Consider the following 56,286-nt stretch of genomic DNA (forward strand, 5'->3'; position numbering starts at 1 on the left):
ATCCGAAGTTGTGCGCCGCGCCGACGACGAAGCGCACCGCATCGTGGAATCCGCCCACTCCGAATCCAACCGACTGCGCACCGAGTGCGATGAATTCGTCGACGCCAAGCTGGCGGAATTCGAAACCACCTTGTCGGATCTCCTGCGCACCGTCAACAACGATCGCTCTGCCCTGCGGCGAGGCGCCGGTGTGCGCTCCCGCGGGGAGTCCCGCGGCGAGGGGCGCACTAGTGCGCGCGAACACCGCGAGCCGGGGCGCCGTGCACCCCGCGCGCCGCGCGACTACTAACGTGAACTAACGCGCGTGCCTCCTCCGCGCGGCGGATACGGGCGGCTTCCTTAGCTGACATGGTGCTCAGTGCTGCGGCAAGTCCGGCGGAGATGAGGCCTGGGAGTGCATAGAGCAGCCACATGATGCCGAAATTCGTGTCTACGGCGTGGGGTTCTGAGAGAGGGCCCCAGGCGGCGTCGGCAAGCATCAGCAACACATCCACCGCCCCGACGGTGAGCATCATCAATCCAATCCCCATGCTGGCGGCCGAAAAGGACTCCCGCGCGCCCCAGGCGATGAGCGCAGCAAAAAGCGAGAACAGCGCTGAAGAAATAATGACAATTGGCCCAAAGTGCAGGGGGAGAAGAGACACGGCGCCGACGATCACACCTGCGAGGGCACTGGCGAGAGCCACGCGGTGCAAGGAAAGGCCGGCATCGCCAAAGATGCTGGGGCGGTGTCGAGTGATGACGTGGCGGCATGCCACCCCGGCAACGGCCAGTGCTACGGCGGGGACAAGGCACTGCAGCGGAAAGCTGAGTGCGAGGTCGCGTGCCGTGGCGGCCAGAGGCGCCGTGCCCGTAGCGGTGTAGCTCATGGGCCTTTAGGCTAAAAGCCTGAAGCGGAAGAATCGAGGCTTTTGTGCAAGTGCTTAAGTGGCTATGACCCTGCGTTCAGGTCCTTGCCAGTCTAGGGCGCAGGGGGCAGCACAGGGTAAGCTGGTGGGCGCTATGAAATCACCATTGAAGTTCGACGTGACGGAATTGCTCCGCAGCCAAGGAACCGAGGCGCTGCCTGAGCACCGCGTGCAGACCGGACCCGCGCCAGAGCGCATCGGCGTGGAAATGATCGGCGTCCCGGAAGGCGCTGAAGTCACGGTGGAAGCCACCTTGACCCCGTTGGGCTCCGGCGTGTTGGTGGACGCTGATGTCACCGGCACCCTCAGCGGCGAATGCGCACGCTGCTTGGCTGAGCTACACCCAGAGATGGATCTCCACGTGTCCCAGGTGTTTTCCGCAGACGAATCCTTCGTCGGCGGGGATGAGATCGAGGAAGAGGATCGCGGTTCGGGCGATGAGGTACCCGAGATTCAGGACGGGATTCTTGACCTCCTGCAGACCGTGATCGATGAGGCAGGGTTGTCCCTTCCGTTTGCCCCAACGTGCGAAGGCGGCTGCGAGGTGGACGTGCCCGAAGGTGTGACCACGGGGGTATCCGGGGAAGAAGAACGCGTTGATCCGCGGTGGTCCGGGCTGGAGAAATTCCTATGAGCAAGAAGAAGAAACTGACCGGTGAGCAGGCCCTTGCCGCAGCATTCGCGGAGGTAGACCACGCCCCGTTGCTGAAAGCACTCGGCGTGGAGCTCAGCGATGAGCTGCTGTGTTTGGCGCTGACACACCGCTCCTTTGCTAATGAGAACGGGCACCTTCCCAACAATGAGCGCTTGGAGTTCCTGGGGGACGCGGTCTTGGGCTTGTCCGTCGCGGCCAAGCTCTACGACAAGTACCCCTCGCGCCCCGAGTCGGATATTTCCAAGATGCGCGCGTCCATCGTGTCGCGCTACGGGTTGTCTGACGTGGCCCGTGAGATTGGCGTGGGCGACCACGTCTTGTTGGGCAAAGGCGAGCAAGCCACTGGAGGACGCGACAAGGATTCCATCTTGGCCGATACCACCGAGGCCATCCTGGGCGCTATTTACCGTCAACATGGCTTCGAGGTCGCCCGCGGGGTGGTGCTGAAGCTGTTCGCCGCCAAGATCGACAACGCCGTGGTGTCCGGTCGGCACATGGACTGGAAGACGACCTTGCAGGAGCTGTGCGCTGAGTTGAAGGCCGCGATGCCGGTCTATTCAGCCACGTCGACGGGTCCTGAGCACGATCAAACCTTCAACGCCGTGGCCACCGTGGCCGGTTTGACCGTCGGCCGGGGGACGGGCCACAACAAGAAGCTCGCTGAGCAGCAGGCGGCGGAGGAAGCGTGCCAAACCTTGCGTGAGACGCCGTTGCTGGTGCAGGGCACCGCCGGCAAAGAAAGCTAAAACACGAGGACTCGATGCCAGAACTTCCCGAAGTTGAGTCCGTCCGCCGCGGGCTCGAGCCTTATGTTGTGGGGCGCTCCTTCGCAGCAGTAGAGGTTCTCCACCCGCGCGCTAACCGGGGCCAGGAAGTGCCGCTGTCCGCGCTGCTGGTGGGCAGGAAGATTGCCGCGGTGGCGCGCCGCGGCAAGTTCATGTGGCTGGAGTTCGCCGACGAGGACCACACTGACCCGGCACGCGATGTGCTCTTCATCCACCTCGGTATGTCGGGGCAGGTGCGGATCGGTGAGGTAGATTCGCCGCATGTGCGTATCGCCGCCGTGCTTGACGACGCCACCCGCCTCAGCTTCGTGGACCAGCGCACCTTCGGCTATTGGCGTCTCGGGCCATGGCTGACCATGGCGCATATCGCTCCCGATCCTCTCGAAGCAGACTTTGACCTTACAGCGGCAGGGCGGCGCCTGCGCGCGAAGCGCACCGCGGTCAAGGTAGCTCTGCTCGACCAAACGGTGCTCAGCGGGGTGGGCAATATCTATGCCGATGAGGCGTTGTGGGCGGCCCAGATTTCTCCGCTCAAGAAGGCTAGCGCCCTGCGGCAGCGCGATGCCGTCGCGGTGATATCCGCGGCCGGTGATGTCATGCGCGCGGCGCTCGCCGTTGGCGGAACCAGCTTTGACGCGTTGTACGTCAACGTCAACGGTGAATCCGGATATTTTGACCGTTCCTTACATGCCTATGGCAGGGGTGGCCAGCCCTGCGATCGCTGCGGTGAGGAAATCGTGAAAACCGTGCTTGGCGGGCGTGGGACCCACTACTGCCCGTCCTGTCAGCGCCGCGGAGAGGGGAGGCTGCCCGCGGCCAACTAGGACGATTCTGGTGTGAGTTATTAATGTGTAACGCATGCAAGAAATCTTCAGCACCGTGATCGGTGTCATTAACGACAGTCTGTGGTCTTATGTCCTGCCATGGCTGCTCATTGCCGCGGGCCTCTTCTTCGGCATCCGCACCGTCTTGGTGCAGATCCGTATGGTGCCGGACATGTTCAAGGCGGTCGTCGAAAAGCCCAAGGGCGTCGGCGCCGATGAGGATGCCGACTATGGCGGAATCTCCGCCTTCAAGGCATTCACCATTTCGGCAGCCTCCCGCGTGGGCACCGGCAACGTCGCGGGCGTGGCCGTGGCCATCTCCGTGGGCGGACCCGGTGCGGTGTTCTGGATGTGGCTCATCGCCATCCTTGGTGGTGCGACTGCATTCGTCGAGTCCACTTTGGCGCAGCTATGGAAGGTGCGCGAAGGGGATACCTACCGTGGTGGCCCCGCCTACTACATGTCCCGCGGCTTGGGCTGGAAGCCTCTGGCGACCATCTTCTCCGTCGCCATCGCCATTACTTTTGGCTGGTTCTACAACGCTTTCCAGACCAACGCTATCTCCGATTCCTTGGCGGCCTCCTTCGGGCAGGATTCCAGTGCTTTCAAGGCAGGCGTGGGCATCGCCGTCGTCGCAGTGTCCGGTCTCATCATCATCGGTGGCGTGCAGCGCATCGCCTCGATGACTCAGTTCATCGTGCCTTTCATGGCCGGTGCTTACCTCATCATGGGCATCATCGTGGTGGTCCTGAACTTTGACAAGGTGCCGGACATGCTTGCCTCCATCATTGGCTCTGCGTTCGGCTTCCGCGAGGCCGCCGGTGCGACCGTGGGCATGGCGATGCTCAAGGGTATCCAGCGTGGTTTGTTCTCCAACGAAGCGGGTGAAGGTTCTGCTCCAAACGCAGCAGCTACCGCGACGGTGTCCCACCCAGTCAAGCAGGGCCTCGTGCAGACCCTCGGCGTGTACTTCGACACCCTGGTGGTGTGTACGATTACCGCCTTCATCATCCTGCTGGGTACTGATTTCGAGCGTTTCGGTTCCGATGCGATTGAGGGTGTAACCCTGACCCAGAATGCGCTCTCCGGTGTGGTGGGTGAGTGGGGCATCCACTTTGTCACCTTCATCCTCTTCTTCCTCGCCTTCTCCTCGATTCTGGGCAACTACTACCTTGCCGAGTCCAACGTGGAGTACCTCTCTGAGAAGAAGTCGGTGCTGTGGATCTTCCGTCTCATCGTGTTGGCCTTCGTCTTCTACGGTGCAGTGGCCCCGCTGGGCACCGTGTTCGACCTGGCCGATACCGGCGCTGCCATCATGGTTCTGCTCAACGTGTGCGCCATCGTGCCGCTGTCGGGCGTGGCCATCAAGCTGTTGAAGAACTACAACGAACAGCGCCGCAAGGGCCTGGATCCCGTCTTCCACCGTGATATGCTGCCGGAACTGCAGAACGTCGAGTGCTGGGATGGCACGGATCCGGTAACCCGCCGCAGCGCGGAGGACCGCCGCCGTCTCAAGCACGAGCATGACTTGGGTGACCGCACGAACTTGAGGGAGTACTAGATGACGCAGCAGGCAGCGGCCACAGGGAATGAGCGGCTCACGGCTTTCGTCCATGGCCACGTCCAAGGCGTGGGCTTTCGCTGGTGGACGCGTTCCCGGGCACTCGAACTAGGGCTGGCAGGACACGCGACGAACCTGCAGGATGGCCGCGTCCAAGTGGTTGCTGAAGGGCCGCGTGCTGATTGCGAGAAGCTGCTGGCCTTGCTGCGTGAAGAACCGTCGACCACCCACCGCCCAGGCGTAGTGAACGCCGTGGTGGAGCAGTGGGCCGCACCGCGCGGTGAGTCGGGCTTCATCGAGCGCTAAACTAAACCGAATGCACCTCAAATCGCTCACGCTCAAAGGATTCAAGTCCTTCGCGTCCGCGACGAACCTGAAATTCGAGCCCGGCATCTGCGCCGTGGTGGGCCCAAATGGCTCGGGTAAATCGAACGTCGTCGATGCGCTCGCGTGGGTCATGGGTGAAGGCAGCGCCAAGACGCTGCGCGGCGGCAAGATGCAGGACGTCATCTTTGCCGGCGCCGGGGACCGCAAGGCCCTCGGCCGCGCCGAGGTTACGCTGACGATTGACAATTCCGATGGCGCCTTGCCCATCGAGTATTCGGAGGTCTCCGTCACCCGCCGCATGTTCCGGGATGGCGCGAGCGAATATGAGATCAATGGGGCGAAGGCGCGCCTCATGGATATTCAAGAGCTGCTGTCTGATTCCGGCATTGGCCGCGAGATGCACATCATCGTGGGCCAGGGAAAGCTGGCGGAGATTCTGGAATCCCGCCCGGAGGATCGCCGCGCCTATATCGAAGAAGCCGCGGGCGTGCTGAAACACCGCCGCCGCAAGGAAAAAGCGCAGCGCAAGCTGACCGGCATGCAGGCCAACCTGGATCGCCTGCAGGACTTGACCGATGAGCTGGGCAAACAACTCAAGCCCTTGGCGCGCCAAGCGGAGGCCGCCCAGCGCGCAGCAACCGTGCAGGCGGATTTGCGGGATGCCCGCCTGCGTCTTGCCGGCGACCGCGTGGTGCGGTTGCGCGCGACATTCGACGACGCTGAAAAGCGCGCGGCGGTGCTCGCCGAGCAGGTCGAGGAAGTGACAGCCCAGCTGGAAGAGGCGACCGAAATCCAGCTCGAGGTAGAAGCCGAGTTGGGGGATGTCACTCCGCGCGCGGAGGCCGCGCAGAAGCTGTGGTTTGAGCTCTCGACGCTGTCGGAGCGTATCTCCGCTACGCAGCGCATCGCGGCCGAGCGCGCCAGCAACGTTGGCTCACAGGTCGCCTACGCGGGCCAGGATCCGGATGAGTTGGAGGCACGCGCCCAGCGGGCCGACGAGGAGCATGATGAGTTGCTGGCCGCGGCCGAGGAGGCGGCGGAGCGTCTGGAATCGATCCGGGAGGAAGTGGCTGAGCGTCGGGAAGCCTTCGAGGCCGCCGATAAGGAACACATGGCGCAGCTGCGCGCCATTGCGGATCGCCGCGAAGGCGTGGTTCGCCTCATCGCCGCTGAGGAGAACTTAGCCGGTCAAGTAAGTTCCGCGGAGTCCGAGTTGGCGCGGCAGGAAGAGACGCTGGCGAACACGAAAGCCCGTACCAGGGGAGCGCAAGCGGAAGCTGACGAGGTGGCGGACAAGCTGGAGCACCTGGCCGCCGAGCGTGAGCCACTGGAGGAAGCGCATGTGCGCGCGGCCAGCGAATCCGCAGCGGCCGATAAACGCTTGGAACAGCTGCGTGACGCACAGCGGCAACACGAGCGCAGCGTGTACAGTTTGCGCGCTCGGATCGATACCCTGGGCCAGACCGTTCCAGAAGCACTGGATCTCGGTGAGGGCTTTAAACCTCTCGCGGAGTTCATCTCCACGCGTTATGAGACGGCCGTTGCGGCAGCACTCGGCTCCTTCGCCGAAGCCCAAGCCGGCGCGGTGAGCGGGGGCATCGTGCGCGATCTCGCTGCGGCGAGCCGCACGCCGCTGATCGACGTCGCCGCGGAGCCCACCGGTTCAGCCTGGCGCCTTGACGCGGACTTGCCTTCCGGTGCTCGCTGGCTGCTGGACCAGATGGTCTTGGTCCCAGAAGTCTCAGCGGCGGTGACGCGCTTGCTCTCCGACGTGGTCCTCGTCGACGACTATGCCGCAGCCCGTGAACTCATCGCGGAGGATCCGCGCCTGCGAGCTGTGACCCCTGAGGGCCTGCTCGTCGGCGAAGGTTGGGTAGAGGCCGGAACTGGAGCTGCCTCAACGGTGGAGGTGAGCGGCCAGATCGCGGAGGCCGAGCAACAACTGGAATCAGCCACTCATGAGTTGGAAGAACTATCCGGCACGCTGGAAGGCGCGAAGCTGGCGGCGGACGATGCGCGCGTGGGTGCGGCGAGCGCTAAGGCCGCGCTACGGGAACACGATCACGAGTTAGAGGCGTGGAAGCGCGATCACCAGCGCTTGCTCAAGCAATACGAGGCGAACAAGGCTGAGCACGAAAAGGCCGCCGCCCGCGCCATGGATATCGAGGTGCAGTTGGCCCGCCTACGCGAAGAGTTGGCGGAGGCGCGTGACCGCTTGTCGCGCGTGGACGCTGAAGAGCAGGCTGATGAACCCTCCTCGGTGGAACGCGATGCTGCCTCGACGGCCCTGGAACAGGTCAAGGCCATGGAGGTAGAGGCCCAGCTGGCGGCCCGCAGCGCCGAAGAGAAGGTCGGCCAGGCAGCGGGTAGGGGAGAGGCCCTTCGGCGCCAAGCCCAGCACGAGCGCCAGGCCAAAGCCCGCCACGATCAGGCGATGGCCCGCCGGCAAGCGCAGGCGAGGTTGGCGGGGGCCGTCGACAAGCATGCCCAAGATTTGGCCGCCCGGACCGCGCAGGCACTCGAGCGGGCCGCCGAGGAACGCGATGAGCTGGTCACCCAGCGCGGCGTGCTGCAAGGCCGTGCACAATCGGCGAAGCAAGCGGTCTCCGCGACCCGCCAGCAGCTGGATCGCCTGACCGACTCCGCGCATAACTCCGAGATCGCCCGCAGCCAAGCGCAGGTGCGCGTGGATGAGGCCGAGGAAAAAATCGTGGAGCAGCTCGGCATTGCGATTCCCGACCTGCTCAAGGACTACACCCCGGGGGAGGATTTCGATCGTTCCGCCGAAACTAAGCGGTTGAAGCAAGCCGAGAAGGACCTCAACTCCCTGGGCAAGGTCAACCCGTTGGCCTTGGAGGAGTACAAGGCACTGGAGGAGCGCTACAGCTTCCTCTCCACGCAGCTGGATGATGTGATCCAGGCGCGCAAGGATCTGACTGGCGTTATTGAAGATGTGGACGCGCAAATCTTGCAGCTGTTCACGGATGCCTGGCACGACGTGGAAGCGGAGTTTCCCAAGGTCTTCCAGACGCTGTTCCCCGGAGGCGAGGGTCGCCTCATCCTCACGGAGCCGGATGACATGCTGGCCACCGGCATCGAGGTGGAGGCCCGCCCGCCGGGTAAGAAGGTGAAGCGCTTGTCGCTGTTGTCTGGTGGCGAGAAGTCCTTGACAGCCCTGGCTATGCTCGTGGCGATTTTCCGCGCGCGCCCCTCACCGTTCTACGTCATGGACGAGGTGGAAGCCGCGCTTGACGACGTCAACCTGCGCCGTCTCATCGCCCTTTTCGAGGAGCTGCGTAAGGATTCCCAGCTCATCGTCATCACCCACCAGAAGCCGACGATGGACGTGGCCAACGTGCTGTATGGCGTCACGATGCGCGGCGATGGCGTGACGCGCGTGATTTCGCAGCGCATGTCTCGCGCCGGTGAGGCGCCGGGCACAGCACAGGCGGCGGAGGATGCCACGCGTCTCGGCGTGGATGCCCCGCGCTAGGGCGGGGCTTGCGCCCAGCACTTTTCACCCTCCTTGTCGTGCCGTACGTGGACAACCCTGGCACTATGGAAGGCATGAATACTACTTTTATGTGGATTGCGATAGCAGTCATCGTCCTGATTCTGCTCGTGGTCTTGTTCGTTGTCCTAGGCAAGAAGCGCGGCGAATCAAAGAAGGTCTCCTTCGTAAAACCCGCGGAGGAGCCGAAGGAGCTGACCCAGCAGCAGAAGTCCGGCAACTACCAAGCCAAGTCTGGTTTTAATTTTGCCCCGGCTGGCGGCGGTGCAGTTAAGGAGCCTGTCACCGCCTCGAAGCCCGAGCAGCCGGCGCCACAGCCGCCAGTTGCCGAGCAGCCCGCGCAGGCCCCGGCTGAGCCCAAGCCCAAGCCTGAGCCGCAGGCGGAGCAGCGTGATGCCACTGATCTGGCGAATGCTCAGCTCAAGGGTGAAGAGGAGACCCCGAAGGCAGCGAAGCCTGCGGCGGAACCGACGCCTGAGGCAGAGTCGAAGCCTCAGGTCGAACCGAAGCCTCAGGCAGAGCCCAAGCCGGAACCCGTCGCAGACGCGAAGCCGGTGAGCGAGCCGGAACCGGCTGCGCAGAACGAACCGGCAAAGGAAGACGAGGATAAGGATTCTTCCGCTGGTGTAGCCGCTGCAGGAGCTGCGGGCGCTGCCGCCGCTGGTGCTGCCGTATCCGGCGCCGCTGCTGTTGACAAGGATGACGAGGACACGGAAGAGGATGTCCCGGCCACCGAACAAGAGATTGCCGAACCGGAGCCGGTAGTTGAAACTCCGAAGGTAGAGGAGGAACCGGAGGTACCTGAGGCTCCGGCCGAGTCTGAGGAAGCCGAAGCAGAGGAGGCCGCCGCGGCAGCGGGGGCGCAGGCGGCGTCGGCAAGCGCGGCACTCGAGGCTGAGCCGGAGGAGCTCGAAGTATCCGACGACGCCGAGGTTGTCGAGGCCCCGGCAGCCCAGCCGCAGGAGGACATTGCGCCGGCTGCCGGCCGCTTGGGCAAGCTGCGCGGGCGTCTGTCGCGCTCGCAGAACGCCATTGGCCAAGGCCTCATGGGCATTCTTTCTGCTGGTGACCTTGATGATGATGCCTGGGAGGAAATCGAAGACACCCTCATCATGGCGGATCTGGGTACGAAGTCCACCATGCAAGTTACCGACTCCCTGCGTGACAAGATTGCAGAGCGCGGAGTCAGTTCTGAGGCCGAAGCGCGTGCGATGCTGCGCGAGGCCCTCATCGAGGTGGGCCACCCGGAGATGGACCGTTCTATCAAGGCCATGCCGAATGAAGGCAAGCCGGCCGTCATTATGGTCGTCGGCGTCAACGGCACCGGCAAGACCACCACGACCGGCAAGCTGGCCCGCGTGCTCGTGTCCATGGGGCACAACGTCTTGCTCGGCGCGGCGGATACTTTCCGTGCAGCGGCTGCGGACCAGCTGGAGACCTGGGGCCGTCGCGTGGGCGCTACGACTGTCCGCGGCAAGGAAGGCGCGGACCCGGCCTCCGTGGCCTTTGATGCCGTGGCCGCTGGCGTTGACCAGGGCGTCGACGTTGTTCTCGTTGACACCGCTGGCCGTCTGCACACCTCCGTGGACCTCATGGACCAGCTGGGCAAGGTCAAGCGCGTGGTGGAGAAGAAGACCGAGGTTGATGAGGTCCTGCTTGTACTGGATGCGACGGTGGGGCAGAACGGCCTGACCCAGGCCCGTATCTTCCGTGATGTTGTTGATATCACCGGCGTTGTCCTCACGAAGCTGGATGGCACCGCCAAGGGCGGCATCGTCTTCCAGGTGCAGGAGGAACTGGGCGTGCCGGTCAAGCTCGTGGGCCTCGGCGAGGGTGCAGATGACCTCGCGCCGTTTGAGGTCGAAGGATTTGTTGATGCCTTGCTGGGGGAGAAGTAAGTCCTTATAGATCCCTGGGCTAGACCTAAGTTCTTTCGAGACGTAGCGCCTCCTTTGTGGGGCGCTTTCGTCGTCTTCATCCCATTAAAGATGTGCTTTGGGGGAGGTCACAATGATACTCTGGGAAAGTCCTGTCTATGTGAGGCTGATTAACCAGCCCTAACAACGGTTCGTGAGGCTACTCTTCCGTGACACTCCTGTATGTCGTCCTCCTCGCAGCTGTCGCAGTGGCGCTTGCACCAGTAGCCGTCAAGGTTGCTGATCGCGCAGCCGGCTACCCGCTAGCCGGCATTTTTATTGTCGCCGCGGCACTGTTGGCTAAAGAATTTCCGGCGCTTGCCCGTGGCGAAGAACTGACCTATTCCGTGACGTGGGTGCGCGATGTGATCGCGCCCGGTGTTGATGTCAACCTCGCCTTCCGCGGCGATGCACTCGGCATCTTCTTCGCCATGCTGGCTCTCGTCATCGGTGCGGTGGTGTTTACTTATTCTGCGGCTTACTTGCCTAAAGGAAAAGGAAACGTCAGTTTTTATGTCCTGATGACCGCGTTTACGCTGTCGATCCTCCTGCTCGTGCTCGCTAACGACGTCGTGGTGCTCTTCCTTGCCTGGGAGCTGGTATCGCTGGCGTCGTTCATGCTCATTGCGCGCAGCGGTAAGTCAGGTGAGGCGGGTTCGCAGCGCACGTTGATCCTTACCTTCGTTGGCGGCCTCACTCTGCTATCGGGCGTGGCGATTGCTGCAACCGCAGCGGGGACGACGAACCTTGAGGGCATCTTGGCCTCCGACGTGTGGGCGGAGCGCCCAGGCCTGACCGCCGGGGTTGCCGTGCTCATTGCGGTATCGGCATTTACCAAGTCTGCACAGTTCCCCTTCCACTTCTGGCTGCCGGAAGCCATGGCGGCCGCGACGCCGGTCTCGGCCTTCCTGCACGCGGCAGCAGTGGTCAAGGCCGGTGTCTACCTCTTGATTCGCTTCTCCACTATCTTCCACGACGTTGCCGTGTGGAACTGGCTGCTCATCGTCGCCGGTATGGGTACCGCCGTGATGTCGGCGGTCTTCGCGGTGCAGAAGACGGACCTGAAGAAGCTGACCGCGTACTCCACCGTGTCCCACCTGGGATGGATCGTGGCCACGATTGGTGTGGGCACGCCTTTCGCCATCGCGGCGGCGCTCGTGCACACGCTGGCGCACGCGCTGTTTAAGTCCTCCATCTTCATGCTCATTGGTGTCATCGACCACGAGGCCGGTTCCCGCGATATCCGCCGCCTCGGCGTGCTGTGGAACAAGATGCCGTGGACCTTCGGCTCCATGCTTATCGGTGCTGCCTCGATGGCGGCGGTCCCGCCGCTGTTCGGATTCGTGTCGAAGGAAGGAATGCTCACCGCCTTCGAGGAGGCACCAATTGGTTCTACCGGCCAGGCGCTGCTGCTCATCGTCGCCGGCGTGGGTGCGTTCTTCACGTTTACTTACTCCGCCAAGATCGTCTTCGGCGCCTTTTTCGATGGCCCGCGCAACATGTCGCATGTCCATGAGGCACCGGTGCGGTTGTGGCTGCCCGCGGCTCTGCCGGGTGTGATGTCGGTGCCGATCATTTTCGTCATGGGAGCGCTCGATAAGCCGCTCGATAACATCGTGGCGGCCATCGGTATGGAGGGCCATTCCCACCTCGCGCTGTGGCACGGGCTGAACGTCCCGCTGCTTATTTCTGTGGTGGTGCTGATCGCTGGCATCATCGCGTTGTTCTTCCGCGGGCCGCTGTGGACCGCGATGGAGGAGCGCCAGCTCCTACCGCGCACCGGTAACCAAATCCTGAAGTGGATTCAGGATGTGTGCGCGGCCTTCGGCCGTTTCGTTGGCCGCATGTCCGATACCCACAACCCGTCGAAGCTGATCCTGCCGATCATTCTCCTAGTCATCATCCTGGCGGGCTCCACTCTGGTGTCCACGGGTGTCGACGGTGTGGCTCTCAACCCGCGCGTGGATGGCCTTGATAATCCGTGGGACCTGTTGCCGCTGGGCATCGTGGCGCTGTCCATGTTTGGTCTGGTGCGTACACGCAACCGCCTCACCGGTGCGGTCATGATTGGTACCGCGGGAACCGGCGTGACCTTGCAGATGTTCTTGCTCGGCGCACCCGACGTGGCCCTGACGCAGTTCACGGTGGAGGCGCTGTCCGTCATCGTCATGATGATGGTCCTGCGCTATCTGCCGGAGAAATTCCACCCAGTACAAAACAACAACCGCAAGGTGGGTTCCATCGTGGTGGCCGTGCTCGCTGGGCTCACCGCATTCCTGGGCGTGTGGGCGCTGATGGGGCGTCACGAGCGCTCGGACCTGGCCATGTGGTACCTCAACAACGCTCCGGATATTACTGGTGGCGACAACGTGGTGGCCACCATCATCGTGGAGTTCCGTGCACTCGATACCCTGGGTGAGCTGTCGGTGCTGGGCATGGCTGCCGTGGTTATCGCTGCGGTCACCTCGACGCTGCCGCGCTTCCCGTTCACCTCCGGTACGCGTCCGGCGCCGTTCGGCCAGTCGCAGCTCAACTCGGTGCCGCTGCGCAAGGGCATTGCCGTGGCCATCCCAATCCTGGTGGTCATGTCCTTCATTGTCTTCTACCGTGGCCACCAGGCTTCCGGCGGCGGCTTCCCGGCGGCGCTCATCATGGGTGCGGCCATCGGCCTGACCTACCTGTCCCGCGGTACCGATGAGATTGTCTTCGGGCGCATGACTCCGATTCACCTCACCGGCGTGGGCATCATCGTGGCACTGGTGGCAGGCTTCATCGGCTACATCCCGACGTCGCATAGCTCCGGCGGTTTCCTCACAGCCATCCATGGCCACGCCCTGGGGCAGCACTGGACGACGTCGCTCATCTTCGACCTCGGCATTTACCTTGCGGTGTTGGGCATGCTCACCATGGCCATCAACGCTTTGGGCGGTTACCTGCGCCCGGGCACCGAGCGGGACTACTTGCCGTGGGTTCATGACGATGATTCCGCGCTGCCGAATACCCCGCGCGTGGTCATGGAGGATGTCGACGACCCGTATCCCGAGTCCATCAACCCGTCTTCGGACCCAACGGCGTTGCTCAATGACTCCGAGGCACGCCACCGTGCGTCCTCGTCCCACCGAATCTCGGCTCAAGAGGAGAAGAACTCATGATCCTCGCACTGACCATTGCTTTGCTCATCGGTAGCGCCGTCTACCTCATCCAGCAGCGCGGCCTCGTGCACATCGTGCTGGGCATGATGGCCTTCGGCCATGGTGCCAACCTCATGCTCCTGGCCACCGGCGTGTACTCCTACCGTGGAGAGTCCTTTCCCTCGCAGGTGGGCATGGACCAGATGGCAGACCCGCTGCCGCAGGCCTTCGTCCTGACCGCCGTGGTGATTTCCATGGCTACCTCGACCATCCTGCTGACCATGGCGGCGATGGGCGCGAACGACGACACGGATGTTGTTGAGCCGGTGGATGACAACACCATTGACCACGCTTTCTCCACGCTGGGACGCGACACCCAGAACCGGGAGATTCTGGAGCGCTCGGCTAACAAGATGGATCGTTTGAAAGAACTCGAACAAGAGGAGGACAACTAGATGTATGACACCGTAAGCGCCCTCCTCCCGCTCTTCCCAGCGGTTCCCCTCGTATCGGCGGCGCTGGCGCTCCTCGCGCCATGGAGCCGCGTGCGCGATGCCATCATGCTCATCGTTCCGGGCGTGGGTATTTTCGCCTCCTTTGCGCTGTTGCTCTACACCATGAGCAACGGAGTGGTGGCGCACAGTGTGGGTAACTACCTGGGCAACGCGGGTATTGCCTTCGCCGCCGATACGTTCTCGGCACTCATGCTCATTACGACGATGATCGTGGCCTTCGGTGCCAACTGGTTTGCCATCGTGGGCGGTGAGACCAAGTCTCGCTACTACCCGTCGCTGACACTAATCCTTATCACTGGTGTGTGTGGCGCCCTGCTCACCGCTGACCTCTTTAACTTCTTCGTGTTCATCGAGGTCATGCTGCTGCCGTCCTATGGCCTCATCACGATGTCCGGTACCTGGTCGCGCTTGGCTGCCGGCCGCGCCTTCGTGCTGGTGAACTTGTTCGCCTCCACGCTTTTGGTGGTCGGCGTGGGCTATATCTACTCGGTGACCGGCGTGGTCAACCTGGCGGCGCTCACGGGCGCTGCCGCCGGCAATGGTCCGGTGACGGTGGCCTCCGGCATCATCGTTATCGCCATCGCCGCGAAGGCCGGTGTGTTCCCCGTGCAGTCGTGGCTGCCGCGCACCTACCCGGGTACGTCGGCTGCCGTCATGGGCTTGTTCTCCGGCCTGCACACCAAGGTGGCGGTGTACATGCTCTACCGCCTGTGGGTGCAGCTGTTCGATATGGACCAGCGCTGGGGAACACTCATCATCGTCATCATGATCATCTCCATGGTGGTGGGCTCCTTCGGCGGTTTGGCCGAGAACTCCATCCGCCGCGTGCTGGGATACCAGATGCTCAACGGTATGCCCTTCATCCTCGTGATGATGGCCTTCACTACCCACGATGCGCAGCGCGCGTTGGCTGCCGGCATTCTCTACACGATTCACCACATGCTCACGGTGGGCTCCCTCATCCTGGCCTCCGGTGCCATCGAGGAGACGTACGGTACGGGCAGGCTCAACAAGCTTTCTGGCTTGGCGCGCCGTGATCCGATTATCGCGTGGATCTTCGCCGCAGGCGCCTTCTCCGTCGTGGGCTTCCCTCCCTTCTCCGGTATGTGGGGCAAGGTCCTCATCGTCGCGGAAATTGCCCGTACCGGCGGGGGATGGGCCTGGACCGTGATCACGGTGATCATCATCGCCTCCTTCGCGGCGTTCCTTGCCATGTTGCGCGTGTGGCGTCGCGTCTTCTGGGGCAAGGACCTTCCCAAGGAGAAGGTGCCCGATGAGCTGGTGATCCGCAAGAAGCTGATGGCACCCTCGGCGGCGCTCATCTTGGGCTCGCTGACCATGTTCATTCTCTCCGGTCCGGTCATCAGCGTCACGATGGAAGCCTCAGCGGACTTGCTGGATACGGAGGCTTATGCAGACGCAGTGCTTGGCGACGACCCCGTAGCCCTACCCGACATCGACTCCCTTCAGGAGGGCCGTTAAATGAAGACTGCAGTGCATGCCGTTGTCTACGCGCTATGGCTGATCAAGGAAATCTTCGTTGCGGGTTTCTCGCTCGCCGCGGAATCCTTCAAGCCGCAGAATAACTACCGCCCGGTAGTGGTGCGGTACCCCCTGCGCGTGACCAGCGCGTGGGAGATCTTCTGGTTCACCTCGTCCATTACGGCAACCCCGGGGACTCTGTCCTTGGGTTTGCGCGAGCCGGTGGCAGAAGGCCTGCCGCGCATCGTGCTGGTTCAGGCGGTCATGGGGGATGACCCAGCCAGCATCATGGAGGATCTCGCGGACATGGAGGAACGCCTCGCCCCGCGAGTGAAGGGCATTGACTATGGCGTTCCTGGTCAGGGCCCCACCAAGGAGCTCGCCTCCACGTTCTACGAGTACCCGCTGGATACGCTGGGCCGCCATATGCGTGCACCCGACATTGCAAAGACCGACGATACCCCGCTGGCCGCGCACGATGTGGAGAAGTACTCCGTGTGGCCCTTGCGCCAGGTTGCACAGAACAAGGATGCCCGAAAGGATGATAAGAAATGATTGATTTTTCCTCGATGAGCGCCTTTCAATGGGTAGTTTTTGTCAGTATTTTCCTCATCGGCGCATCGGTGTGCGCGGCGTTGGTATTGGCGTTGCGCTCCCGTGATGAGCTCACCCGAACCGTGATGAGTGACATGGTCTTTTACGGCATGCTGTGCATGTATATTTCGTGGTCCATGACTAATCACGCGTCCATCGTCTATGACATCGCCATGCTCGCGGCTATTGCGGCCGGCGTGCTGCCGACGTTGTCGATGGCCCGCATCATCTCGAAGGGTAGGAGGTAAGACCATGACTATCGCGGAGATTATCGCCTCGATTCTGTTGGTCGTAGCCACGGTCTTGGTCATTGGGACCGCCATCGCCTTGTGGCGTGCGCCCGATGCCCTGACCCGCGTCAACCTGCTGGGGCCGACGGTCGGTTTGGCCGTTCCGCTGCTGCTTGTGGCGAAGTTGGTCGTGGATTTTGCTGAGAACGGGTTTTCCCTGTGGTCGCTGATCAAGGTCATGATCGCGTGTTTCGGCGTGTGGATCATCGCGTCGGTGGGCTCCTTCTACATGGGCCGTTCCATCTACGGCGTGACCGTCACCGACGTGAAGTATGCCAAGCGTATGCGCGAGCGTGAGCAAACGGTAAAGGCTTCCGAGGACGAGCTCTAGGGCGCGTGCTGGGACAAGCGGCGAGGAGAGTGCTTCCCTCGCCGCTTTTTCGATCTTAAGTGTGATCTGCAGCTCACTTTCCTTCCTAATTCTATAGTGCGATAGGTATATTAAGTCCCGTTACCTATCAAGCTATAGAAACGAGGTTAGTTGACGTATGACTCCTGAAGCATTTTCTTCCGGCGACGCAGCATGGATGCTCATCAGCGCATCCTTGGTGCTGCTCATGACCCCCGGATTGGCGTTGTTCTACGGCGGAATGGCGGGCAACCGTCACGTCCTCAACATGATGATGATGTCCTTCGGCGCACTAGCGCTCGTCCCCGTGCTCTACGTTCTGTGGGGGTGGTCCATGTCCTATGCGGAAAGCTCGCTGGCCGGTATCGTGGGCAACCCGTTTGAAGCCTGGGGGCTACGCGGCCAAATCACCGGGCCCTCCGCCGAGTACCTTGCCGGCAGTGCTGGTTACCCCAACATCATCGACATCGGTTTTCAAACAACCTTCGCCATTATTTCGACAGCCATCATCTCCGGCGCCCTCGCCGGCCGCGTGAAGTTCTCCGCGTGGCTCACCTTTGCGGGCGCCTGGGTAACCTTCGCCTACTTTCCACTCGCCCACATGGTGTGGGGCGGGGGAGTGCTCTCCCATGCCCCGCGTTCCCTCGCAGCGTGGCTCTTCGGTGTATCAAACGGTGAGGCTCTCATTGCTCCCATCGACTTCGCGGGCGGCACCGTCGTGCACATTTCCGCCGGCGCGGCTGCCCTGGTTCTGGCTATCGTCGTGGGCCCGCGCGCGGGCTTCCCGAAGCACATCGATAGGCCCCACAACCTTCCGATGGTGATGCTGGGCGCTGCGCTTCTGTGGTTCGGCTGGTTCGGCTTTAACGGCGGTTCCGCTTTCGCTGCGGACGGTCTTGCTGGCCTGGCATGGCTCAACACCACTGTTGCAGCGGCCGCAGCGATGCTCGGCTGGATGCTCGTGGAAAGAATCCGGGACCACGCCGCGACTTCTCTCGGCGCTGCATCCGGCGCGATTGCAGGTCTTGTCGCCATCACCCCGGCCGCAGGAGCACTCAGCCCGCTCGGTTCCATCGCCCTCGGGTTCCTCGGCGGCATTATCGCCTGCCTGTGTATCAGTCTGAAGTACCGCTGGGGCTTCGATGACTCCCTGGACGTCGTCGGCGTGCACCTGTGCGCTGGCCTGTGGGGAACCATCGGGTTGGCCTTCTTCGCCACGGCTAACGGCATCCTCACCGGTCACCTCTCGGAAGGCTTCAAGCTGCTCGTCGTCCAGGCGGTCATCGCGCTCGTCGCCATGCTGTTCTCCGCTGCCGTTACGCTGGTTGTGGCGCTCCTCATCCGCGCCACCCTGGGGTGGAGGGCCGATGATGAAGACCAAGGCATCGACCTGAGCGAGCACCGCGAGTCCGCCTATGACTTCCGTGAGTCCGTGGCGTCTCACCGTCGCCACACCCACGACGCTAGGATTAACCCTGCACCTACCGTCCAGCCGCGGGTCGACACCGCCGGAGCTAAGGAGTAACAGATGAAGCTCATCACTGCCATCGTCAAACCGTTCACGCTGCCGGACATCCGTGAAGCCCTCGAACAGCACGACGTGCACGGCCTGACCGTGACCGAGACCCAGGGTTTTGGTCAGCAGCGCGGCCACAGCGAGGTCTACCGCGGCGCCGAGTACGCCACCGATTTCGTACCCAAGGTCAAGCTTGAGGTGGTGACGGCCGACGAGCAGGTGGAGGACATCCTCTCCGCTATCGTCGACGCCGCCTACACCGGCAAGATCGGTGACGGCAAGATTTGGATCACGCACGTCGAGGACGTCATCCGCGTACGCACCGGTGAACGCGGCGAGGCCGCTCTCTAAAAGGTGTCTACGGCCGCCCAACTGCGTGAGGACGCCTACGCTTCGGCGCTGCGCCTCACACAGTCCCTGCAGCTTCCGCCCGGCTGTGCGCTTGCCGCCACGGGTTCTTTTGCCCGGCGGGCGATGACCCCTTTTTCGGATCTCGACCTGATTCTCCTCCACCCGGATGACACCGAGCTTCCCGAGGACGTCGTCTCCGAAATCTGGTACCCCATCTGGGACGCCAAATACCGGCTTGACTACGCCGTGCGCACCCCGCGCGAGTTCGGCGCCATCGCCGGATCTGATCCCGCCGCCGGCTTCGCGCAGCTGGATCTGGCTTTCGTCGCCGGCGACAAGCAGCTCGTGGACTCCACCCGCGCCCAGGTCTATGCCTCCTGGCGCCGCCTACTGCAGAGCAACTTCGATGCTTTCGTCGACCTAGCAATCACCCGCTGGCGCCGGTCCGGGACCCTGGCCACGATGACCCACCCAGATATCAAGAATGGGCGGGGCGGCCTGCGCGACATCCAATTCTTGCGGGCCCTCGCCCTGGGCAACCTCGCCGACGCCCCAGCGCTCGAGGAAGAGCAGGCCCTGCTTCTCGACGTCCGCACGCTCCTCCACGTCACCGCCCGCCGACACCGCGACGTCCTCGATCCCGAATTCGCTGAGGAGATAGCTCACGAGTTGGGCTTTGCTGACCGCTATGGCCTCTCCGCAGCCGTCGTGACTGCCGCCGCGGCAGTAGACAAGGCCGTGGAGCGGGCATTGGCAACGGCGCGGGGCGTGGTGGCCAGGCGCAGCCACAACCGCACACGTAAGCCCCTCGATATCGGGGTGGTTGATGTCGGGGGCGAGATCCGCCTCGCTCGCACCGCCGATCTCGACGAGCCGTGGCTGCTCCTGCGCGTGGCCGCCGCTGCGGCGCGCTCGGGCAGAACAGTGCCCTCCCACGTCTGGGAGCAATTGCGCGAGTTGCCGGAACTGCCCGAACGCTGGCCCGCCGCCGCGACGGATGCCTTCTTCAGCCTGTTGTCCTCGCCGCTCAACACTCCGCGCCTCATCCAGGAGATGGACGCTCACGGATTGTGGGAGCGGCTCGTCCCAGAGTGGGAGCACATCCGGGGGCTGTTGCCGCGCGAGCGCACGCACGCTCACACCGTGGACTACCACTCCATCCTTACCGCCGCGCGCTGTGCGGAAGCGCGCACCTCCGTGGCCCGGCCGGACCTGCTGCTCCTGGTGGGGCTCTATCACGATATCGGGAAAGGCTATGGGCGCCCGCATGAGATGGTGGGGGCGGAGATGGTGGCGCGAGCCGCAGCCAAGTTGGGACTCGACTTAGCGGACCGCTCCCGCGTACAAACCGTGGTCGCTGAGCACACCACGCTGGCGCGCATCGTCTCCCGCACGGACCCTTCATCCGATGAAGCCCGTGACGAGCTCCTCGAAGCCGTGCGCTATGACTACCTCACCTTGGCTCTCCTCGTCGTGCTCGCCCGCGCCGATGCCGAATCCACCGGACCCGGTGTGTGGAACCGCAGGCTAGAGCAGGGCATTGAAGCGGTCAGCGGGCATGCTTTTGCGCAGTTGGAGGCACTGCGCCCAGTTCGTCCTCTGGTGGCCGCCGACCGCGACATCGGCCTGCGCCACAACTCGGAGGATGACAGCTTTACAGTCCTGTGGCGCGGCAACTACCAAAGGGAGGCCGTGCGTCCGCTGGCCCTGATTGCCGCGCTGGGCTGGAACATTCTTTCCTCGCGCCTCGTGCGCACCGAGGAGGGCTATGCCGGCGAGTTCGACATCCGCGCTCTGCACGGTGCTATCGATCTCGCCACGGTGGAGGAGCGCCTCGTTCAGTCCTATAAATCCGGCACCTATACCGTGCTGCCCGAATTTGTGCCGGGTCCCGCGACTGCGATGTGGAGCAGGGGAGTCTTCGAGGTTCGGATCGATGACTACCCGGGTACCCTCGGCCACGTGCTGGCGCTGCTTCCCGAGTGCGAGTGGGTATCCACCGCCGCGCCGGGCGCCACGATGGTGCTCCACGCCGTGCCGCTTGGTGACGTCCCCCGCGCCGCCCTCGTCCGGAATGTGACCCAAGCACTGGTCAACGGCTAAGCTGGGGAAGTTATAAATTTATCCACGATAGTTGAGGGAGCACTGCACCGTGTTTGAGTCTTTGTCTGACCGCTTGCAATCAGCCCTGTCCGGCCTGCGCGGCAAGGGCAAGCTGACCGAGGCGGACATCAACGCCACAGCGCGCGAAATCCGCCTTGCGTTGTTGGAGGCGGACGTCTCGCTCAACGTCGTGCGCGGCTTTATCAAGCGCATCAAGGAGCGTGCGGCCGGTGCCGAGGTCTCCGAGGCCCTCAACCCGGCGCAGCAGGTAGTCAAAATCGTCAACGAGGAGCTCATCGAGATTCTCGGCGGCGAGACCCGCCGCCTCAACCTAGCCAAGAATCCGCCGACGGTCATCATGCTCGCCGGCCTCCAAGGTGCTGGTAAGACCACTTTGGCGGGCAAGCTTTCCAAGCACCTTGCCTCCAAGGGACATACCCCGATGCTGGTGGCCTGTGACCTCCAGCGCCCGGGCGCGGTGCAGCAGCTCCAAATCGTTGGCGAGCGCGCCGGGGTCGACGTCTACGCGCCGGATCCTGGCACCTCCCTGGACTCCCACGAGCATGAGATGGGTACCTCGCATGGGGATCCGGTGGACGTCGCCAAGCGCGGCATCGAAGAGGCTAAGCGTACGCAGCACGACATCGTCATCATCGATACCGCTGGTCGCCTCGGCATCGATGAGACCCTGATGACGCAGGCGCGCAACATCCGCGATGCCGTCAACCCGGACGAAGTGCTCTTCGTCATTGACTCCATGATCGGCCAAGACGCCGTGCAGACCGCTGAAGCTTTCCGCGATGGCGTGGACTTTACCGGTGTCGTCCTGACCAAGCTGGATGGTGATGCCCGCGGTGGTGCAGCCCTGTCCATCCGTGAGGTCACGGGTAAGCCCATCATGTTCGCCTCCACAGGTGAGAAGCTCGAGGACTTCGACGTCTTCCACCCGGAGCGCATGTCCTCGCGCATCTTGGGCATGGGTGACCTGCTGACACTTATCGAGCAGGCGGAGTCCAAGCTGGATCAGTCCAAGGCGGAGGAAGCCGCCAAGAAGATGGGCTCCGGCGAGATGACGCTCAATGACTTCTTGGACATGATGCTCATGGTGCGCAACCTGGGGCCGATGGGCAACCTGCTCAAGATGATGCCGGGCGGCAACAAGATGAACCAGATCGCCGACATGGTCGACGAGAAGCAGCTCGACCGCATCCAGGCCATCATCCGCGGTATGACCCCGGAGGAGCGCGAGAACCCGAAGATTCTCAACGCTTCGCGCCGCAAGCGTATTGCCCTTGGTTCCGGTGTGAGCGTTTCTGACGTCAACCAGCTCATCGAGCGCTTCACCGAAGCCAAGAAGATGATGTCGCAGATGGCCGGTCGTTTTGGTATGCCGGGCATGGGCGGTGGGCGTTCCGCTACCAAGAAGAAGCCGAAGGGCCGCAAGGGCAAGAACGGCAAGCGCAAGCCGCCGAAGCGTCGTGGTGGCGGCGGTATGCCGGGTGGCATGCCGTCGATGCAGGAGCTGCAAAAGATGCAGGAGCAAATGGGCGGCGGCATGCCCGGGCTAGGCGATATCAAGATGCCTAAGGGCATGGAAAATATCGACCTCAGCAACCTGGACTTTGGGCAGGGCAAGAAGAAATAACCGAAGAAGAACATAGCCTTCTTCGGTGAGACAAGGGCCGGCGCTGTGGCGCCGGCCCTTCTGCGTACTAGATGGCTTCTCCTGCGGGGTAGGCCGGATAGGGGATGGGCTCCGCGGGTGTGGCCGGAGGAGTCTCAGCGGACTGGGGGATCACGGGGCTATCGGCGGGAATCTGCGGGGGCTGCTGTTTGACCTGCTCGCCGTTGAGGATAGGCGCGATTGCTTCACGGATGAGCGGGATGGCGGAGTCGGCGAAGGCCTTGGTGAAGTGGTGCATATCGCGATAGACCATAATATTGCCGATGATGACCGGGCAATCGCCGTCGGCGTTGCAGAACCACTTCGAGGTGTCCACGGCGAGCATGTTGTCGTACTGCGAGAGGACTTCAGCGCCGGGGTCATAGGGTGCGTAGACCTCCTCGAAACGCATGCCACACCCGAGGGAATCCTTGGTGGCCACGTAGCACTCATCAAACTGGCGGCCATTGCCGTGTTCATCGAAGCCCCACGGGTTGTCGCGGAAGCCTACGAAGGGTATATCGTGCTTGGCCAGCTCGTCCCAGAAGGCTATGTAGCCTGGTGGGACGGCGTCGGGGCCGTGGCCAAACGGCTGTCCTGGCCGCGTGGAATTGGACACGACCAACGCTGGGTCCGCGTCGATGATGCGCTTGACCACTTCCTTGCTCCATTCGGCGCAAGAGGGCTTCACACTCAGTTCACCGCCCAACTCGATGGGGCAACCCACGCGGGTGAGCGGGACGAGCTTAAAGCCCATCTCGCGGCCCAGGTAATCCAGCGCCGAGGAGAACTGCTCCGCATGCGAGCCACCCACCAAGTAGACCTCGACGTCGGAATCAACGTCACCAAAGATGCACGGCGTCACGCCGTCCTTCTGTGTCTCGATGAAGTAGTCCGTTGGCTCCTGCTCCGGGATGAAGCACCAATTATCGGCGACCGGCGGCTGGATGCCGCGCGCGAGAATCGGGTCAGGCTTGATTTCCACGTTCTCAGGCGGCGTGATGTTCTCAACGAAGGTCGTGGCTCCCGGGTAGAGCCTCGGATCTAGGATTTCGCGGTTGGCCTCCTGCAGGCTACGCAGCCACAGCGGCTGAACGGCCACGAGTGCAATGGTGCAGGCGGCAACGACGACTCCGCCAACGCCGCGCAGAGCGCCGGTGCGCGTGCGAAGGTCGGCAAGGCCGCGGTGGACGGGGAGGTCGTCGGCAAGCGGGCGTTTGCGATGCTGGCGCAGGGGCTTCTCGACGAAACGATGCGTCACATCCGCCAAGCCCAGCGACACCACGATGATGATGGCGCCGAGCCACCACGGAGGGGTTTCCAGGCCGAGGGCGGCGATGGAAATGATGAGCAGAGGCCAGTGCCACAGGTAGAGCGGATAGGCGATATCGCCGAGCCACCGTGACGGCCGGCTCGTCAGAACACGAGAGAAGGACCCGCCGGAACCGATAATGATGAGCACCGCGCCGCCGATCGGCAACAGGGACAGCGGCCCAGGGAATGCCAAGGTATCGGAGATAACCAGACCGGTGCAGGCGAGCGCGGCCAGACCGACGGCGGTGGCGAGGTTGGACAAGTGCTGCGGCATGCGCAGGTGCGAACCATAGATGACGAGCACCGCGCCCAAAGTCAGCTCCCACGCGCGCGACCACGTCGAGTAGTAGTTCTCGGGGGTGCCCAAGAGTCCATCGCGGGAGGCATACGCGAAAGAGGCGACGGTAACTACGAGGAGAATCGGTCCAGCGATGGAATTAATGGAAGAGAAGCGCTGTTCTCGCAGGCCCGTGTTCTTGGGGCGCAGGCGCATGAAAGCGGCCAGGCCGAGAGCGAAGAAGATGCCCAGCAGATAGAACTGGCCCTGGACCGCCATGGACCACATGTGTTGCAGTGGTGATGTGCTTGCGGAGGCAGCGGCGTAGTCAGCGTTCTGCCGCGCCAATTCCCAGTTTTGGTAGTAGAAGACCGTGGCCGTGATCTGCTTGGTGAGCTCCGTGTTCATGAGCTTCGGCGCGAAAAGCCGGACGAGCAGATAGCTCACGCCGATGACGAGCACGAGGGAAGGAACAAGCCGGCGGAGCGTGCGCCAGATGGGCCACCACGGGTTCAGGGAGGCATTCGGCCGCGCAGCATAGCGCAGCTGCGAGCCCAAGAAGAAGTACCCGGAAAGCAGGAGGAAGACATCGACGCCACCTGAGACACGACCAACGAAGACGTGGTACAGAACAACCAAGGCGATCGCGATGCCGCGGAGGCCGTCAAGGTCGTAACGGTAGCGGAATGTGGAGGGGGCTTGTTTATTCATAAAAAGAGGATTGTGTGGCGTCGAAATAACCGCATTACAGACTACCCCCTTCGCGGGGTAAGGCCTAACTCTGCAAGAGCCAAAGGGAATTTCCTATCTCGTGTGGGTTCCGCTAAAGTTGTTGAGGTTGTTCACGCACCGCGTGGAGGACACGCAAAACTTCATCTCTGCGTAACGCCGGTACCGCCTACGGACGGCCGGCACGTCACGCGCAGGATAAATCCAAGGGTTGAACCGGCGCGCCAGAAAGTGGCGCGTGCCTGAACTGCCCGGTGACTAGAAAAGGAGCCAATCATGGCCGTTAAGATCAAGCTGCAGCGTATGGGTAAGATTCGCAACGCTGAGTACCGCGTCATCGTCGCTGATGCACGCACCCGCCGCTCCGGCAAGGCTATCGAGAACATCGGTATCTACCAGCCGAAGCAGGAGCCGTCCCTGATCCAGATCGATTCCGAGCGCGCTCAGTACTGGCTGGGTGTCGGCGCACAGCCGACCGAGCCGGTTCTCGCACTGCTCAAGGTGACCGGTGACTGGCAGAAGTTCAAGGGTCTGCCGGGCGCAGAGGGCACCTTGAAGGTTGCTGAGCCGAAGCCGTCCAAGCTGGACCTCTTCAACGCTGCTCTGGCTGAGGCCAACAACGGCCCGACCATCGAGGCCATCACCGAGAAGAAGCGCAAGGCCAAGGAAGAGGCTGAGGCTAAGGCTGCCGCCGAGAAGGCTGCTGAGGAAGCCGCTGCCGCTGAGGCTGCTAAGGCTGAGGAAGAGGCCGCTAAGGCTGAAGAGGCCGACTCCGCTGAGGCTGAGGAGTCCGCAGAGTAATTTCTGCACTCCAAACGTAATATCCCCGCTGACCAGTAGGTCGCGGGGATTATCTAGTTTTTCGGCCGTGGGAGGCGGACCTCCAGAGGGTTTTCGAAGTCCAAGCCGCGGACAGCGGAGGCAATAACTGACTGCGCCATAGCTTCCACCTTTTCCTCCGGTAGCGATCCCAAATGGCCGCTGAGGCACAAGACTGTGAAACCGTGCACCGTTGACCAGCCGGCCAGGCAATTCTGCATCATGTGCTGCCTCTTGGGTTGCTGGCCGATGGATCGCGCGTACTGCTCCATGTAGCCGTAGAAATTGAACATGGCTTGCACACGTGGATCTTCGCCGGGCCCCTCAGCCGCGGCTACGAGCCCGGCCGGAATACCAAGGCTGCTCGCGGCCATCATGCACATAAAGAAGTGCGGCTCTTCCAAGGCGTGGTGGAAGTAGGTGAAACCGGCCGCCATCATCTTGTCAATGATGGTGCCCTCAGTCGTTTCGAAGGTATCGCTGAGCTTGTTGATGAGTTCGTAGGTGGCGACGGCCCCGACGGCGTCGAGAAGCGCGGCTTGGTCCTTGAAGTGACGGTAGGCGGCGGTGGGGGAGACGCCCACCGCGCGCGTTGCGGCGCGAATCGTCACAGCCTCCGGTCCGCCCTCCCGGCCGAGCTTAATGGCCTCCCGGAGGATCTCTTCATGCAAATTTCCATGGTGATACGGCTTCGAACTACTCACGATCTTAGAATCGTACTAAAAGTCTAGACATTCGCGCCAGTGTTCGGTGTCAACATGGTGAGCAGCATGAGTGCAGGTTCCTCGCTACATGTCACCGCATGCGGCACGTACGCCGGAAGGTGCACTATGCGTCCGGGAGCGAGCACCTCATCTTGTTCCCCGCAACTAAAAATCACCGATCCCTGGAGCACCTGGACGGTGATGGGGTGCGCGGCCTTGTGATCAGGTAGGTCTTGTCCAGGCAGGAAGGAGAAGAGGATGAGGTTCGCGCCGTCGGCACTGAGGACCCTCTTAACGGCTGGTCTGGGGCGTGTGGGGTGTGGCTCGGGGGCCTCATCGAGCAGATTCAGTGTTGTGAGGGCGGCACTGTTGTGGGAGGCGTCGCCAAAGGCGGTTGCATCATTGATGGGAAGCTCAGTCATACCGCCCCAGCGTAGCCCGTTAAGCTAGCAGGCATGGAACTACTCATTGGTCGCGTGGTGAAATCCCACGGCATTAAAGGCGAGGTCTCCGTCGAGGTGACCACCGATTCCCCGGAGACCCGATTCACCGTCGGCGAGGTTCTCCACGGCACACAAGGCAAGAAGGAACACGAACTCACCATCGCGGCGGTGCGCGCCCACAAGGGGCGCCTGCTCATCACCTTTAAGGAAATCCCGGACCGCACGGCCGCGGACTCGCTGCGTGGCACCCAGTTCTTTGCCGAACCCCTGGATGATCCCGAGGATGACGGCTTCTATGACCACGAGTTGGAAGGCCTGCGCGTCCTCCTCGACGGTGTAGAGGTGGGCGAGGTGACCGGCGTGACGCACGGCCCCACGCAGTCCCTCCTGGAAGTCACGCTCACCGATGGCAAAGAAGCGCTCGTCCCCTTCGTGGAGGAGATCGTGCCGGAGGTCGATCTGGAGGAAGGAACCTGCACGATTACCCCACCGGAGGGGCTGCTCGACCTATGAGAATCGACGTTGTCACCATCTTTCCGGAGTACCTCGACCCGCTGCGCCACGCATTGCTGGGCAAGGCCATCGAGCAGGGGAAGCTCGCGGTGGGCGTGCATGACCTGCGCCAGTGGGCCACCGACGTGCATAAATCCGTCGATGATTCCCCCTATGGCGGTGGTCCCGGCATGGTGATGAAGCCTGAGGTGTGGGGGCCCGCGCTTGACGACGTCTCCTCCGGCACCGCCTCCACCCAGGACCTGCAGAGCGCTCTGCCGCACCTGAGCAAACCGCGCCACGACGATATCCATGGCGTCGAGGCGCGCTCCTATGGCGAAAGCGAGAATTCGGACAAACCGCTCCTTATCGTGCCGACGCCCGCGGGAGAGCCTTTTACTCAGGCCGATGCGCAAGCGTGGTCCGCGGAGGAGCATATTGTGTTTGCGTGCGGGCGCTACGAGGGCATCGACCAGCGCGTCGTCGACGATGCGCAGTACCGCTACCGCGTACGTGAGGTCTCCATCGGTGACTACGTGCTCATCGGAGGTGAGGTGGCCGTGCTGGTCATCGCCGAAGCCGTCGTGCGCCTCATCCCTGGTGTGCTGGGGAACCGGCGCTCGCACGAAGAAGATTCCTTCTCCGATGGCCTGCTGGAGGGGCCCAGCTACACCAAGCCGCGCGAGTGGCGTGGCCTGGCGGTGCCGGACGTGCTGACCTCCGGTGACCACGCCCGTGTGGACCGGTGGCGCCGCGAGCAGTCGCTGGCGCGGACGTGGCAGCGCCGCCCAGAGCTGCTGGATGCAGCGGAGCTAAGTGACGCCGATCGCGCCTACCTGGAAACCTTAAAGGAGGATTGAGATGGACGTCAGCACTGACTTGTCAATACTTATGACTGAGGCTGAATGGAACAAGGTCCTCGAAGGTATGCCGCAGCGTTTGCGTGAAGGCGGAGTCGAACCGCTCGACATCAACGCCGAGGTCGTGTCATTTACCTGCGAACCCGACAACATTCTGGTCAACGAGTACATGGATAAGCACGGCCAGCCGCCGGTGAGCGAACACGTGTGGCGCGTCATCGTCAACGGTACCTCTGACCTGCCGCTGACCAAGGTCACCGCGGCCGTCGCGGACTGTTTGCCGCCGCACACATTGTGGTACGGGACCTCCGAGATCGGCCACACCGAGTTTGGCCTGGGTACTTCCTGCGCGTGGCAGGGCGGGGTATAGGGTAGGAAGGTCTTTTAGTCCCCGACCCATAAAGAGGTTTTGTGAATATCGCAGCCACCATCGCTGGAGAGCTGGGCGTCAAAGAGCAGTTTGTCGAAGCCGCCCTCAAGCTCATGGCGGAAGGTAACACCGTTCCGTTCATCGCCCGTTACCGCAAGGAAGCCACCGGCGGGCTGGATGACTCGCAGCTGCGTATCATCGAGGAACGCTCGACCTACCTGCGGGAACTGGAGGAGCGCAAGGAAACGGTGCTCGCCGCGATTGAGGAGCAGGGCAAGCTGACCGACGAGCTGCGTGCCCTCATTCAGGGCTGCGAAACCAAGGCGCGCCTGGAGGATCTGTACCTGCCATACAAGAAGCGCCGCAAGACCAAAGCGGATATCGCGCGTGAGGCCGGCCTGGAGCCGCTGACCGACAAACTCATTGAGAACCCTTCCGCGGACCCGGCCGAGCTGGCAGGGGAGTATCTCACCGAAGGTTTCGAGGAAACGAAGAAAGCCCTCGATGGTGCCCGCGCCATTCTGGTGGACCGTTTTGCGCTGGATGCGGACCTCGTCGGTGAGGTGCGCGAGCGTATGTACACCAGCGGTTCCATGAACGCCGGTGTGGTGGAAGGCAAGGAAGCCGAAGGCGCAAAGTTCAAAGATTACTTCGAGTTCTCCGAGCCTTTCGACAAGCTTCCCTCGCACCGCATCTTGGCGCTGCTGCGCGGTGAGAACGAGGGCGTGCTGCAGCTCAACCTCGATGCCGGCGATGACGCCATCTACGAGGGCATGATCGCAGATCGCTTCGACCTAGACGTTGACACCTCCCGCTGGCTTGCCGACGCCGTCCACTGGGGCTGGCGCACCAAACTCTCCATCTCCTCGGGCCTCGACGTGCGCATGCGCCTCAAAGAGAAGGCGGAGGAAGGCGCGCTCAAGGTCTTCGCCACCAACCTGCGCGATGTTCTGCTGGCGGCCCCGGCGGGCCAACGCGCGACGCTGGGCTTAGACCCGGGCTACCGCAACGGCGTCAAGTGTGCGGTTGTCGACCCGACGGGCAAGGTCCTAGCCATCACCATCGTCTACCCGCACCAGCCGCAGCAGAAGTGGGCTGAGGCGGTGAGAGAGTTGGCGTCGTTAAGCGCGGCTCATTCGGTGGACCTCATGGCAATTGGCAATGGCACCGCGTCGCGGGAGACGGAGAAGCTTGCCGGTGAAGTCGCGGACCTCATCGCGCAGGCGGGTGGGAAGCGGCCGAGCCCGGTCGTGGTGTCGGAGGCGGGCGCGTCGGTGTATTCGGCTTCGCAGCTGGCGGCCGATGAGTTCCCCGACATGGACGTCTCACTGCGCGGCGCGGTCTCGATCGCGCGCCGCCTGCAGGACCCGCTGGCGGAGCTGGTGAAGATTGACCCGAAGGCCATTGGCGTGGGGCAGTACCAGCACGACGTCAACCAGGTCGCGCTCGCGCGCACGCTCGATGGCGTGGTGGAAGACGCGGTGAATGGCGTCGGCGTGGACCTCAATACCGCTTCGGCCCCCCTGCTGGAGCGCGTGGCTGGTGTGAACTCCACGATTGCGGCCAACATCGTGGCCTACCGCGATGAGAATGGCACGTTTGCCTCGCGCAAGGAGCTGAAGAAGGTGCCGCGCTTGGGGCCGAAGGCTTTCGAACAGGCGGCGGGCTTCCTGCGCATCAATGGAGGTAAGGATCCGCTCGATGCCTCGGCTGTGCACCCGGAGGCCTACCCGGTGGTGGCGCGCATCGCGGAGAAGACCGGGCTGGGGGTTTCGGAGCTCATTGGCAATTCGCGAGTGTTGACGAAGCTGTCGCCGGCGGACTTTGCTGACGATACCTTCGGTGTGCCGACGGTGACGGATATCATTGCGGAGCTGGACAAACCTGGCCGCGACCCGCGCCCAGAATTCAAGACGGCTACCTTCAAGGAAGGCGTAGACAAGGTCTCGGACTTGAAACCGGGCATGATTCTGGAGGGCACCGTGACCAACGTTGCGGCCTTCGGTGCGTTCGTCGACGTCGGAGTGCACCAAGACGGCCTTGTGCACGTCTCTGCGATGAGCCACAAGTTCGTCTCTGACCCGCATGATGTGGTCCGTTCTGGCCAGGTGGTGAAGGTCAAGGTCATGGAGGTCGACGTGGAGCGCCAGCGCATTGGTTTGTCGCTGCGGCTGGATGACGAACCCGGCCAGCCCGCCCCCAAGCGCCGCAACGGCGGCGGCCGTTCCGAGGGGCGAGGCGGCCGTTCCGGCCGGCGCAACGGTGGGCGTGGCCGCGCGGACCGCGGCGGCGGTGGCTCGATGGCCGATGCCCTCAAGAAAGCCGGCTTTTAAAACTCACCTAGTCACGCGCCACAAACCCCTGACTGTTCAAACGGTTGGGGGTTCGTGAGTTTTTCGGCGGGCTGTTCTGTACGGACGGTGCATTGGACAAGCCCGTGGGATGGAGCGATCGCCGAAGGCGCGGAAGACCTTCTAAACGTTGAGGTTTCCGCGTGGCCCAGGGCTGAGTCCGCCGTAAAGATTATTCGGGCGGCGCAGTGCTGGGTGGCGATGGGTGTGTGTCCGGCGGATCGGGTGGTTGGCCTGGAGGAGTGCGCGTCGGGCTCGTGACCTGCCGGTTTATGGCTTCTTGGTAGGCAGGCTGCCCGGTAATCGGTGTTCCCCAGGGCGGGATATAGTCAACGGGTCCTCTCAACCGAAAGACATAGCCTCGGCCGGTCGGGCTGGTGGGGTCATCGTCGTTGATGCCGTTGTGGTAGGCGCACAGCATGGTCAGGTTGGGCGGGTTGGTCTCCCCGCCTGCCTGCCAGGGAATGATGTGGTGGACTTGGCAGTAGTCCGCCGGTTTATTGCAGTCCTCGATAGCGCAGGTGGGGTGTTCGGCGCTGGCCATGATGCGCTGCTCGAGGCTGGCAAAGCGCGAAAGTCGGTGCAACCACACCGGCCCGATGGTGGGGTGGACCAATGTGGCGTAGCCAGTTTCGGCGAACTTGTAGGTGAGAAACTCTGCGCCACTCATGCGCCCGCCGTTGGTGAGCTCGAGTTCGATGTCGTCGCCGTCATGGCGGACGACTTTGTCGAGCTCGTCGAGCGTTATCACGACGTTGGTTCCCACCGCCGGCCGCGAGCCCACGCCTTCTTTGAAGAAAACCTGGTGGGTGGCGTCCAGGAGGTCGGCGGGGTTGATGGACTCGAGTGTGCTGCGAATGGTGGATATGTTCAGAGCGGTATCGGTAACCGTGAGCGAGTGCGGGCCATTCTTGCGGTAGGTCAGCCGCACCCCTGGTGAAGGCACGCGTTTGGGCCTGAGTTCCTTCAAGCGCTCCGCCGCTACAGAAGGAACCCGTTCTGAAGGCGTGGATGCCAGCGCGACGCGCAAATTCCAGACATCGAGTTGCTTCTTCAGCTTGGCGGTGTAGGACTCAATCAGGTTCAACGTGGCAAGGTCGTGGCCCTGGCGTTGGGCCGCCTGACGTGCTGCGCGCTGCTTTCCGGTGAAGCGGGTATCGCCGAAATAAATGGCATGAAGAGAGGCCAGTTCCGCGGCATCACCGGCCGAGGCGCCGAGCGCACGTAAGCCTTCGGGTGTACTGGTTGCTGCTTCCACCAACGCAATCCCCGAATTGCGAAGGCGGATGTAGGTTTCGATATCCCCCATGAGCACAGAGACTAAAACAGGCCCTAATGCCTCGCAACCGGAGGAGAAAACGCCCTGTTCATGTGCCTCATAACTTGGATCTCACGCGGGAATGGCCAGCACCCACACGGCCAAACGCAGCCCCAGGTCGTAACTCACGCGAGAATAACTGGACTGGGCACAATGGCACGAATGGTTATAAGTTCACAGGGACAACATATCAAGTGGTATGTTTGGTGAAACAAATGAACTAGCGTCCCGCTCATCTTTGTTCTGCCGCTGAAAGTCCTGGGCAGAAGGTTAAGAGCGGACCTGCGCTATCACTATAAGGAGGCGGGAATGAGCCGTGAGACTGAAGAAGACCGGAAGAATGGTTCTTCGCCTGGTCGGGCGAATGAGGGGAGTGCTGCGACCCGTGACAGCGAAGCCATGGGCTGGCACCGCGTCCTAGATTGGCGCCCCACGAGTACCGTGTCGCGCGTGCTCATCGTTTTTCTTCTCGTTGCACCGCTGATCGTCGCCGGCACCATGATGTGGGCCATGTGGGACCCGTCAAAGTACATGCGCAACATTGACCTTGCGGTGGTGAATGAGGACGCGGGCGTCGAGAAGCAGGGCAAATACACCAACTACGGTGATCAGGTCGTCGAAGGCCTGTTGGAGACGGGGTACCTGAACTTTGCGGAGGTCAACAAGGCCGATGGTGATGAGGGCCTGCTCAAGGGCAAGTACCTCATGGTGGTGACCATCCCGGAGAACTTTTCCGAGCAGGCCGTCACCATCATCAGCGATAAACCAGTCAAACCGGAGATTCATTTCGCCACCAATGATTATTACGGCACGAATGGCTCGGTGATTTCCTCCAGCCTCATCCCGCAGGTCCAGACCAGCGTGGAAAATGCGATTTCCAAGAAGTACGCCGACCAGGTCATCGAAGGTCTCAACAAACTCAGCGACGGCCTGGGCACCGCGGCGGAGGGCGCCGGCCGTCTCGATGAGGGTGCGGGCAAATTGCAGGAAGGCGGCGGGCGCGCGGTCGAGGGAATCGCCAAGCTGGACGCCGGCGCGGGCGATCTCAACAACGGTACGGGCCAGCTGCTGGACGGCACGAACCGCCTGAATGACGGAGTAGGACGCCTCAGCGATGGCGCCGCGCAGCTCGATGATGGCGCCGCCCAGCTTGCCGACGGCTCCGACAAGCTCCTTGCCGGCACCGGCCGCCTAGCGGATGGCGCGGGTCAGATCGACGGCGGTGTTAACCAGCTCACGGGCATGCTCATCCCGGTGCTCAAGCAGGCGCAGGCTGTGGCCCCGGCACTCCTGCAGCTTGTCGACGTCCTCCGCGGCCTCGGCATGCACCAACAAGCTGAGCAGCTTTATTCACTGGTCTCCAAGCTGGACCCGGCCGCCAGCGGCAACATGGTGGCGCAGTTGGAGAAGCTTTCTGCCGGCACCGGCCAGCTCTACTACAACCTGGCTGATCCCAATTCGGAGTACCTGGGCGGCATGATGGCTCTTAATGACGGTGCGCACCGCTTGTCCGATGGTTCCCAGCAGCTGCGTGCGGGTGTTGGCGAACTGAGCGACGGTGCCGCCCAGCTGAAGGACGGTGCTTCCCGCTTGCACGAGGGCACCGGCACGTTGAAGGATGGCACGAGCCAGCTCGCCGCCGGTGGCACGGAGTTGAAGGATGGCATGGACCAGCTCAAGGCGGGCTCGAACGAATTGGCCACCAAGCTTGCCGACGGCGCCGCCAAGGCCCCCTCCATTACCCAGCCGGATACGTCTGCGCAGAACATGGCCGTGCCCATCAACTTCACCTCCTCCAACCTTCACCCAGTGCAGACGGTGGTCGACCCGGTCGATCCAACCCAGAAGAACATCACCGGTGGCGTATCGATGCTCTTCGTGCTCGTCTTCGGATTCCTCGTCATGCTGCTGGTTGCCATGACACTGCCGTACTACCTGGGGCGCCGGGGCGAGTCGGCCACGAGCCCGGTGCGCGGTATCCTCGCAGCCTTTGGAGTCGTGGCGGGCTTGAATTTCCTCGTCCTAGCCTTCATGGCCTTCATGTCCTCCATGATGGGATGGTCACCGGCGAGCTGGCCGATGATGCTGCTAGTTATCGCCGCCATCGCCGCCGTGGGGGCGGCGACCTACCAGTTCTTCCTGGTCACCTTTGGACGCAAGATCGGCGCCATCTTCGCCGTAGGTGCGTTCGCTCTGGGCATCATGGTCTTCGGCGGTGTATGGCCGGTGGCGGCGATTCCGCGCCCGTTGAGCATGCTGCATCCTTTCCATCCGATGTCCTATGCGAAGAATGCCTTTACCCGCGCCACCGACGGCATCCACGACGGAACTTTCTGGGCCGGTATTGCAGTGTTGTTTATTGTGACTGCCCTCGCACTGGTGGCTTCCTGCGTGGTCTTCCGGGCTCGCCACCATGGCACCGCCCGAATTGTGGACGAGCACCTCTTCCGCGCTCCGGCGGTGGTCGACGCCTAGTAATCGCGAGACGCGAGCCCACCCGGAAGGTTACGCAGCTCGATGCCCATATCCGCTGCCAGATCGGCGTAGCGTAGGACGAAGCCAGCGCTGCGCCCACCGGAGGGGCAGGCAACGTAGACCAGTTCGGAAGAGCACGAAGCGAGCGCACGGCGCACGGCATCATCATCGGTGACGGTATGCCAGGGCAGTGACACCGTGGCATCAGGAAAGCCGGTGTTCTCGGAGATATCGAGGAGGGCGGCGTGGCCGTCGCGAAGCTCAGGCGGAAAGCTGCGCTCTCCGGGCAAGGTGCTGACCAGCGGGCGCGCAGGATCCGGGCCGACTGTGAGCGTGCGGAAACTACCGGGCAGCGCCTCATAGGACGTAACACGGCCACGCAGCTCCTCATGGTGCGGAAGCTTCCCCAACCAGCCCAGCGTCGCGGTGGCCATGAGCCCCGCGATGACGGACGTCGTAGCACCCAGGACCCCAGCCGTGGAGCACTCGAGCGCCTCGCCCTCCGGCGGGGCGGGGAAGAGATCACGCAAGCCCACCCCGCGCCCGTCAGCGCAGTCCTTACCGGAATGCCACAGCGCGGCCTGCCCGCCGTAGCGCAGCACGGTTCCCCAAGCCAGCGGGGTAGAGGTGAGCTCGCAGGCGTCTGCGACGAGGTACTTCGTGTCGAAGGTATCTGAGCCATCGAGGACGAGGTCGGCCTCTGCGCAGAGGTCAAGAACAGAAGAGGAAGTCAGCCGCGCATGGAGCGCGGTGATTTGCAGCTCGGGGGCAAGCTCGCGGGCGCGCGCGGCGGCTACCTCGGCCTTGGGCTTGCCGACGTCCCCCGCACCAAACAGCACCTGCCTGTGCAGGTTGCTGATATCGACGGTATCGGAATCGATGAGCGTGATTCGCCCGATGCCTGCCGCCGCGAGCTGCTGGAGAGCCGGGCAGCCCAGCCCGCCGGCGCCCACGACGAGCAGGTGCGCCGCGTGGAGCCGCTCCTGCGCCGCGTCACCGAAGCCTGGTAGAAGGCGCTGGCGCGAGGTGCGGGCGAGTTCATCTTTGCTGAGCATGGATCCAGTCAACTGCGTCACGGGCCTAGAGAACTTGGTCGGCCCAGGAGGCTAGGCCCTCGAAGGTGGAGGATGCCTGGGCATGTTCGCGCTGCGGGATACGACCGGCGCTGCGCGCGAGTCGTCCCGCTTCGACGGCGTGGCGCATGGCGGTGGCCATGGCTTCCGGATCTTGGCAGCGGTTGACTGCGCTGGCGAGCAGCACGCCGGAGCAGCCGAGCTCCATGGCGAGGGTGGCATCGGAGGCGGTGCCGATGCCGGCGTCGACAAGCACGGGCACCGAGGCCCGCGAGCAGATGAGCTCGAGGTTGTGCGGGTTGAGGATGCCCAGCCCGGTGCCGATGGGAGCGCCCAGCGGCATGACGGCTGCCGCTCCGGCATCCTCGAGGCGCTGGGCGGCCACGGGATCGTCGCTGGTGTAGGCCAGCACGGTGAAACCTTCGGCGCTGAGCAGTTCGGTGGCGTCGAGGGTCTCCACGACATCGGGCAGGAGCGTGTGCTCGTCGGCGATGACTTCTACCTTGACCCAGGATGTCCCCAGCGCCTCGCGGGCCATGCGGGCGGTGAGCACGGCCTCGCGCGCGGTGCGGCAGCCGGCGGTGTTGGGCAACGGAGCGATGCCCAGCCGGCGCAACAGGTCGAAGATGCTCTCACCGTCACGGGTACCAGCGTGGCGGCGCATGGCCACGGTGGTCAGCTCGGTTCCGGAGGCGACGAGCGCGCGCTCCAAGGCCTCATGGCTCGTGGCCCCACCGGTGCCCATGATGAGGTGGGAAGAAAAGGTGGTATCGGCGATGGTGAGCATGTAGTTTCTAGCCTCCCTGAACAGCGGTGAGGACTTCCACGGTCGCGCCTTCGGTGAGTGGGGTGGACTCCCACTGCGAGCGTGGAACGACCTGCTCGGACAGTGCCACGGCGGTGCCGTCGGCGTCGATGCCTTTTTCTTCCAGCAGTTGGGCGACGGTGTCTGCTGCCGTGTCATAGGGCTGACCGTTAAAGATCAGAATCATTGTTGCTCCTTGAGGTGTCGTAGGGGATCACATGCGGTGAGATCGATGCTGGGTTCGGTGCCTTCGATGAGCTCGCGGGTACAGCGCGCGGCCAGAGCCGTCAGCAGAATGCCGTGGCGGAAATAGCCGGTGGAGATGACGAGCTTGTCGCTGACGCGGCCGAGATACGGCAAGTCATCCGGAGTGCCAGGGCGGGCACCCGCGCTGGCCTCGAGGAATTCGCATTCTTCGATGGCGGGGAGGATGCGGATGGCGTCGCGAAGCAGCGCGTAGACACCGCCGGCCTGGGCCGTGGCAAGCGTGTCCTCGCGGGTTGTAGCGCCGACCGCGAGGGTGCCATCTCCGCGGGGGATGAGGTAGATGGGGCGGTCCTCCACGAAACCGCGGACCACGCGGGTGAGCAGCGGCTGGAGCTCGTCCGGTACGCGCAGTCGCAGGATATCTCCGTACACCGGGCGCAGGTGCAGCGGGGAATCTGTGAGCCCAGCCGCGGCTGCCCACTCGATATCGCGTGCCCCCAGGCCTGCAGCGAGCACCACATCGTCGGCGTGGAATTGGCCTGCGGGAGTGCTCACGACGCCAGTGGCGGCGTCAATAGACTGCGCTGCCGTGCGGAAGAAGCGCACCCCAAGACCCTGGGCAGCGCTGATGAGGGCAGCCGCCCACTGGCGGGGAAAGACCTGCGTGTCGCCCGGGATACTCACTGCAGCGGCCAAACGTGGCGAGAGTAAAGGTTCGGCACGCCGGGCCTCGCGCACGGTGATGCGCTCGACCTCCATGCCGTGGAGGGACTGATAGTCAGCCAGCTCGGTGAGATGCTGAGCATCCGCGCGGTCGGCGGCGACGACGAGTGTTCCCTCGGCGCGGTAGCCAGTGGGGACCTCCGTGTGGGCGGCAACCAGATCGATAAGCTCTGGGTACCACGCGCCGGAGGCACGCATCAGCGGGAAGAGAGGATCCTGCTGGTAGACCACCTCGGCGGCAGGGGCGAGCATGCCGCCGGCGAAGTGGGTAGCTCCGGAGGCTGGCGCCGGATCCAGCACCGTGACCTTAAAGCCCCGCGCGGCCAGTTCCACGGCGGTGGCCAGACCGATGACGCCCGCGCCGACGACGATGACTGAGGATTCAGAGCTAGTAGTCATCGCGCACCTTCATCAAAACCGGCAAGCAGCTCGCGGCAGTAGGCTTCCGGGTCCTCGGCGTGCATGATGCCGCGCACGACGGCTAGGCCGGCCACGCCGGTTGCCGCCAGATCGGCGGCATCGTCAGCAGTGACATCACCGATAGCCACGAGCGGTACGCGGGAGAGCTTCACCAACTCCGGGTAGGCGTGAAGTCCCAGCGGCGAGCGGCCGGAGTCCTTCGTTGGGGTCGCGCGGAACGGGCCGCAGCCGATGTAGTCAATGACATCTGCGACGTCATTGGCAGCCTCGACCAACTCGCGGGTGCCGGTGGTCAGACCGATAATCGCATCCGGCCCCAACAACGCGCGGGCGGCGGCCACGGGCAGATCGTCCTGGCCAACATGCACGCCGTGCACCGGCTCGCCGGCGTGGCGTAGGGCGGCGGCGACGTCGACGCGGTCGTCGATAAGCACACGCGTTTCTGGGTTGGCCTGTGCCACCGCGCGGGCTACCTCTCGACCCAGATGGTAGAGGTCGCGGGCGGAAATCGGCTTGGAGCGTACCTGTACCACCCCGGCACCGCCCCGGGCCGCTGCGGCAGCGATGCGCACGATCTCCGCAGGCGTGCCCTTGCCCGTGACGAAGTAGCAGCGAAGATCAGGCATGCGTGGTTTCTTCCTCCTGATAGAGCTGGGATCCCTGAGCCTTAAACTCTTCCGACATCTGCTTCTCACCGGCACGGGCAGCGGCCACAACCTCGGGATCGATGGCGCCCTTACCCGGGAAACTTGGCATACCAAGGGAATCGGAGAAGGTATCCCGGATGTCCTGGCTGATGCGCATAGAGCAGAACTTCGGGCCGCACATGGAGCAGAAGTGCGCGGTCTTCGCCGGCTCCGCGGGCAGGGTCTCGTCGTGGTAGGCCTGCGCGGTGTCTGGGTCGAGGGAGAGCGCGAACTGGTCGTGCCAGCGAAACTCAAAGCGAGCCTTGCTCATCGCGTCATCCCAGGCGCGCGCACCTGGGTGGCCCTTGGCCACGTCGGCCGCATGGGCGGCAAGCTTATAGGTGATGACGCCGGTCTTGACGTCATCGCGGTTGGGCAGCCCCAAGTGCTCCTTCGGGGTGACGTAGCACAGCATGGCCGTACCACCCATGGCGATGTGCGCCGCGCCAATGGCGGAGGTGATGTGGTCATAGCCCGGGGCAATATCGGTGACCAGCGGGCCCAGCGTGTAGAAGGGCGCATCGGAGGCCCAGTCCTGCTCGAGCTCGTTGTTTTCCTGAATCATGTTGAGCGGCACGTGCCCCGGGCCTTCCACCATGACCTGGACGTCGTACTCCCAGGCGCGCCGGGTGAGCTCACCGATGGTCTTGAGCTCGGCGAACTGGGCGGTGTCGTTGGCATCCGCTAGGGAGCCGGGGCGCAAGCCATCGCCGAGCGAGAAAGCGACGTCGTAGCGCGCAAAAATCTCACAGAGTTCGTCGAAGTTTTCATAGAGGAAGGACTCCTTATGGTGCGCCAGGCACCAGCCCGCCATGATAGAGCCGCCGCGGGAAACAATGCCGGTAACACGGTTCGTGGTCAACGGCACATAGGGCAGCAGCACGCCGGCGTGCACGGTCATGTAATCCACGCCCTGCTCGCACTGTTCGATGACGGTATCGCGGAAAATCTCCCACGTCAGGTCCTCAGCTACGCCGTTGACCTTCTCCAGCGCCTGGTAGATGGGCACGGTGCCGATGGGGACCGGTGAGTTGCGCAGGATCCACTCGCGCGTGGTGTGGATGTCATCACCGGTGGAGAGGTCCATAACGGTATCCGCGCCCCAGCGGGTGGCCCAGCGCAGCTTCGACACCTCTTCCTCAATGGAGGAGGTCACCGCGGAGTTGCCGATGTTGGCGTTGATCTTGGTCAGGAACTTGCGGCCGATAATCATCGGCTCCGACTCGGGGTGGTTGACGTTGTTAGGCAGGATGGCGCGGCCACGGGCGATCTCGGAACGCACGAACTCTGGGTCGCAGTGCTCGCGCAGAGCCACGAACTCCATCTCCTTGGTGACGATCCCCTGGCGTGCGTAGTGCATCTGGGTAACGCGCTTGCCTTCCTTCGCACGCAGCGGCTGGCGACGCTCCCCCTTCCACTCCAAGGAAGCCGCACCGCGGCGCTCGGCCGAGCGGCCATCGTCAGCAAGGTTGCGTGCGCGGCCCTCATACTCTTCAACGTCTCCGCGCTCCGCAATCCATTCGGCGCGCAGGGCCGGCAGGCCTACTTCAGGCTCACACTCCGGGCCGCGCGTGCGGTAGATGCGGAAGGGTTCGTTGGGCCCTGTGGGGGAATCATCCAGCTGGATCTCGGTCTCGGGCACCTCCAGACCTTTCTCCCGGATGGGGGAGTAGGAGTGCTTGGGGTGGATCTCGCCGGAGTCGGTGGACTGGATGGGGTTATGGGTAGCCGTCATGGCTGCTCCTCTCTTCCTTCGCTGGTGCTAACCAGACAGGTTCGAACGGTGCAGGCGCGGTATCAGCGCCACTCTCAGCCCACTTCCCGTGGGCACCCGTGGGGTATCAGTGCGTCACCCACCTTAGAGCCCCCGGTGGGCAGGTGTCAGGCGTTTGGGGCAATTTGTTCTGCGGGGGTGGGGTGTGGAAAGATAGCGATGTTCTGTGTAATAGGCACGAACCGGTCAGCCGCCTCGCGGTGGCGCCAGGGTCCTCTGTCTTAAACTGAAAAGGAAAACACCAATGGCAAACCTCATTGATAAGGTTGATGCAGCTTCGCTGCGCGACGATATCCCGTCCTTCCGCCCGGGCGATACCCTTGACGTCAACGTCAAGGTCATCGAGGGCAGCACCGAGCGTACCCAGCTCTTCAAGGGTGTCTGCATCCGCCGTCAGGGCGACGGCATCCGCGAGACCTTCACCGTGCGTAAGGTTTCCTTCGGCATCGGCGTTGAGCGTACCTTCCCGGTTCACTCCCCGAACATTGCCTCCATCGAGGTAGTTCGCCGCGGCCGCGTGCGCCGCGCGAAGCTGTACTACCTGCGCGACCTGCGTGGCAAGAAGGCCCGTATCAAGGAGCGCCGCTAATTTACAGCGCGTCACAGCCCTTCGCCTTATCCTCATCGCGAGGAAAGGTGAAGGGCTTTCTTTTTTGGCTTCATCCTTCTAGCGCGCGCCGCGCGGGGCCCACAAGGCCCGTGAGGATAAGACACATTGCTAGGATTTAGTCCGTGGAAAAAGAAAACGACTTTACTGAAGGTTCCCAGGGCGCTGGGGGAGAGGCGTCGGAAAGCGCGGCATCCCCAACTGAGGACAAGAAGCAGATGCCTTGGTTGCTGGAGACTGTCATCGTGGTGGTCTGTGTGCTCGCGGTCGTTGGAGTTTTCCAGAACTTCGTGGGCCGGCAGTATGTCATCCCGTCCGGCTCCATGGAGCCGACACTGCACGGCTGCGAAGGGTGTAACAACGACCGTATCTTCACCGAGAAGGTTTCCTATTACGGCGACAAGAGCCCGGAGCCTGGTGATGTCGTGGTCTTTAAGGGGACCCCGGACTGGGACAGCAATTGGGTGTCGCCACGCTCCGATAACCCGGTGATCCACCGTATCCAGGATGCCCTGAGCTACGTGTCGCTCACCCCGCCCGACGAGAACACCTTGGTAAAGCGCGTCATTGCCACCGGTGGCCAGACGGTGTCCTGCCAGGAGGGGGATCCGGCAGTCATGGTGGATGGCAAGCCTATTGAGCAGGATTATGTGCAGGATCCGCCAACCTATCGCGTTGATGAGACCACCGGTTCCTACGCCTGCGGCGGCGCGTATTTTGGCCCCGTGACCGTGCCTGAGGGAAATATCTGGGTAATGGGAGATAACCGCACGGCCTCCGCGGACTCGCGTTATCACATGCAGGACGAGTACCAAGGAACTATCCCGCTGGAGAACGTTCGCGGCAAGGTGATGTTCATCTTCTTCCCCTTCAACCGCATCGGTGGAGTCGATGACCCGGACATCCAGTCCTAGAATTCGCGATGTCTTATGGGCGCTGGCAGTTACCTTCGTGGCGCTGGCGCTGATTCAGGCCTTCGTGGGCAGGATGTACCTCATCCCGTCCTCCTCCATGGAACCCACACTGCATGGCTGCCCGGGATGTACGAATGACCGCATCGCCGTGCAGAAGGTGAGCTATTACTTCAACGACCCGCGTCCTGGGGAGGTCGTGGTCTTTTCCGGGCCAGACTCGTGGAACACGTCTTTTGAGGTGAAGCGTTCCCGCAACGTGCTCCTGCGCGGCATACAAAACCTTGGTGCCGCCGTGGGGCTCGTTCCCAACGGCGACAACATCTTGGTCAAGCGAGTCATCGCCACCGGCGGGCAGACCGTGTCATGCCAGGAGGGGGATCCAGCCGTGATGGTGGATGGCAAGCCCACCAACCAGGACTTCGTTCTGAATCCGCCGGAGATACCTGTTGATGAACGCGTGGGCTCGCAGGCCTGCGGTGGCGCCTACTTTGGTCCCGTCACGGTCCCGGAGGGTCACCTGTGGGTCATGGGAGACAATCGCACAAACTCGCTGGATTCGCGCGCTCACCTCGGAGACAAACTGCAGGGCACCGTACCCGTGGAGAACGTTCGCGGGAAGGTCGCCGCCGTGGTGATGCCGTTCAGCCGCGCCCAGACTATCGATGCTCAACCGGTGTAAACGCTATGCGCCGTCTCAAGCAGAAGAGAACCTATGAGGTTGCGCTCTCCAAGGCGGGGCTGGGGCCTGTCGCGGGGGTGGATGAAGCCGGGCGTGGGGCCTGCTGCGGGCCGGTGACGATTGCCGCGTGCATTTTGCCCGATCGCATCATTCCCGGTTTGGAGCGGCTCGATGACTCGAAGAAGCTCACGCCGGCGGCCAGGGAGAAGCTGGAGCCGCTGATCAAACGTCGCGCGCTGGCGTGGTCGGTGGTGCACGTGGGAGCAAAGGACATCGATGCCTTTGGCATCCAGCACGCCAACCTGTCGGGGATGCGCCGTGCGGTAGCACAGCTTAAGGTCCGCCCGGGCTATGTGCTGAGCGACGCCCTCTTTGTCCCCGGCCTGCCTACCCCGCAACTGCCGATCATCGGCGGTGATACTGCCGCACGCTGCATCGCTGCGGCAAGCGTTGTGGCCAAGGTGTCTCGTGATCGCTTGATGGATGAGCTCGCGCAGCGCTACCCGGGCTATGCCTTGGAATCGCATAAGGGGTATGGCACCGCCGCACACCAAGAGGCCATCGTGCAGTTGGGAGCGACGCCGGAGCACCGCATGAGTTATCGCAACGTTGCTAGCGCGCATGCGCAATTCCTCGCGCGCGCCTGAAGCCTGAGGCGGGGTGCGGGAACTAAGCTGGTGCTCAATCTGTGACACCGTGATCCCGGTTGATTGTGAGCGAAGGAGAAGCACACCGTGAGCGCTGAGGAACTCGATAACTACGAGGCTGAAGTCGAGCTGTCGCTGTACCGCGAATACCGCGATGTAGTCAGCCAATTCTCCTATGTGGTGGAAACCGAACGCAGGTTTTACCTGGCCAACGCGGTCGAGCTCATTCCGCATACATCGGGGCCGGACGTCTACTACGAGGTCCGTATGTCCGATGCATGGGTATGGGATATGTACCGCTCGGCGCGCTTTGTGCGCTACGTCCGTGTGATCACTTACAAGGACGTCAACATTGAAGAGCTGGACAAGCCGGACTTTGTCCTCCCAGAGTAAAGCTCATGTGCGGGGTGCGGGTGCCAATGAAGTGGTGAGCCCGGACTAGTTATCCACAGATTTGGTGTGGGGAGGCTCGAAGCTCTCGCCAGGGGGATGCCGAGTGAGGTGTTCTGGAAGTGCCGTAAGGGGGTGTGCGGCACAGGAATTGTCTTGTGTCGTGCTTGCGGCGTGTTGTCTACACGTTCAATTCCAAGGAGCACCATAATGACAAAAAATCTAGCGACTTCCGTGCATTCACCGAGCGTGGGGCAGACCATCCGCCCTGCGGATGCACTGGGGAAAGCGGGGGAGAAGTTCGCCGCTGACTTTTACCGAGCGCGCGGGGCTCAGGTGATAGCCGCGAACGTCCACTACCGCGTGGGCGAACTCGACCTCGTTGTGCGCGAGCCTGATGGAACCATCGTCTTCTGTGAAGTTAAAACCCGGGCAACCCGCAACTTTGGCGTGGCTGAAGCGGTAACACCGCGCAAGCTAAAGCGCCTTCGCAAGGCTGCCGCGCAGTGGCTGAGCGCAAGTCGGAGTACTACCCAGCCCTTAAGCAAGGTTCGCTTTGATGTACTCGGGCTCGTGTCCACAGGGGCTGAGAAGGGGGAAACCTTCGACGTGGAGTATTTCCAGGGAGTTGACCATGGCTCTCGGTAGGTGCGACACGATTGCGCTAGATGGCGTGCTGGCCAGGGTGGTCACCGTGGAAGCCAACGTGGGTCCCGGGCTTCCCGGTGTCCATGTGGTGGGACTGGGTGATGCCGCGATTTCGGAGTCGCGGGATCGCATCCGGACCGCGGTGAGCAACTCGCACCTACCGTGGCCGAAAACAAAGGTCGTGGTGTCCATGTCACCAGCATCGTTGCCCAAGGCCGGCGCACATTTCGATCTCCCCATGGCGCTGGCTATCTTAGCGGCAGGCCAGAGCGAGAAAAGTCGGCTCAGCGGGGCGCTCGTGCTCGGCGAGTTGGGACTGGACGGGCAGGTTCGCCCGGTCTCCGGCATCATCCCGGCGATTCTGGCGGCGCGCTCGCAAGGCTATGACACGCTGATCATTCCGGTTGGTAATGCGGCGGAAGCAGCATTGGTTCCCGGCATGCGAGTGCTGGTGGCCGAGACCCTCTGGGATGCTTTCACTTGGGTATGCGGGAGTGATTGCCTGCCGGACGCGCAGCTGATCACGCACGCTGCGGCGCCCGCGCGTGAACAGGTTGCAGACTTCAGCGAAGTAGCCGGACAGCGGGAAGCCAAGTGGGCAGCAGAGGTTGCCGCGGCTGGCGGCCATCACGTGATGATGGTGGGGCCACCCGGTTCCGGCAAATCGATGATTGCTTCGCGTTTGCCGGGCATCCTTCCGCGCTTGACCACGGAAGAAGCAGTGGAGGCTACCGCGATCCACTCGGTAGCGGGAGCCGTTGGCACCGCGATTTCCCGGGCGCCCTTCATCGCGCCGCACGCTTCGGTCACGAGGGCCGCGCTGATTGGCGGTGGATCGGGGCGCCCGCGGCCAGGTGCGGTGAGTCTGGCGCACCATGGAGTGCTCTTTCTCGACGAGGTCAGCGAGGTTCCGGCGCAAGTACTGGATAGCTTGCGCGCACCGCTGGAAGAAGGACAGGTGCGCCTGACTCGGGCTAGCCGCGAGGTAATTTTTCCCGCCCGCTTTCAACTGGTGTTGGCTGCGAACCCGTGCCGCTGTGGCGCTGAGGAACCGTCACGCTGCGAATGCCGGGCAGCAGACAGGATGAACTACCTATCCAACCTTTCGGGCCCATTGCGCGACCGCCTCGACATCATTGTGTCTTTGTCTGGGCAATCCGCGGTACTGCACCCAGAAGGGGAGGAAACCTCCGCAGACATTGCTCAACGTGTGTCCGCTGCCAGGGAACGGATGAAGGCGCGCTGGGAGGCCGATGGGCTGGGAAGCGTAGTCAATGGCGCCGTGTCCGCCTCCTACTTGCGACGTCATCGCCCAGCAGCGGAGTCGGCCATGATTATGCTTGCTGCCTACTTGGCTGAAGGGGAGCTCAGCCAGCGTGGGGTGGATCGTGTGCTGCGCTTGGCGTGGACGTTGGCGGACCTCGATGGAACCGCCCGTCCTGAGCTTGACCACGTCAGCCGCGCACTCGATCTCCGTGGCGCTGACACGATCGAAAGGCTGGCCGCATGAGCGAACTCAACGTGTCGACCAGCCGTCACACCTGGGCCTACCTCAACCGCGTGGTGGAAGGACCCTCACCAACCCTCCACGGTCTGCTGACCCAATACCCGGCTGAGGAGATAGCGCGAGGAATCTATAAGGGAGAGGACTGGATCGGACCCCTGCGGCAGGCTACGGCATCGCGGCGGGACTGGCTACGACAAGACGAAGACCTCGCCGCCGCAGAGGCGGTCGGAGCCCGGCTCATCACACTCGATGACGCGGAGTGGCCCGGGGAGGAATTTGCCCGTGCCTTTGGGTTCTACCACCAGGGGCTCGTCGATGCCCCGGCGACGTTTGATGACCAAGCAGTCCCGCCCCACAGCCTCTGGGTTCGCGGCGGGAACCTGCGCGAAGCGGTAGCCCAATCCGTTGCCCTGGTGGGCACGCGCGCCGTGAGCCGGTACGGCTGGGAGGTGGGCTCACTTCTGGCTGGTGGCCTCGCAGCGCACCAATGGACCGTGGTGTCCGGTGGGGCAGTGGGGGTTGATACAGCGGTGCACGAGGCAGCTCTCGACGCAGGTGGGCAGACCGTCGCGGTAGCAGCCTGCGGTATCGACATTTCCTACCCGGCGCGCAATGCGCGTCTCTTTGACAGGATCGCCGGGAATGGGTGCATCGTGTCCGAGTTCGCGCCGGGCACACGGCCACAGCGCTTCCGCTTCTTGTCCCGCAACCGCCTCGTGGCGGCGATGACCAGCGGCACCGTGGTGGTGGAAGCCGGGTTTCGTTCTGGTGCGTTAAACACGCTGAACTGGGCGGAGGCCCTGGGCCGGGTTGCCATGGCGGTACCGGGCCCAGTCACGACGTCTGGGTCCTTGGGGTGTCACCAACGCATCCAGGATGGGCGAGCGCAACTGGTGGCCTCAGTCGATGAAATACGCGGACTCGTGGGCAAAGTCGGGGAAGTAGACGCTGCGGGTCAGTATGAACTTGAGTTCCAGCCAACCCCGGTACAACGCTTGTCCCGCAATGAGCTCAAAGTGTATGACTCCACTCCGCCGGAAAGCGCGGAGGAAGGAGCGAGTGCGGAGGATATCGCGGCTGCTGCGGGAATGCGGGTGGCGCTGACCATCCACCTGCTCGTGGCGATGCAAAAGATGGGGGTGATAACGCGCTCGGGCGCGATGTGGCAGCGCACCTGAGTACACTCATGTGACATGAGTGGAGCAAGTGGTAACGCCGAACGGCGCGTGGGCGGCCAGCTGGAGGAAGCGATCGAGGACTTTGCGGATTACCAGCGCATTGTCCGCGGTCGCTCCGAGGCGACCGTCCGTGGCTACTGTTCAGACCTGCGCCTGCTGGCTGCCGACGTCCCGAGTTTCTCGTCTTTTACTCTGAACGCCCTCCGTGCCTGGCTGGCGGGTGCCGTCGATGAGGGAAAGTCTCGCTCCACGCTGGCACGGCGTACCGCGGCGGTGCGCGCCTTTTCCACGTGGGCCGCGCGCGAGGGGCACCTCGAGACTGATGTCGCCCAGCGCCTGGCTACGCCCAAGGTGGGCAAGCATCTGCCCACTGTGATGTCGCCCGCCGCCGCCGGGGAACTGATGGGCAATGCGGTCTCCGCCGATGAGATCCATTTCCTGCGTGATAGCGCCATGCTCGAGTTTCTCTATGCCACCGGTGCGCGCGTAGCCGAATTGGTGAGCCTGGATATCGGGGATGTGGATCTTTCCCGCCGCACCGCGCGCGTGACCGGTAAAGGCAATAAGCAGCGCGTCGTCCCCTTCGGGGATGCGGCCCACGACGCGCTGCGCGCCTGGCTGAAGACGGGGCGCCCCGAGCTCGCCGGCGAAACGGAAGCAGTCTTTGTGGGCACGCGCGGACGCCGAATCGATGCGCGCCAGGTGCGCCGCGTCGTCGAGCGCGCCGCACAAGTCACGGGCGCGCCGGGGCTCACCCCGCACGGCCTACGCCACTCCGCGGCTACGCACCTGCTCGAGGGCGGGGCCGATTTACGAATCGTGCAAGAGCTGCTTGGTCACTCGTCACTGCAGACCACGCAGGTCTATACGCACGTTTCTGCCCAGCGCCTGAAGGACGTCTACGCTCGCTCCCACCCGCGGGCTTGAGTCGAATGACGGGTTCGCCGAGGAGATCCAACGGGTTGATGTAGTCCTCGCGGCCTTTAATTGCGCCCCAATGGAGTCCCGGATAGCCGTCCACGGACGGCGCGAGTGTGCCGATCACGTCTCCTTCCTGTACTCGGTCACCTTTCTTAACCCGCGCGAACACTGGTTGATAAGTGGTGCGTAGGCCGTTGCCATGAGCAATCGAAAGGGCTGGCTTACCCGCTATGGAGCCTGCGAAGTACACAACGCCGTCGCCAGCGGCACGCACCTTACCGCCGACGGGCAGATCCAGATCGACACCGCGGTGCCCGGCCATCCACCGCTTCTCAGGAGGTTCGAAGCCACGCAAGACACGCGAAGCAACCGGCTCCCCAGTGGTGGGGTCGACGAAGGCGGCGGCGAGGGGGACGTCGGCAAGCGTGGCCCAGACGCATAGCAGGGCAGATAAACAAAGTAGACGGTGACGCATGATCTCAAGCCTGCGCGTGAGCGCGGCTCGAGGGAAGGGGCTGTGCTCCGCCTGTGGATAAACTGGTGCTGAAGAAACTCATGGTGCGCTAGGGAAAAGTTCGTTAAGCCTGTCAACAATCCAGCGGAGGTGATTCGGTCGCGTCGTTTGGAATCACCGTGTGTGCAGTACTAAGCTAGCCCACAGCAGTCTGTGCTCGGCACCGAATGGTTACCACATGGACTGACTACGCGCGGCGAAGTAGTCGCTTCCTGGGTTAAGGAAGAGACAGTCCGTGGTTGACGTGGTCCCCGGGATAATGGGGTGTTAACCAGGGCCTTCGTTGCTAGGGTGCGGGATAAAACACCGCACAATCTTTGCAAAACCGAAACAACATATAGAAAGCGAGCGAAACATGGCAGTCGTAACCATGCGCGAGCTCCTCGACGCTGGTGTCCACTTCGGTCACCAGACCCGTCGCTGGAACCCGAAGATGAAGCGCTTCATCTTCACCGACCGTAACGGCATCTACATCATCGACCTGCAGCAGACGCTGACCTACATCGATGAGGCCTTCGAGTTCGTGAAGGAGACCGTCGCACACGGCGGCACCATCCTCTTCGTTGGTACCAAGAAGCAGGCTCAGGAAGCCGTTGCTGAAGAAGCTTCCCGCGTTGGTATGCCGTACGTGAACCACCGCTGGCTCGGTGGCATGCTCACCAACTTCCAGACCGTCTCCAAGCGCCTGAAGCGCATGAAGGAGCTGCAGGCTATGGATGCAGCTGAGGACGGCTACAAGGGCCGCACCAAGAAGGAAGTTCTGATGCTGACCCGCGAGCGCACCAAGCTGGAGCGCGTCCTGGGTGGTATCTCCGATATGACCAAGGCTCCGTCCGCACTGTGGATCGTTGACACCAACAAGGAGCACATCGCGGTCAAGGAAGCCCAGAAGCTTAACATCCCGGTTGTTGCCATCCTGGACACCAACTGCGACCCGGATGAGGTCGACTTCCCGATTCCGGGCAACGACGACGCTATCCGCGCCACCAAGCTGCTCTCCGGCATCATCGCCACCGCTGTGGATGAGGGCAAGAAGGCTCGCGAGGAGCGCCAGCTTGCACAGGCCAAGGAGGCTGCCGGCGACACCGCTGAGAAGGACGCCCGCGACGCCGCTGAGGCTGCCGCTGCGTCTGACCCGGCTTCCGCTGAGAAGTCCGAGGACGCCGAGAAGTCCGCAGAGTAATCTGCATACCTGAAGCCCCCGTACCGCGCGGCCCCTACTGTCCGCGGCGATGGGGGCTTTTTCTCACGTGTTTTCCGAAGCTTGCGAAGGCGCGTGACACACCACAGGGGTGAAACACCACGCAGAGGGTTTCCTCCGTTGGGGGAGTGGGAGAAAGCTAACACCCCCTCAACGCGACGTGGTGGTAGCGATTCAGCTACGCTGTTTCAACGAATACCGTTTAAATCCAAGGAGGATCGCTCCAACTATGGCGAACTACACTGCTGCAGACGTAAAGGCATTGCGTGAGGCCACCGGCGCCGGCATGCTCGATTGCAAGAAGGCTCTCGACGAGTCCCAGGGTGACTACGACAAGGCCGTCGAGTACCTGCGCATCAAGGGCGCAAAGAACGTGTCCAAGCGCGCTGAGCGTGAGGCAACTGAGGGCCTGATTGCTGTCTCCGGCAACACGATGGTGGAGATCAACTGCGAGACCGACTTCGTGGCCAAGAACGAGGCTTTCAAGTCCTTCGCTGCCAAGATCGCTGAGGCTGCTGGTGAGGCCAAGGTCAACTCCGGTGAGGAACTCAACAACCTGGAGATTGACGGCAAGAAGGTTTCCGAGGTCGTCGACGAAGAGTCCGCAAAGACCGGCGAGAAGCTGCAGGCCCGCCGTGCCGTCACCATTGAGGGTGACAACGTAGCTGTGTACCTGCACCAGCGTTCCGCTGACCTGCCGCCGGCAGTGGGTGTCCTGGTGTCCTACGAGGGCAACGCAGAAGGCGCTCACGCAGTCGCTCTCCAGATCGCAGCTATGAACGCTGAGTACCTCACCCGCGAGGACGTTCCGGCTGAGATCGTTGAGAAGGAGCGCGAGATCGCGGAGGCCACCACCCGCGAGGAGGGCAAGCCGGAGGCTGCCCTGCCGAAGATTGTGGAAGGCCGCCTGAACGGCTTCTACAAGTCTGTGGTCCTGCTGGAGCAGGCAGCATTGTCGGACTCCAAGAAGACCGTTAAGCAGGTTGCAGAGGAGGCTGGCACCACCATTACCGGTTTCGTCCGTTACGAGGTCGGCGTCTAAGCGCTTCTGAAGCTGTCGCAGTCATGGCCGCATGTCGTGCGGCGACTGCCTTCTGCTCCCTCCTCCACTCCTTTTCCCTACGCCGTGTGGCCAAAGGAAACAAGTGGGGGAGGGAGTTCGCTGTTTTAGCCTGCCCCTGAGGGTGGGGCTCGCTCGCAGCTGAGTATTAGCGAGCGGCTTCCTATGGTTAAGATGGAACAGAATTATTCAAGCGCTTAACTGAAGCGTCGCCATGCGTGAAGGAGACGATGAAGACCGTGACCAACCCTGAACCGAAGCGAACCGGATACAAGCGAGTCATGCTCAAGCTGGGCGGTGAGATGTTCGGCGGTGGCAAGGTCGGCATCGACCCTGATGTGGTAGAAAACGTCGCCCGCCAAATTGCCGAGGTGGCGCAGCAGGGGACCGAAATCGCCGTCGTTATCGGCGGCGGTAACTTCTTCCGCGGCGCCGAACTTTCCCAGCGCGGCATGGACCGCGCGCGCTCCGACTACATGGGCATGCTCGGCACCGTCATGAACTCCCTGGCGCTGCAGGACTTTCTCAAACAGCAGGGCATCGACTGCCGCGTGCAGACCTCCATCAACATGGCACAGATCGCTGAGCCCTACCTCCCGCTGCGTGCCGACCGCCACTTGGAAAAGGGCCGCGTCGTCATCTTCGGCGCCGGAATGGGCATGCCGTACTTCTCCACCGATACCACTGCGGCGCAGCGAGCCCTAGAGATCGGCGCGGAAGTCCTCTTCTTGGCCAAGGCAGTCGACGGCGTCTATTCGGCCGACCCCCGGACCAACCCGGATGCCGAACTGTATTCCGAAATCACCCCGCGTGAGGTTATTGAGAAGGGTCTGAAGGTGGCCGATGCTACCGCGTTCAGCCTCTGCATGGACAACAATATGCCGATTTTGGTCTTCAACCTCCTCACCGAGGGCAACATCAAGCGTGCCGTCAACGGCGAGAAGATCGGCACGCTGGTTCAGTCCTAGTACAAATGGGCTGCGACCTGCTAAATTCTTTCCCAGAACTTTTGACTATTTCAAGGGAGTTGTAACCCTCATGATCGACGAGATCCAGCTCGAAGCTGAAGAGCACATGACCGCTTCGGTAGAGCACACCCGTGAGCAGCTGCTCACCATCCGCACCGGCCGCGCCAACCCGTCCATGTTTAACGGCTTGGTCGCTGAGTACTACGGGGTTCCGACCCCTATTACCCAGATGGCCACCATCTCGGTCCCTGAGCCGCGCATGCTGCTCATCAAGCCTTATGAACAGTCCGTGATGAATGAGATTGAGAACGCGATTCGCAACTCGGATCTGGGCGTGAACCCGACGAACGACGGTCAGGTACTGCGCGTGACCATCCCGCAGCTGACCGAGGAGCGCCGCCGCGACATGGTCAAGATGGCCAAGAGCAAGGGCGAGGACGGCAAGATTGCTATCCGCAACATCCGCCGCCGTGCCATGGAGCAGCTGAAGAAGCTGCAGAAGGATGGCGACGCGGGTGAGGACGAAGTTATCGCCGCCGAGAAGGAGATGGAAAAGATTACGTCCGGCTACATCGAGCAGGTGGACCAGCTCGTAGCCAACAAGGAAGAAGAGCTCATGGAGGTCTAGTCTCCGCGCTCACAGAGTTTTGACTTGCCGCCGCGCCAGGCACCGACCAGCACGGCGGTCTTTTCTGTGTAGAACTTGACTTACCCCACGATTGAATGAGGAGCACGCGTGAGCACTGAGCACTCGAGCCGAATGCCCAAACCCAAAAACTCCGCGGGTCGAGACATGCCCGCGGCGATTGCCGTTGGTGTTGGTTTGGGTGCGCTCGTTGTCTTTGCGGTGTGGGCCGGGCCCCTTGTGTGGTACCTCGTCGTAGCCACAGCGCTGGGCTTAGCCATGTGGGAGGTCCTTACCAGGCTGCGGGAGCACTCCTACTACGTCCCGCGGACGTTGCTCATCGTCTTGGGACAAGCCATGGTGTGGGTCTCGTGGTTCCTCAATGCCTCCGGCCTCGTCGCGGTTTATGTGGTTGCGGTCTTGGCGCTCATGTTCGGCCGCCTCTTTCACAACGGCAGACATCGCCCCCCGATCAACTATTTGCGCGATATGTCCGTGGGTATTTTCGTTCTCACCTGGATCCCACTTTTTGGCACTTTTGCCGCGATGCTTTCGCGGGTGGAGACCCCCTTCGCCTCGGGGGCGGCGTCGATTGTCGTGTTTATGCTCTGCGTCGTCGCCTCCGACACCGGTGGTTTCATCGCCGGCGTGATGTTTGGATCGCACCCCATGGCCCCCGCGGTGAGCCCCAAGAAGTCGTGGGAGGGCTTTGCCGGCTCGGTAGTTTTCGGCACCCTGACCGGTGCATTGAGTTTCGCGTTCCTGCTGCACCACACTCCATGGGTGGGCGCGCTCATGGGCCTCGGGCTCGTTTTCTGCGCCACCCTCGGTGACTTGGTGGAGTCTCAGTTTAAGCGGGAATTGGGCATCAAGGATATGTCTGCCTTGCTGCCCGGTCACGGCGGCATCATGGACCGCCTGGATGGCATGCTGCCATCCGCGATGGTCACGTGGGTGGCAATGAGCTTCCTGACCACCCTGGCGCCGTAGGTCTTAGCGGCGCGCTTGCTTGCGTACCTGGCGGCGCAACTCGAACATGCGCCAGCCGCCCACCAGGGCCATAATGAGCGCGCCGGCAATGGCGCAGATGAGGTAAGTGACACCGGCGGGGAACTGCACTGACCAGTTAAGGAAGTTCAGCGGTACTTGGTGCTGGTTCTGCAGGATGAAGATGATAAGGACGATGAGCAGCAAGAAGCCCACGATGAGGGCAATCCACGTGCTGGCGGCGAAGGAGCCCTTGACCTTTCCGTCATTTTTATTGTCATAGTCGGTTGCGCGCGGAGCCGGCTCCACCGCACCGCCACCGGAAGTGGTTTCCGCAGACAGGTCGGTCAGCGGCTCGTCGGCCGGGGCGGGGGTGCGGAATTCCTCAGGGGAGTTTTCTGGATTCGTCATGCATCTATTAAATAGGTTGAGATGTCACTTTCGCCACTCCAGCAGAGCCTAGATTGGATAATGTGGCTGAAAACGTGGAAAATGGGCTCTACCATGGCTGAACCACTGAAACTGAATTTCTCCGCTCCGCGCCGCGGGCTACCCCCGAAGCACTTCGCGGACCTGACCGAGGCCGAGCGCATTGAGGCGCTCGCGGAACTTGGCCTGCCTAAGTTCCGGGCAAAGCAGCTGGCCAAGCACTACTACGTCCACCACACCGCCGATGTTTCCGAGATGACGGATATCCCGGCTGCCTCCCGTGAGGCAGTCCAGGAGCGTTTGTTCCCCACGCTCATGCAACCCATCCGGCAGACTTCCACCGACGACGGCGAGACCACCAAGTCCCTGTGGCGTTTGCACGACGGCACGCTGCTGGAGTCCGTGCTCATGCGCTACCCAGGGCGCGCCACCCTGTGTATCTCCTCCCAGGCCGGGTGCGGCATGGCCTGTCCGTTCTGCGCCACCGGCCAGGGCGGGCTGGACCGCAACCTGTCCACCGCGGAAATCGTGGAGCAGTTTAGGCACGCTGCTCGCCTTATGGAAGAGGAAGGCGGGCGCTTAAGCAACGTTGTCTTCATGGGCATGGGCGAGCCGCTGGCCAACTACAAGCGCGTGGTTCATGCGGTGCGCCAGATTACCGGACCTGATCTCAGCGGCTTCGGCCTGTCCCAGCGCAACGTCACTGTATCGACGGTGGGGCTGGCCCCGGCCATCCGCAAGCTCGCGGATGAGGATTTGTCCTGCACCCTCGCAGTGTCCCTGCACACCCCGGACGACGAGCTGCGCGATACTCTCGTGCCTGTCAACAACCGCTGGCCGGTCGAGGAGGTGCTCGACGCCGCCAAGTACTATGCCGATAAGTCTGGCCGCCGCGTCTCCATCGAGTATGCGCTGATCCGCGATAAGAACGATCAGGATTTCCGCGCCGACATGCTGGGCCGGAAGCTCCATGCGGCGCTGGGCTCCAAGGTTCACGTCAACGTCATTCCGCTTAACCCCACGCCGGGTTCCGAGTGGGACGCCGCTCCGAAGGCGCGCCAGGACGAGTTCGTTCGCCGCGTTATCGCGCAGGGCGTGCCGTGCACCGTGCGCGATACCAAGGGCGATGAAATCGCTGCGGCCTGTGGCCAGCTTGCCGCCGACGAGCGCGAGACCGCTTAAGGGCTCTGCTTACAGTTTCCTAACGATAGTTTTTCGGAGAACAAAGCATTAATGGTTCTTGATACCGTTAATGCTTATGACTCATCCTTATCGTGCGGACTTAGCCGCTGATCCGCGCACCCAAGCTCTGGCGGTGCGCGATCTGCGCAAGTCCTTTGGTTCTCAGATCGCTGTCAATAGCCTCAACCTGGATGTTCCACGCGGATCCATCTACGGGATAGTGGGGCCCAACGGTGCGGGCAAGACCACGATGCTGACCATGGCCTGTGGCCTCCAGCGTCCCGATTCAGGCTCCAGCTTCATCGCTGGTCACAATGTGTGGGAGGAGCCCATTCCCGCCAAGCGGGCCATGGGTCTGCTCATGGATGGTGCGCCGGTCTTTGACCGCCTCACGGGCGCTGAGTATCTCCACTACCTCGGTGCTTTGCACAAGCTGGAACGCGCCGAGTCGCTGCGCCGTGCGCAGGAGCTTCTCGACGCCCTCTCCCTCTCCGATGCCGCCGACAAACGCATCGCGGATTATTCCGCCGGCATGACCAAAAAGATCCTCTTGGCCGGCGCTGTCCTGCACAACCCAGAGGTGCTCATCTTGGATGAGCCGCTGGAAGCCGTGGATCCGGTCTCCGGGCGCCTCATCCAGCAGATGCTGCGCGCCTATGCTGCGCGTGGCGGCACGGTTATTTTGTCTTCGCACGTCATGGAGCTTGTTGAGGGTCTATGCGATCACGTTGCGATCATCAACGGCGGCCAAGTCATCACCGCAGGCCACGTTGAGGATGTCCGCCAGGGCCAAAGCCTGAGCGATCTGTTCATCGCGGCCGTTGGGGGACGGGATCTGGACGTCTCGAAGTTTGGGTGGCTGCGCTCCCCGTCGGCAGGTGAGCGCGAATGACGTCCACTCTGTTCAGGCTTCACCGCACCCTGTGGTGGCGCAGTGTCGCCTCCAACCCGTCGACGCTCATCATGGGGCTGATGATGCTTCTCTACGGGGCTATCGGTCTCGTTTCGCTCGCCTTCATGGTGTATTCCGATATCACCACCCCGGGTCACGGTTACCAAGCGCTGACCGTCGGGGTGGCAGGCGGCATGCTCATCTACGTTCTCCTCGCTCTTTTCATGCCGGCGGGGGAGAACCAGTTGAGCCCGACAACCCTGGGAGCTCTTCCTCTGACTCCCCGCGAGGTTCTTCCGGGCCTCTTCCTTTCCAGCTTGTTGACTACCCGCGCCATCATGTCGGTTGTCTTTTCCCTGGTATATGCGATCATCGGCAGCATCTTCCTTATACTGACGGGGCCTGGGTGGGCCGCAGTGCCCTTCGTCGTCGGCATGGTTCTGTCGTGTGTCACGACCATTATCTTCGGCGAATGCCTTGGCCAAGTGGCTTCCGCTATCGCAGATTCCCAGAAATCCCGCACCCAAATCGCGGCGATGGTGGTTATGGGCCTGCTCGTCTTTGGCATGCTGCAGGCGCAGAGCGTCTTGGAGTCTTTGCCGCCGCTAAACACGGT

54 protein-coding genes, 1 pseudogene and 1 riboswitch (2 of these 56 only partly in view) are annotated in these 56,286 nt (G+C 62.7%); of the genes and pseudogenes, 42 read left to right on the plus strand and 13 right to left on the minus strand.

Annotated features, from left to right (window positions below; genetic code table 11):
• Positions 1–289, plus strand: partial view of a DivIVA domain-containing protein gene (locus HMPREF2635_RS10110; RefSeq protein WP_046648014.1) — the 3' portion only. Its footprint begins 458 nt before the window's first position; the window shows 289 of its 747 coding nt (coding positions 459–747); the start codon falls outside the window, past its left edge; its stop codon occupies positions 287–289.
• Here the strand turns inward: HMPREF2635_RS10110 and HMPREF2635_RS10115 are convergent.
• Complete coding sequence (locus tag HMPREF2635_RS10115; protein WP_230308876.1) at positions 228–869, minus strand: hypothetical protein; 642 nt, start codon at positions 867–869, stop codon at positions 228–230. The genes HMPREF2635_RS10110 and HMPREF2635_RS10115 overlap by 62 nt on opposite strands.
• A 133-nt stretch (positions 870–1,002) precedes the next feature.
• On the opposite strand from HMPREF2635_RS10115, the gene HMPREF2635_RS10120 reads away from it, so the two are divergent.
• The 17 genes from HMPREF2635_RS10120 to ffh all read left to right on the plus strand — a co-directional run bounded on the left by HMPREF2635_RS10120 (position 1,003) and on the right by ffh (position 22,463).
• Positions 1,003–1,542 carry a YceD family protein gene (locus HMPREF2635_RS10120; protein ID WP_046648015.1) on the plus strand — a complete coding sequence of 180 codons (540 nt, stop codon included), beginning with the start codon at positions 1,003–1,005 and terminating at the stop codon, positions 1,540–1,542.
• On the plus strand, positions 1,539–2,309 hold the full coding sequence (gene rnc / locus HMPREF2635_RS10125) for a ribonuclease III (protein WP_046648016.1): 771 nt from the start codon (positions 1,539–1,541) through the stop codon (positions 2,307–2,309). Before HMPREF2635_RS10120 ends, rnc begins: the two co-directional genes overlap by 4 nt.
• Positions 2,310–2,323: 14 nt before the next feature.
• A complete protein-coding gene (mutM, locus tag HMPREF2635_RS10130) occupies positions 2,324–3,172 on the plus strand; it encodes a bifunctional DNA-formamidopyrimidine glycosylase/DNA-(apurinic or apyrimidinic site) lyase (RefSeq protein WP_070821695.1) in 849 nt (282 codons plus the stop codon).
• Between the two features lie 34 nt (positions 3,173–3,206).
• Positions 3,207–4,733 (plus strand): alanine/glycine:cation symporter family protein, encoded by a 1,527-nt coding sequence (locus tag HMPREF2635_RS10135; protein WP_046648018.1) that lies wholly within the window; start codon positions 3,207–3,209, stop codon positions 4,731–4,733.
• Positions 4,734–5,039: an acylphosphatase gene (locus HMPREF2635_RS10140; RefSeq protein ID WP_046648019.1), complete on the plus strand. Its 306-nt coding sequence runs from the start codon at positions 4,734–4,736 to the stop codon at positions 5,037–5,039.
• Between the two features lie 10 nt (positions 5,040–5,049).
• A complete protein-coding gene (smc, locus tag HMPREF2635_RS10145; protein ID WP_070821696.1) occupies positions 5,050–8,553 on the plus strand; it encodes a chromosome segregation protein SMC in 3,504 nt (1,167 codons plus the stop codon).
• 74 nt (positions 8,554–8,627) lie between these two features.
• Positions 8,628–10,469: a signal recognition particle-docking protein FtsY gene (gene ftsY, locus HMPREF2635_RS10150; RefSeq protein WP_070821697.1), complete on the plus strand. Its 1,842-nt coding sequence runs from the start codon at positions 8,628–8,630 to the stop codon at positions 10,467–10,469.
• A gap of 188 nt (positions 10,470–10,657) precedes the next feature.
• Positions 10,658–13,639 carry a DUF4040 family protein gene (locus tag HMPREF2635_RS10155; RefSeq protein ID WP_070821698.1) on the plus strand — a complete coding sequence of 994 codons (2,982 nt, stop codon included), beginning with the start codon at positions 10,658–10,660 and terminating at the stop codon, positions 13,637–13,639.
• Positions 13,636–14,073 carry a cation:proton antiporter subunit C gene (locus HMPREF2635_RS10160; RefSeq protein WP_010190439.1) on the plus strand — a complete coding sequence of 146 codons (438 nt, stop codon included), beginning with the start codon at positions 13,636–13,638 and terminating at the stop codon, positions 14,071–14,073. Before HMPREF2635_RS10155 ends, HMPREF2635_RS10160 begins: the two co-directional genes overlap by 4 nt.
• The gene (locus tag HMPREF2635_RS10165; RefSeq protein WP_046648022.1) at positions 14,074–15,615 is read left to right on the plus strand and encodes a monovalent cation/H+ antiporter subunit D family protein; all 1,542 of its coding nucleotides are present in this window, start codon (positions 14,074–14,076) and stop codon (positions 15,613–15,615) included. It begins immediately after the preceding gene.
• Entirely contained in the window at positions 15,616–16,170 is a 555-nt protein-coding gene (locus HMPREF2635_RS10170; protein ID WP_046648023.1) for a monovalent cation/H+ antiporter subunit E, read from the plus strand.
• Positions 16,167–16,457 carry a cation:proton antiporter gene (locus tag HMPREF2635_RS10175; RefSeq protein WP_046648024.1) on the plus strand — a complete coding sequence of 97 codons (291 nt, stop codon included), beginning with the start codon at positions 16,167–16,169 and terminating at the stop codon, positions 16,455–16,457. Before HMPREF2635_RS10170 ends, HMPREF2635_RS10175 begins: the two co-directional genes overlap by 4 nt.
• 4 nt (positions 16,458–16,461) lie before the next feature.
• On the plus strand, positions 16,462–16,830 hold the full coding sequence (locus HMPREF2635_RS10180) for a Na+/H+ antiporter subunit G (RefSeq protein WP_046648025.1): 369 nt from the start codon (positions 16,462–16,464) through the stop codon (positions 16,828–16,830).
• A 157-nt stretch (positions 16,831–16,987) separates the two neighbouring features.
• Entirely contained in the window at positions 16,988–18,373 is a 1,386-nt protein-coding gene (locus HMPREF2635_RS10185) for an ammonium transporter (RefSeq protein ID WP_070821699.1), read from the plus strand.
• A gap of 3 nt (positions 18,374–18,376) precedes the next feature.
• A complete protein-coding gene (locus HMPREF2635_RS10190; protein WP_046648027.1) occupies positions 18,377–18,715 on the plus strand; it encodes a P-II family nitrogen regulator in 339 nt (112 codons plus the stop codon).
• Between the two features lie 3 nt (positions 18,716–18,718).
• A complete protein-coding gene (locus HMPREF2635_RS10195; protein WP_070821700.1) occupies positions 18,719–20,818 on the plus strand; it encodes a [protein-PII] uridylyltransferase in 2,100 nt (699 codons plus the stop codon).
• A gap of 49 nt (positions 20,819–20,867) precedes the next feature.
• Entirely contained in the window at positions 20,868–22,463 is a 1,596-nt protein-coding gene (ffh, locus tag HMPREF2635_RS10200; RefSeq protein ID WP_049155367.1) for a signal recognition particle protein, read from the plus strand.
• Positions 22,464–22,530: 67 nt separating this feature from the next.
• Here the strand turns inward: ffh and HMPREF2635_RS10205 are convergent, their stop codons facing one another.
• The gene (locus HMPREF2635_RS10205) at positions 22,531–24,783 is read right to left on the minus strand and encodes an acyltransferase family protein (protein WP_070821701.1); all 2,253 of its coding nucleotides are present in this window, start codon (positions 24,781–24,783) and stop codon (positions 22,531–22,533) included.
• 294 nt (positions 24,784–25,077) lie between these two features.
• On the opposite strand from HMPREF2635_RS10205, the gene rpsP reads away from it, so the two are divergent.
• Entirely contained in the window at positions 25,078–25,602 is a 525-nt protein-coding gene (gene rpsP, locus HMPREF2635_RS10210) for a 30S ribosomal protein S16 (RefSeq protein ID WP_046648030.1), read from the plus strand.
• 53 nt (positions 25,603–25,655) lie between these two features.
• On the opposite strand, the gene HMPREF2635_RS10215 is transcribed toward rpsP, so the two are convergent.
• Together HMPREF2635_RS10215 and HMPREF2635_RS10220 are read right to left on the minus strand one after the other, a co-directional pair.
• Positions 25,656–26,291 carry a TetR/AcrR family transcriptional regulator gene (locus HMPREF2635_RS10215; RefSeq protein ID WP_246824877.1) on the minus strand — a complete coding sequence of 212 codons (636 nt, stop codon included), beginning with the start codon at positions 26,289–26,291 and terminating at the stop codon, positions 25,656–25,658.
• 56 nt (positions 26,292–26,347) lie between these two features.
• Positions 26,348–26,746, minus strand: coding sequence for a cupin domain-containing protein (locus HMPREF2635_RS10220; RefSeq protein ID WP_070821703.1), 399 nt, complete (start codon positions 26,744–26,746; stop codon positions 26,348–26,350).
• A 33-nt stretch (positions 26,747–26,779) separates the two neighbouring features.
• Between HMPREF2635_RS10220 and rimM the strand changes: the two genes are divergently transcribed.
• Genes rimM through HMPREF2635_RS10240 form a run of 4 tightly spaced genes read left to right on the plus strand, consistent with a single transcriptional unit; the run spans position 26,780 to position 30,822 of the window.
• Complete coding sequence (gene rimM, locus HMPREF2635_RS10225; protein ID WP_070821704.1) at positions 26,780–27,280, plus strand: ribosome maturation factor RimM; 501 nt, start codon at positions 26,780–26,782, stop codon at positions 27,278–27,280.
• On the plus strand, positions 27,277–28,119 hold the full coding sequence (gene trmD, locus HMPREF2635_RS10230; RefSeq protein WP_070821705.1) for a tRNA (guanosine(37)-N1)-methyltransferase TrmD: 843 nt from the start codon (positions 27,277–27,279) through the stop codon (positions 28,117–28,119). Before rimM ends, trmD begins: the two co-directional genes overlap by 4 nt.
• A 1-nt stretch (position 28,120) precedes the next feature.
• Complete coding sequence (locus HMPREF2635_RS10235) at positions 28,121–28,489, plus strand: hypothetical protein (RefSeq protein WP_070821706.1); 369 nt, start codon at positions 28,121–28,123, stop codon at positions 28,487–28,489.
• Positions 28,490–28,530: 41 nt separating this feature from the next.
• Complete coding sequence (locus HMPREF2635_RS10240) at positions 28,531–30,822, plus strand: Tex family protein (RefSeq protein ID WP_070821707.1); 2,292 nt, start codon at positions 28,531–28,533, stop codon at positions 30,820–30,822.
• A gap of 190 nt (positions 30,823–31,012) precedes the next feature.
• Here HMPREF2635_RS10240 and HMPREF2635_RS10245 read toward each other — a convergent pair whose 3' ends face one another.
• The gene (locus tag HMPREF2635_RS10245; RefSeq protein ID WP_070821708.1) at positions 31,013–32,149 is read right to left on the minus strand and encodes an HNH endonuclease signature motif containing protein; all 1,137 of its coding nucleotides are present in this window, start codon (positions 32,147–32,149) and stop codon (positions 31,013–31,015) included.
• Between the two features lie 318 nt (positions 32,150–32,467).
• Between HMPREF2635_RS10245 and HMPREF2635_RS10250 the strand changes: the two genes are divergently transcribed.
• Positions 32,468–34,633 carry a YhgE/Pip domain-containing protein gene (locus tag HMPREF2635_RS10250; RefSeq protein ID WP_070821709.1) on the plus strand — a complete coding sequence of 722 codons (2,166 nt, stop codon included), beginning with the start codon at positions 32,468–32,470 and terminating at the stop codon, positions 34,631–34,633.
• Here HMPREF2635_RS10250 and HMPREF2635_RS10255 read toward each other — a convergent pair.
• The 6 genes from HMPREF2635_RS10255 to thiC form a co-directional block, all read right to left on the minus strand.
• Positions 34,630–35,688, minus strand: coding sequence for a ThiF family adenylyltransferase (locus HMPREF2635_RS10255; protein WP_070821710.1), 1,059 nt, complete (start codon positions 35,686–35,688; stop codon positions 34,630–34,632). The two genes, HMPREF2635_RS10250 and HMPREF2635_RS10255, sit on opposite strands and share 4 nt — an antisense overlap.
• Positions 35,689–35,713: 25 nt before the next feature.
• Positions 35,714–36,493: a thiazole synthase gene (locus HMPREF2635_RS10260; RefSeq protein ID WP_046648040.1), complete on the minus strand. Its 780-nt coding sequence runs from the start codon at positions 36,491–36,493 to the stop codon at positions 35,714–35,716.
• A 7-nt stretch (positions 36,494–36,500) separates the two neighbouring features.
• On the minus strand, positions 36,501–36,698 hold the full coding sequence (thiS, locus tag HMPREF2635_RS10265; RefSeq protein WP_046648041.1) for a sulfur carrier protein ThiS: 198 nt from the start codon (positions 36,696–36,698) through the stop codon (positions 36,501–36,503).
• Positions 36,695–37,840: a glycine oxidase ThiO gene (gene thiO, locus HMPREF2635_RS10270; RefSeq protein ID WP_070821711.1), complete on the minus strand. Its 1,146-nt coding sequence runs from the start codon at positions 37,838–37,840 to the stop codon at positions 36,695–36,697. The genes thiS and thiO overlap by 4 nt, the downstream gene beginning before the upstream one ends.
• Entirely contained in the window at positions 37,837–38,487 is a 651-nt protein-coding gene (locus HMPREF2635_RS10275; protein WP_070821712.1) for a thiamine phosphate synthase, read from the minus strand. Before HMPREF2635_RS10275 ends, thiO begins: the two co-directional genes overlap by 4 nt.
• Entirely contained in the window at positions 38,480–40,282 is a 1,803-nt protein-coding gene (thiC, locus tag HMPREF2635_RS10280) for a phosphomethylpyrimidine synthase ThiC (RefSeq protein ID WP_070701715.1), read from the minus strand. The genes HMPREF2635_RS10275 and thiC overlap by 8 nt, the downstream gene beginning before the upstream one ends.
• Positions 40,278–40,392, minus strand: a riboswitch (TPP riboswitch). It overlaps the preceding gene by 5 nt.
• Before the next feature lie 173 nt (positions 40,393–40,565).
• Here thiC and rplS point away from each other — a divergent pair.
• The 9 genes from rplS to HMPREF2635_RS10325 all read left to right on the plus strand — a co-directional run bounded on the left by rplS (position 40,566) and on the right by HMPREF2635_RS10325 (position 47,818).
• Complete coding sequence (gene rplS / locus HMPREF2635_RS10285) at positions 40,566–40,910, plus strand: 50S ribosomal protein L19 (protein ID WP_046648044.1); 345 nt, start codon at positions 40,566–40,568, stop codon at positions 40,908–40,910.
• A 236-nt stretch (positions 40,911–41,146) separates the two neighbouring features.
• A complete protein-coding gene (gene lepB / locus HMPREF2635_RS10290; protein ID WP_158396197.1) occupies positions 41,147–41,842 on the plus strand; it encodes a signal peptidase I in 696 nt (231 codons plus the stop codon).
• Positions 41,820–42,521, plus strand: coding sequence for a signal peptidase I (gene lepB / locus HMPREF2635_RS10295; RefSeq protein WP_070821713.1), 702 nt, complete (start codon positions 41,820–41,822; stop codon positions 42,519–42,521). Before lepB (HMPREF2635_RS10290) ends, lepB (HMPREF2635_RS10295) begins: the two co-directional genes overlap by 23 nt.
• Before the next feature lie 5 nt (positions 42,522–42,526).
• Complete coding sequence (locus HMPREF2635_RS10300) at positions 42,527–43,168, plus strand: ribonuclease HII (protein ID WP_070821714.1); 642 nt, start codon at positions 42,527–42,529, stop codon at positions 43,166–43,168.
• Positions 43,169–43,255: 87 nt separating this feature from the next.
• A complete protein-coding gene (locus HMPREF2635_RS10305; RefSeq protein WP_005528899.1) occupies positions 43,256–43,561 on the plus strand; it encodes a DUF2469 domain-containing protein in 306 nt (101 codons plus the stop codon).
• 207 nt (positions 43,562–43,768) lie between these two features.
• Positions 43,769–44,206, plus strand: coding sequence for a YraN family protein (locus HMPREF2635_RS10310; RefSeq protein ID WP_070512622.1), 438 nt, complete (start codon positions 43,769–43,771; stop codon positions 44,204–44,206).
• A complete protein-coding gene (locus HMPREF2635_RS10315; protein WP_070821715.1) occupies positions 44,193–45,716 on the plus strand; it encodes a YifB family Mg chelatase-like AAA ATPase in 1,524 nt (507 codons plus the stop codon). Before HMPREF2635_RS10310 ends, HMPREF2635_RS10315 begins: the two co-directional genes overlap by 14 nt.
• Entirely contained in the window at positions 45,713–46,891 is a 1,179-nt protein-coding gene (dprA, locus tag HMPREF2635_RS10320) for a DNA-processing protein DprA (RefSeq protein ID WP_049155388.1), read from the plus strand. Before HMPREF2635_RS10315 ends, dprA begins: the two co-directional genes overlap by 4 nt.
• Before the next feature lie 15 nt (positions 46,892–46,906).
• A complete protein-coding gene (locus tag HMPREF2635_RS10325) occupies positions 46,907–47,818 on the plus strand; it encodes a tyrosine recombinase XerC (protein WP_070545798.1) in 912 nt (303 codons plus the stop codon).
• A 91-nt stretch (positions 47,819–47,909) separates the two neighbouring features.
• Here the strand turns inward: HMPREF2635_RS10325 and HMPREF2635_RS13890 are convergent.
• A pseudogene (locus HMPREF2635_RS13890) lies at positions 47,910–48,086 on the minus strand (peptidoglycan DD-metalloendopeptidase family protein); the annotation flags it as partial.
• On the opposite strand from HMPREF2635_RS13890, the gene HMPREF2635_RS13895 reads away from it, so the two are divergent.
• The 6 genes from HMPREF2635_RS13895 (at position 48,012) to HMPREF2635_RS10355 (ending at position 53,170) form a co-directional block, all read left to right on the plus strand.
• Positions 48,012–48,254, plus strand: coding sequence for a hypothetical protein (locus HMPREF2635_RS13895; protein WP_070821716.1), 243 nt, complete (start codon positions 48,012–48,014; stop codon positions 48,252–48,254). The pseudogene HMPREF2635_RS13890 and the gene HMPREF2635_RS13895 overlap by 75 nt on opposite strands.
• Before the next feature lie 427 nt (positions 48,255–48,681).
• Positions 48,682–49,509, plus strand: a complete 828-nt coding sequence (gene rpsB / locus HMPREF2635_RS10335; RefSeq protein WP_010190382.1) for a 30S ribosomal protein S2 — start codon at positions 48,682–48,684, stop codon at positions 49,507–49,509.
• A 247-nt stretch (positions 49,510–49,756) separates the two neighbouring features.
• Positions 49,757–50,569: a translation elongation factor Ts gene (gene tsf / locus HMPREF2635_RS10340; protein WP_070701706.1), complete on the plus strand. Its 813-nt coding sequence runs from the start codon at positions 49,757–49,759 to the stop codon at positions 50,567–50,569.
• A gap of 248 nt (positions 50,570–50,817) precedes the next feature.
• Positions 50,818–51,555 (plus strand): UMP kinase, encoded by a 738-nt coding sequence (gene pyrH, locus HMPREF2635_RS10345; RefSeq protein WP_046648054.1) that lies wholly within the window; start codon positions 50,818–50,820, stop codon positions 51,553–51,555.
• Between the two features lie 70 nt (positions 51,556–51,625).
• Positions 51,626–52,183 carry a ribosome recycling factor gene (gene frr, locus HMPREF2635_RS10350; protein ID WP_046648055.1) on the plus strand — a complete coding sequence of 186 codons (558 nt, stop codon included), beginning with the start codon at positions 51,626–51,628 and terminating at the stop codon, positions 52,181–52,183.
• A 132-nt stretch (positions 52,184–52,315) separates the two neighbouring features.
• A complete protein-coding gene (locus HMPREF2635_RS10355) occupies positions 52,316–53,170 on the plus strand; it encodes a phosphatidate cytidylyltransferase (protein ID WP_175973262.1) in 855 nt (284 codons plus the stop codon).
• 3 nt (positions 53,171–53,173) lie between these two features.
• Here HMPREF2635_RS10355 and HMPREF2635_RS10360 read toward each other — a convergent pair whose 3' ends face one another.
• Positions 53,174–53,578: a LapA family protein gene (locus tag HMPREF2635_RS10360; protein ID WP_070821717.1), complete on the minus strand. Its 405-nt coding sequence runs from the start codon at positions 53,576–53,578 to the stop codon at positions 53,174–53,176.
• Positions 53,579–53,671: 93 nt separating this feature from the next.
• On the opposite strand from HMPREF2635_RS10360, the gene rlmN reads away from it, so the two are divergent.
• The 3 genes from rlmN to HMPREF2635_RS10375 all read left to right on the plus strand — a co-directional run.
• A complete protein-coding gene (gene rlmN / locus HMPREF2635_RS10365; RefSeq protein WP_046648137.1) occupies positions 53,672–54,778 on the plus strand; it encodes a dual-specificity RNA methyltransferase RlmN in 1,107 nt (368 codons plus the stop codon).
• Positions 54,779–54,848: 70 nt separating this feature from the next.
• Positions 54,849–55,670 carry an ABC transporter ATP-binding protein gene (locus HMPREF2635_RS10370; protein ID WP_070515655.1) on the plus strand — a complete coding sequence of 274 codons (822 nt, stop codon included), beginning with the start codon at positions 54,849–54,851 and terminating at the stop codon, positions 55,668–55,670.
• On the plus strand, positions 55,667–56,286 hold the beginning of the coding sequence (locus HMPREF2635_RS10375; RefSeq protein WP_070515652.1) for an ABC transporter permease. 970 nt of this gene lie beyond the right edge of the window; only the first 620 of its 1,590 coding nucleotides appear in the window; its start codon is at positions 55,667–55,669; its stop codon lies beyond the right edge, outside the window. The genes HMPREF2635_RS10370 and HMPREF2635_RS10375 overlap by 4 nt, the downstream gene beginning before the upstream one ends.

This window comes from Corynebacterium sp. HMSC035E02, from assembly GCF_001836065.1.
GTDB lineage: Bacteria > Actinomycetota > Actinomycetes > Mycobacteriales > Mycobacteriaceae > Corynebacterium > Corynebacterium hiratae.

Bases quoted from the DNA above. Each gene is read 5' to 3' on its own strand.
- thiO (WP_070821711.1), bottom strand. From the start codon at position 37,840: ATGACTACTAGCTCTGAATCCTCAGTCATCGTCGTCGGCGCGGGCGTC.
- rpsP (WP_046648030.1), top strand. From the start codon at position 25,078: ATGGCCGTTAAGATCAAGCTGCAGCGTATGGGTAAGATTCGCAACGCT.
- HMPREF2635_RS10315 (WP_070821715.1), top strand. From the start codon at position 44,193: ATGGCTCTCGGTAGGTGCGACACGATTGCGCTAGATGGCGTGCTGGCC.
- pyrH (WP_046648054.1), top strand. From the start codon at position 50,818: ATGAAGACCGTGACCAACCCTGAACCGAAGCGAACCGGATACAAGCGA.
- HMPREF2635_RS10355 (WP_175973262.1), top strand. From the start codon at position 52,316: ATGCCCAAACCCAAAAACTCCGCGGGTCGAGACATGCCCGCGGCGATT.
- HMPREF2635_RS10135 (WP_046648018.1), top strand. From the start codon at position 3,207: ATGCAAGAAATCTTCAGCACCGTGATCGGTGTCATTAACGACAGTCTG.
- HMPREF2635_RS10325 (WP_070545798.1), top strand. From the start codon at position 46,907: ATGAGTGGAGCAAGTGGTAACGCCGAACGGCGCGTGGGCGGCCAGCTG.
- HMPREF2635_RS10185 (WP_070821699.1), top strand. From the start codon at position 16,988: ATGACTCCTGAAGCATTTTCTTCCGGCGACGCAGCATGGATGCTCATC.
- HMPREF2635_RS10360 (WP_070821717.1), bottom strand. From the start codon at position 53,578: ATGACGAATCCAGAAAACTCCCCTGAGGAATTCCGCACCCCCGCCCCG.
- trmD (WP_070821705.1), top strand. From the start codon at position 27,277: ATGAGAATCGACGTTGTCACCATCTTTCCGGAGTACCTCGACCCGCTG.
- HMPREF2635_RS10140 (WP_046648019.1), top strand. From the start codon at position 4,734: ATGACGCAGCAGGCAGCGGCCACAGGGAATGAGCGGCTCACGGCTTTC.
- HMPREF2635_RS10165 (WP_046648022.1), top strand. From the start codon at position 14,074: ATGTATGACACCGTAAGCGCCCTCCTCCCGCTCTTCCCAGCGGTTCCC.
- HMPREF2635_RS10255 (WP_070821710.1), bottom strand. From the start codon at position 35,688: ATGCTCAGCAAAGATGAACTCGCCCGCACCTCGCGCCAGCGCCTTCTA.
- frr (WP_046648055.1), top strand. From the start codon at position 51,626: ATGATCGACGAGATCCAGCTCGAAGCTGAAGAGCACATGACCGCTTCG.
- HMPREF2635_RS10275 (WP_070821712.1), bottom strand. From the start codon at position 38,487: ATGCCTGATCTTCGCTGCTACTTCGTCACGGGCAAGGGCACGCCTGCG.
- HMPREF2635_RS10260 (WP_046648040.1), bottom strand. From the start codon at position 36,493: ATGCTCACCATCGCCGATACCACCTTTTCTTCCCACCTCATCATGGGC.
- dprA (WP_049155388.1), top strand. From the start codon at position 45,713: ATGAGCGAACTCAACGTGTCGACCAGCCGTCACACCTGGGCCTACCTC.
- HMPREF2635_RS10205 (WP_070821701.1), bottom strand. From the start codon at position 24,783: ATGAATAAACAAGCCCCCTCCACATTCCGCTACCGTTACGACCTTGAC.
- smc (WP_070821696.1), top strand. From the start codon at position 5,050: ATGCACCTCAAATCGCTCACGCTCAAAGGATTCAAGTCCTTCGCGTCC.
- HMPREF2635_RS10245 (WP_070821708.1), bottom strand. From the start codon at position 32,149: ATGGGGGATATCGAAACCTACATCCGCCTTCGCAATTCGGGGATTGCG.
- rnc (WP_046648016.1), top strand. From the start codon at position 1,539: ATGAGCAAGAAGAAGAAACTGACCGGTGAGCAGGCCCTTGCCGCAGCA.
- tsf (WP_070701706.1), top strand. From the start codon at position 49,757: ATGGCGAACTACACTGCTGCAGACGTAAAGGCATTGCGTGAGGCCACC.
- HMPREF2635_RS10235 (WP_070821706.1), top strand. From the start codon at position 28,121: ATGGACGTCAGCACTGACTTGTCAATACTTATGACTGAGGCTGAATGG.
- HMPREF2635_RS10160 (WP_010190439.1), top strand. From the start codon at position 13,636: ATGATCCTCGCACTGACCATTGCTTTGCTCATCGGTAGCGCCGTCTAC.
- HMPREF2635_RS10300 (WP_070821714.1), top strand. From the start codon at position 42,527: ATGCGCCGTCTCAAGCAGAAGAGAACCTATGAGGTTGCGCTCTCCAAG.
- HMPREF2635_RS10310 (WP_070512622.1), top strand. From the start codon at position 43,769: ATGACAAAAAATCTAGCGACTTCCGTGCATTCACCGAGCGTGGGGCAG.
- ftsY (WP_070821697.1), top strand. From the start codon at position 8,628: ATGAATACTACTTTTATGTGGATTGCGATAGCAGTCATCGTCCTGATT.
- HMPREF2635_RS10250 (WP_070821709.1), top strand. From the start codon at position 32,468: ATGAGCCGTGAGACTGAAGAAGACCGGAAGAATGGTTCTTCGCCTGGT.
- rplS (WP_046648044.1), top strand. From the start codon at position 40,566: ATGGCAAACCTCATTGATAAGGTTGATGCAGCTTCGCTGCGCGACGAT.
- HMPREF2635_RS10370 (WP_070515655.1), top strand. From the start codon at position 54,849: ATGCTTATGACTCATCCTTATCGTGCGGACTTAGCCGCTGATCCGCGC.
- HMPREF2635_RS10180 (WP_046648025.1), top strand. From the start codon at position 16,462: ATGACTATCGCGGAGATTATCGCCTCGATTCTGTTGGTCGTAGCCACG.
- rpsB (WP_010190382.1), top strand. From the start codon at position 48,682: ATGGCAGTCGTAACCATGCGCGAGCTCCTCGACGCTGGTGTCCACTTC.
- mutM (WP_070821695.1), top strand. From the start codon at position 2,324: ATGCCAGAACTTCCCGAAGTTGAGTCCGTCCGCCGCGGGCTCGAGCCT.
- HMPREF2635_RS10220 (WP_070821703.1), bottom strand. From the start codon at position 26,746: ATGACTGAGCTTCCCATCAATGATGCAACCGCCTTTGGCGACGCCTCC.
- lepB (WP_070821713.1), top strand. From the start codon at position 41,820: ATGACCCGGACATCCAGTCCTAGAATTCGCGATGTCTTATGGGCGCTG.
- rlmN (WP_046648137.1), top strand. From the start codon at position 53,672: ATGGCTGAACCACTGAAACTGAATTTCTCCGCTCCGCGCCGCGGGCTA.
- HMPREF2635_RS10170 (WP_046648023.1), top strand. From the start codon at position 15,616: ATGAAGACTGCAGTGCATGCCGTTGTCTACGCGCTATGGCTGATCAAG.
- thiC (WP_070701715.1), bottom strand. From the start codon at position 40,282: ATGACGGCTACCCATAACCCCATCCAGTCCACCGACTCCGGCGAGATC.
- lepB (WP_158396197.1), top strand. From the start codon at position 41,147: ATGCCTTGGTTGCTGGAGACTGTCATCGTGGTGGTCTGTGTGCTCGCG.
- HMPREF2635_RS10120 (WP_046648015.1), top strand. From the start codon at position 1,003: ATGAAATCACCATTGAAGTTCGACGTGACGGAATTGCTCCGCAGCCAA.
- HMPREF2635_RS10115 (WP_230308876.1), bottom strand. From the start codon at position 869: ATGAGCTACACCGCTACGGGCACGGCGCCTCTGGCCGCCACGGCACGC.
- HMPREF2635_RS10190 (WP_046648027.1), top strand. From the start codon at position 18,377: ATGAAGCTCATCACTGCCATCGTCAAACCGTTCACGCTGCCGGACATC.
- HMPREF2635_RS13895 (WP_070821716.1), top strand. From the start codon at position 48,012: ATGAGCAATCGAAAGGGCTGGCTTACCCGCTATGGAGCCTGCGAAGTA.
- rimM (WP_070821704.1), top strand. From the start codon at position 26,780: ATGGAACTACTCATTGGTCGCGTGGTGAAATCCCACGGCATTAAAGGC.
- thiS (WP_046648041.1), bottom strand. From the start codon at position 36,698: ATGATTCTGATCTTTAACGGTCAGCCCTATGACACGGCAGCAGACACC.
- HMPREF2635_RS10175 (WP_046648024.1), top strand. From the start codon at position 16,167: ATGATTGATTTTTCCTCGATGAGCGCCTTTCAATGGGTAGTTTTTGTC.